Consider the following 57,671-nt stretch of genomic DNA (forward strand, 5'->3'; position numbering starts at 1 on the left):
AAAATGAGATTGAAAAGAGCAAAAGCTAGAATAATTGAGGCGTATAACACGATAAGATAAAATTTATGGAAAAGAACCCATTTAAAAAAATAGCTCATCCACCACAGGAGGTTCCTAAAGAGCTAAAAAGCAAAGTTATGGAAGAAGTTGCTAGGGTTAAATTGTTAATGGAAATAGCTGATTTATTTACATTTAATTACCCAAGTGCAGCGAAAACATTTTTCGAAAAAAACAAAAAGAAGAAATAACAAAAAATAAACTTATGGAAACAGTTACAGGTATTAAAGAATTAATGGCAGAATCATTAAACCAAATGGCAATTAATGTTGCTACAGTAGGACCAAAGTTACTATTTGCAATATTGGTTCTAATTGTTGGTTGGATTCTAGTTAAAGTAATAGCTTACGCATTAAAACGTACTTTGAATTTCGCTAAAGTTGATAAACTAACCGAAGTGATAAACGATAAAAAACTATTTGGTAAAACCGATTTAAAATTTAATGTTACCAACGTTATTGTCGCTTTTATTAAATGGATTCTATATTTAGTAGTCCTAATAATAGCTTCAGATGTGATGGATTGGAAAATCGTATCGGTTGAAATTGGAAACCTATTGCGTTATCTTCCACGACTTTTTAGTGCCATTGCTTTATTTATGGTTGGTTTATATATAGCTAGTTTCATTAAAAATGCCATTCAAGGTTTATTTGAATCGTTTGATTTGGTTGGCAATAGAGCCATAAGTTCCTTAGTGTTTTACGTTATTATAGTAACAATTACCATAACAGCTTTAAATCAAGCAGGTATTGATACAGATATTATCACAAACAACCTTACCATCATTTTAGGCGCCTTTTTATTAACAATTGCTATTGGGTTCGGGTTTGGTTCAAAAGAGGTTATTAAAAGTTTACTTTTCTCTTTTTATTCTAAAAGAAATTTTGAAGTAGGACAAATAATTTCAGTAGATAATATTACAGGAGAAATTGTGTCTATTGATAATATTTACATGAATGTAAAGGTTGGCGAAGATATTATTGTTATCCCAATCAGTGATTTAATAGACAAACGAGTTACAAAAAAAGGATAGTTATAAAAAAACAAAATGGCTATTACAAATTTAATAGCTGAGAATGATTATTCAAACTCTTAAGAATAAAGAATAGTCGTTTCATTAAATATAAATCAAATAAAAAAACAAAATGAGAACACTTATAATAGTATTGGCAGTTTTATTGTCTTTAAATGGTTTTGCACAAAAAAAGCAAAAAATTAAAGGAAATAAAGAAGTAATTGAAGTTTATGATAATTTAAATGCTTTTAATGAAATTGAAATAGCAGATAATTTAGAAGTCAATATCATGCAAACAACTACTGAGGGTTATAGGCTAAAAACAGATTCGAATTTAATAAACACCATCAAATTTGAAGTTGTAGATAGCGTTTTAAGAATTTATACCTCTAGCAAAATAACCTCTAGCAAAAGCTTGGAAATTTATTTAACTTGTAAAGAACTGAATAAAATTACACTTAAAAATGATGCCGAGTTAAACGGGCAAAATAATTTAAATGCAAACGATTTAATGGTGGTATGTTTAGACGATTCTAAGTTTGATTTAGATGTAAATTCAAATAAGTTTGCGTTACAATTAAACAGTTCATCTAAAGGAAAATTAAAATTAAAAAGTGTTGAAACTAACATGGCACTAAATGATAATTCCTATTTAAAAGCCAGCCTTTCCATTGATGATTTTGATTTGAACATGAGTAAAAAATCCGATATGGATATTCAAGGCAACTGTAATAATTTAAATTTAATTACATCGGGTTCTGTAGATGTAAAAGCTAAAAACATGCTAGTGACTAATGCGAATATAAACGCATCAAACAGTTCAGACATTTATGTGTATGCGAGTAAGTATTTAAGTCTTTACGCTAAAGGTAAAAGTTATGTGTATGTTTATGGAAACCCAGAAATTAATGTTGAGGGGTTAAATGATAAATCGCAAATCATCAAGAAATAACACTTATTTTTATAATAATTTAAACATATAAAAATGAATTTTAGAACTATTATTGGGCTTTTAATTGCCTTGGTTATCGTGATTTTTTCAATTCAAAACGCAGAGGTTACTGATGTAAAATTCTTTATTTGGAAACTATCCATGTCTAGAGTGCTCATAATTTTGGGCAGTTTTGCTATAGGTGTATTGGTTGGTTATTTGCTGTCATTAAGAAAGATAATTAATAAAAAATAAGTATAATGGCTAAAATAGCGTCCGTTTCGTTAAAGTCTATTCCAGAAGCTATTTAAGCAGTACCCTATTTTTTTACACAAAAAGATCTGAAATTGTCAGTTAAAAATATGGGTAAGGAGCCAAAATTGGCTTTGGTTTGTGATAGAGTTTTACTTATAAAAATAGTTGTCGAATTATTTAGTATAACTTTTATAATTCATAAAAGTTAAATGTTTTTATTTGTTAACATTATAATTTTGGCATAAAACTTGAACTATATTTGCTGTGTTAGAAAATGAAACATAAAGTAAACAAGATTTTGTTCCTAAAAAGAAACATAACTAGCTCACAAAACAAAAGCTACCTCTATTTAGAAGTAGCTTTTTTCTTTTAATACTATGGTGCTAACTTACTTAACTTCTTCTAACACATTGTCTATAAGTGTTCTTAAATGCAGTTTATGCGCTATGGAAGCTATATCACCGGTGGCATTAGCCATCGTTCTAATATTCTTTAAATTATATAACGCCATCGATTTGGCTGTGTTTGAATAACTGCTACTTAGTTTACCAGTTAACATGGCCGTAAGCATGTTAGTATATTCCAATTGTAAATTTTGTCTAAAAGAATTTACAGTTCCATTAATATCCGCTTTAAAAATGGCATTGTTTAAATCGGTCATAAATGCAGATAGTTTATAAGCATTACCATATAACTCAGAATCTGAAATTCTTTGCAACGTATTATAATGCAAAAGATGGTTTAATACATTTTTTTGATAGGTAAGCACTTGGTTATGAATTTTAGGATCTTCAGGCGTTCTAAAATTGAACCCACGACGTTGCATGGCTAAATAATTAAACAAATCGTTTGGTACATCAAACGCATCGGGTGCAAAAATATATTTACTTAAAGCACCCATAGCACGTTTTTGATCTTTTAAACTAACTGGTGTATAAGGTTGGGTTTCTCCTGTTTGACCTGCCATGGCTCTATCAACATAAACACCTCCAATAAATCTGGAAATGGTATTGGCAGCAGATCCTTTTTGGCCACTTAATAAATAATACACACGTCTCAATTCTTGATAGGATTCACCCTGTTTTCTGAATTTCGTTTTAACGGTTTTCATTAAATCATTCGATAGTTCAATGCGATCAATGGACCATGCTATTTGATCGTTTGATTGGTCGGATACATTAACTCTAGGGTCTATGGCCTTTCCTGGTGTACGCATATCATCTGCATCATTACCAAAAATATGTTCTGGCTTGGTAGATTCACTAAGTAAAGCTTGGTGTTCACTTTCCGAAGCAAATGGTTTATATCCTAATTGAATAGCCCAAATATCATATGGTCCAACAGCAACATCATCATACTGTCCTTGTTTACTTCGGTCTCGGGTAACATTTAATGCGGCATAATCCATAACCGAAGCCGTTAAACATTTTCCTTCTATAAAAGAAGCATCATTTAATTGTTCTGGTGAATATAACTGACTTGCTTTCATATTATGGTTTAAACCTAAAGTATGCCCAACTTCGTGCATAATCAATGCTGTCATCGATTCTTTTTTGATACGCTCCATTTGATAATCAGAATTTGCAGAAGCCATAGCTGTGGCATTTGCAAACATTACTTCTTCTTGTAATTGATGCCCTAAAGAACAATATGTATAATCTGTTTGCTTGTTTTCAGAAGTTTCAAAAGGGGCGTCTAATGATGCCAAACTGTAAATTTTATCATAAAAAACACGATTTGTGAAGTGAGCAAATTCCAACATAATATCAGCACCTAAAATTTGCCCCGTTTTAGGATTTACAAAACTAGGTCCATAACCACCAAATGGAGGTTCAGGAGAAGAGGTCCAACGCAACACATTGTATCTTAAATCTCCTGCATCCCAAGTAGCATCATCTGGTTGTATTTTAACTACCAATGCATTTTTAAACCCTGCTTTTTCAAAAGCAACATTCCATTGTAAAACGGCATTGGCAATAGTTTCTCGCCATTCCAAAGGTGTTGAGTTTTCTATCCACCAAGTAATAGGTTCAACGGGTTCAGAAATAGCCGCATTAGGGTCTTTCTTTATTAAATTCCATCTATGGATAAGGTCTCTGTAAGGAATGCTATTAGTGGTTGTTTTATCATCAACTTGTGTAGTGAAATAACCAACTCTAGGGTCATCAAAGCGTTCTTCATAGTCATTATTAGGCATTGCAATTAAGCTGTGAAAAACTTTAATGCTTACGTTTCTGCCATCGGCAATGGCATTAGAGCCTTTATTAAGAATGGAAGGTGACGAATACACATATTCCACTTCCAAATTTGTGTTTTCTGCGTAATTATTAATGGCATTAATTTTTGTTTTATCTTTATTTAAATTACCAAGTTTGAACGATGTTGGAGATTCACCGGGGCTACTAGGTCTTTTAATTTGTGCTAAAGTTTCAGCCAAAAATAAATCGTCTGCCTTAATTAAATAAAGACCTTTCGCTTTATCTTGTGCTGCAATGGTGATACTAGCAATATTTCCATTGCTAATGTTAGCGTCTTTGGATTTTGAAAGCGGATTTTCTGGATCAAAATAAAACGAGGTATTTTGAATAACAAACTCAATTTTATCAAAATATTTTTCAATTTTGAATACTTCTGAACCCATATAAGAGCCTCTTATAACCCTGCCAGCATCTAAAACCCCATCGGCGATTTGACTGAAATAAATAAACTCCTTATCTATTTGATTTTTTGATACTATCATTTGTAAACTCCCAGTAATAGTATCTTGATAGATAGGAAATAGCCCATCAATTTTTCTACTGGTTTTTACAAGTTCTGCAATGGTTTTTTCCTTTTTTACGGGTGGTGCAGGGGCTTCGGTGGCTGCATCTTTCTTATTTTTCTTTTTCTTGTTTTGGGCTTCAATATTTTGAAAAGATAAGAATGTAAACAGTGCCAATACGACACAGATGTAACGCGCTACATGTAGTTTGATTTTTTTCATAGTACATTTAATGATGTTAACAGGAAGTTAACTTTTGATTATTTTTTGAATTAGTCGCGCTAAAAATACTATAAAACAAATTATTTTTTAAAATAATAATGTTAAAACATGCTATAAACGTGTGCGTTAACTGGATTTTTTGTTGAAAAAAGAAGGTTGAAGCTATAGATTCCCAAGAATTTTATCCATAACCCAATTGGCATGTAGGGCTGTTTTGCCTGTAGATGGGTGGGTGAAGTTTTTATTTATCAACATATCTCTCATACCTTCAACATGATACATTTGAATATGTTTAGGGTTTTCAATAAAAAGTTCTTCGGTTTTGGTAATACTCTCTAAAACTATAGTGTTTTCATGGAATATTGAAAATTCAATGCGCCCTTCACTACCATAAATAGTTACCTTATCTAAAGAATGATGGCAATCAAAATTCCAAGTTCCAGAACCTGTAATGTTATTTTCATGCAGCCAACATGCAGTAATAGCATCTTTGGCGGTATAATTATTGTGTTGATTTAAACTAATACCATGTGCTTCTTTAATATTTCCTAAAAGGAAATTAAACAAATCCAAGCCATGACTTGCTAAATCGTCAAAATAACCTGCAGGAGCAATGTTAGCATCGGTACGCCAATTGTAATCACCTGATTTATCTAAATCACTTGCAGGTCTGCTAAAATGCCAATTAATATGTCTTACTTCACCAATAAAATTGTTATTTAACCATTCCTTGATTTTTAAAAAACGGGGGAGAGACCTTCTGTAATAGGCAACAAACAATGGGAGTTGCTTATCATTAAAAATATTATATATAGCTAAACTATCGGTATAATTAGCTGTCATTGGTTTTTCAATACAGCAAATTTTACCTGCTTCGGCTACTTTTAAAGCATAGAGTTTATGGGTGTCTGGAGGTGTTGCAATGTAAACAGCATCTACTTCATCATCATTAATTAAATCGTCGGCATTGGTATAATATTTTTTAATACCATGCCTCTTCGCGTAATCTTTAAGCTTTTCTACATCACGGCGCATTACAGCAATAAGCTCGAAACCTTCTGTATTTTTATATGCAGGGCCACTTTTAACTTCTGTTACATTACCACAACCAATAATGCCCCATTTAATAGTCTTTTTATTTTCCATAATTTGATTTATAAGCTAAAAAAAAGAGCGTTGTTGGCGCTCTTTTTTAGTGGTAATTAAATGATTTATTCTTCACTTTCTTCCATGGTATGATATACGTTTTGTACATCATCATCATCATCCAGTTTTTCTAAAAGTTTTTCAACATCTGCAGCTTGCTCGGGCGTTAATGTTTTTGTAACCTGTGGTATACGCTCAAAGCCAGATGATAATATTTCAATGCCTTTTTCTTCTAAAGCTGATTGAATGGCTCCAAAACTTTCAAAAGGGGCATAAATTAAAATACCATCTTCATCTGCAAAAACTTCTTCCGCGCCGTAATCTATAAATTCCAATTCTACTTCTTCAGGATCCAACCCTTCTGCATTTATTCTGAAATTGCAGGTATGGTCGAACATAAAAACAACCGAACCTGATGTACCCAAACTACCATCGCACTTGTTAAAATAACTACGTACGTTGGCAACGGTTCTGGTATTGTTATCGGTTGCAGTTTCAACTAAAATAGCAATACCGTGGGGTGCATATCCTTCAAAAATAACTTCTTTATAATCGCCTTGACCTTTTTCACTTGCTTTTTTAATGGCGCGTTCCACATTGTCTTTAGGCATGTTTACAGCTTTGGCGTTTTGCATTACGGCTCTTAACCTTGCATTAGCAGCTGGGTCTGGACCCCCTTCTTTCACTGCCATAACAATGTCTTTTCCAATACGTGTAAATGCCTTACTCATGGCAGACCAACGCTTCATTTTACGTGCTTTTCTAAATTCAAAAGCTCTTCCCATAATTTAATAAGTAAAAAGTTAAAAAGTAAAAAGCTTAAAAGTTTGTCTTTTAAACTTTGGCAAATTTAAAAAAATCTGCCAATTGAAATAATGATATTTATTTTAAAAATATTCACTGAAGCCTCATGTAAATCGAACCCTCATTTAATCTTCTTCGTCCGGCTCTACAATAGCTTCAATGGCTTTTGCCAGTTTGAAATCTTTTTCGGTAACGCCGTTGACAGAATGTGTGGTTAATGAAATGGTAAGTACGTTGTAAACATTGGACCAATCTGGATGATGGTTTAGAGCTTCGCACTCAAATGCTATTCTGCTCATAGCACTAAAACAGTCTTTGAAGTTTTCGAATTCAAATTCGGCATGAATGGCATCATCGTAATATTCCCATTCCGGTAAGCCTAATAATCTTTTTTCTATATCTTCTGCTGAAAGTTTGCTCATGATTTTTGTTTTTATGTTGATTGTAAATTTACTAATTTCAGAATGAAAACAGAATTATTATAGCGGCTTATTTGAGGTTAATCCTAATAGGTTTTAAAAATTTATAGGGAAGAAAAACACTTTGGGATTACTTGTACATAGCAAGCATGCCCGCGTTAGGGGTTGAAACGGCATCCTTTTGGTTTACTTTAATAAGGAAATAAGTAAAAAAAAGGACTTTTGACTTTTAATGTGGATTTATGCCTTAACTGGAATGACAAAAACCAAAAGATACAGTGGAAAACCCGACCCGATAGGGGAACGCCCCAGTGTTTAAATTTCCAATTCGGTTAAGATTTCCTGACTTATTAATTGCAGGTTTTTTGGGAGCAGGTTGTATTTTGGTAATACGGCAAGATAGCGATCATCGTTAGTGGTGTACACTTGTTTGTAGATGGGGTTTTTGATGTTTAATGATTTGATGATATCCTTTATGAACTCGTCATGATGTACTAAATCGCTGCTGCCTAAGTGAAAAATACCCGATTTATTGCGGTTGATGATATAATGAATTTGTTGCGTTACCTTGGTATCGGTTGTAACGTTCATTATTAAATTTGGGAATACTTCTATGGGTTCTTTGTCCTTTACTTGTAGAATAATTTCTTGAATACGTGGCGATTTTGCACCAAAAACCATAGGTAATCTTAAAATGGCCACCTGGTTTTTTGGTAATCGCAATAGCATGTTTTCAATTTTTATTTTGAAATGCCCGTAGATGCTGTTACTATAGGTTTTGTCGGTTTCGTAACTTGGGTATTTGCTGTAGGCATCAAAAACGTTTGCGGAAGACAGGAAAATAATTTTTATGTTTTTGGTGAATACGTATTCCGTAAGGTGTTGATGAACAATAACTTGTTTTGAAAAATCACCACGAAGTGCAGAAATAATGATGGTTGGTTTTACAATATCCAGTATTTCATAAACATCATCTTCTTCAATATTGAATTGAAAAAAATGATTATTTTTTTCTAACTGACTATTGGAGGTGCTGTAAGTGCCAAAAGTTTTAAAATAGGGGCAGAGTTCTCTATAAATGACGTTACCTAAAAAGCCATTTGCGCCTAAAATTAAAATTCTATGTTTACCTTCTTTTTTATCCATAAGCCATCTTTAGAAAATGGATAATTTTGTTTTTGTGGTAAACTGCTCTAAGGCTTGCATACCAAGTAGGGAATTACCTTTTTTGTTTAACCCTGGAGACCAGGTGGTAATTACAAAATGGTTTGGAAGTAAAGCGACAATGCCACCGCCAACGCCACTTTTTCCGGGCAATCCAACTTCAAAAGCAAACTCGCCCGCTTCATCATAAAAACCGCAAGTGAGCATGATGGCAATGATACGTTTTGCTTGCGCGCCTGTTAAGTGTGCCGTATTAGTTAAACAATTGCCTTTATTTGTTAAAAAGAAAAATGCATCTGATATTTGATTACAAGTCATTTCTATAGAACATTGATGGAAGTAAAAATCTAAAACATCATCAACAGGATTCACTAAATTATTAAAAGATTTTAAGAGGTTTGCCGCTGCATAATTTTTGAAACCCGTATTTTTTTCAGATCGAGCAACTTCTAAATTGTAGTATATATTTGGATCACTCGCCAATTCCCTAACATAATTTAAAAAATCTTCTTTTGGGTTCTTTAAATGTGTTAATAGAATATCTGAAATAACGATGGCTCCAGAATTAATTAACGGATTTCGTGGAATACCATTTTCAATTTCCAATAAGGCTAATTGATTGAAAGGGCTACCTGAAGGCTCTACATCTACACGTTCCCAAACCGATTCGCCAATGAGTGCCATAGCTTTTGATAGTGCCAAAACTTTAGAAATACTTTGTATTGAAAATATGGTATCGAAATTGCCAACCCCATATTCAAAACCATCTAAGGTTCTTAAATGAATACCAAAATTATTTTCGTCCACATGTGCCAATTCTGGAATATAAGATGCTACAGTGCCTTTTTCTTTTGCACGTTTAGCATCAGCATATATTTCATCTAAAATAGCTTTGAAGTTTTGCATATTAGCCTTTATAAAACGGAAGTTTTACAACCGTTGCTGGAATGGCGTTTTTTCGAATTTGGATGTATATTTTACTTCCAATTTCAGCAAAAACAGTTGGCACGTAGCCTAAACCAATACCTTTACCCAAAGAAGGTGCCATTGTACCTGAAGTTACAATGCCTATTTTATTTCCATGGCTGTCAACTATATCATAATCATGTCGTGGAATTCCGCGTTCATCCAACTCAAAAGCAACTAATTTACGGTCTGTACCTTGTTCTTTTTGTTTTTTTAAGGCTTCGGAATTTGTAAAGTCTTTGGTGAATTTTGTTATCCAGCCCAAACCAGCTTCAATGGGTGATGTGGTATCGTTAATATCATTTCCGTACAGGCAATAACCCATTTCTAGACGCAAGGTATCACGAGCAGCTAACCCGATGGGTTTGATGCCGAAATTTTTACCAGCTTCAAATACGTCGTCCCAAATTTGTTTCACCTCGCTGTTTTTGCAATAAATCTCGAAACCACCGCTGCCTGTATAGCCGGTTGCAGAAATAATAACATGTTCTATTCCCGCAAAATCGCCTACAATAAAGTTGTAAAAATTGATAGCAGATAAATCATGACTGGTTAAACTTTGCATGGCTTCAACAGCTTTAGGACCTTGAATTGCGAGTAGGGAATAGTCTTCGCTTAAATTTCGCATAGTTGCGTTCATGGTATTTCTAGAACTGATCCAGTTCCAATCTTTTTCTATATTGCTTGCGTTTACAACCAGTAAATAGGTGTTGTCTTTTATACGATATACAATTAAATCGTCTACAATGCCGCCTTCATCATTTGGCATACAACTGTACTGAGCTTTCCCTATGGTTAATTTTGAAGCATCATTAGTTGTTACTTTTTGAATAAGCTCTAAAGCATGCTCACCTTCAATTAAAAACTCACCCATGTGCGATACATCGAATACCCCAACGGCTTTTCTAACGGTTTCGTGCTCTGCAGTGACTCCTTCATACTGAACGGGCATATTAAATCCTGCAAAAGGCACCATTTTAGCGCCTAGTGCTTCGTGAGTTTTTGTTAAGACTGTATCTTTCATTGAAGTTTATAATTTTTGCTTCTGTAATAACAGAAAATTTATTTTTTTTGTGAAAACAAATGTATTGAAAATATATAATAACGTTTTTACCGATAGAGTAAAAGGTTTGTTAAAAGAATGCATCATTTCTATTTCTATTTTTTGTCCATTTAAATACAGCAAAAATTATCAATACATCTTGCTTTTAAACGATAGAAAGACTTCTTTTGTCTACATTTAATTGTAATATGGCGCAAAAAATAAATAATCTTAATTTTGAAGAGTTAAAAAGGAAATCTTTTTTTAAGCTAGCAATGCTTATCTATTTGTCAGCTATTTTAACTAATATTTTCTACGTAATTAGTAGTTATAATAATAATCTAATAGCTTCTGCCATTATTACTTTATTTCCTCTTGTTGGTTTTTGTATAAGTGTTTATGTTCTTTTAGTGAGACGAAATTATTTAGCAGGCCCTTATATTGTTTATATTGTTTTGGGTATTTCTACAGTATGTTTGTCTTATTTAGAAGGTTTGATGTCTGGTTACTATTGGTATCAATTAGGATTGATTTTTGTCTTACCGTATGTTATTCGTCATGAAGTATATTTCCAAAAGCATACGAATATTCTTTATTCCATGGTCTTCCTATTTATAGTTACATCAGTTTTAATTTCTCCTATGTATTCTGTTTATTATGAGCATTTAACTCATGAACAGACACATTTTAAATTCATTTTAAATTCATTGGTTTGTTTTGTACTAACCATGATTTTTTCAATGCAGGCACTCACACACAATAAATCATATATAAAAAGAATTTATAATGACAAAAAACAAGCTGTAAGCGAGAAAGATAGAAGAACCAAAGTGTTGTCCAATTTAGGGCATGAATTACGAACACAAATTAACAGTATCAATGGTGTTACCCAATTAATTTTAGGAGATACCCCAAACAAAGCTCCCAATACTAAGTATTTTGAAATATTGGATCATTGCAATAACAATATGCTTTTGTTGGTTAACGATATGCTTGATATACATAAAATTGAATCAGGACTTTTTGAATTAATCAACGAGCCGAAAGTGTTATATGATTTTCTAAACAAAATTACAATCCCGTTTATTGGTAAGGCAGAAGAAAAAAATTTGGAACTTCATTCTCAAATTGATTCAAAATTGGTAGGAATAGTAGTTAGTATTGACGAAAAACGCTTTGCTCAAGTCATATATAATTTGATATCGAACGCTATAAAATTTACGGAACAAGGACGAATAACTTTTTCTGCAGAACTGATCAATTTAGATAACGATACTGTAGAAATCCAATTTAGTGTTATAGATACAGGAATTGGTATTGCCCCTAATAATATTAAAAAAGTATTTGAAAGTTTCCATCAAATTACCAATGAAAACAACCCAGTTTATGGCGGTACAGGTTTAGGGTTAGCAATATCGCAATCTATAATAGAAGCCATGAATTCTGAGATAAAAATAGAAAGCAAATTAAATAAAGGTACTTGCTTTAAATTTACTTTAACTTTAAAACGCCTTGCTTTTTTACCAAATAAATTACACAAAGAAGAAATTTTTAATATTGATTTTTTAATGAGCTCATCGGTATTATTAGTTGAAGATAACATGATAAGTATGATGTATGCTAAAAAACTATTGGAAAAACATGTTACAAAAATTTATGAAGCTACAAATGGTGTTGAAGCGATATTAAAAGTAAAATCTTATAACGATATTGATTTGGTGTTTTTAGATTTAGAAATGCCTCAAATGAATGGATTTAAAGCTATAAGTCATATAAAAGAGCACAGACCGAATTTAATAGTTATTGCATTTACGGCTAACATACCAAGTACAGAACTCATTAATAAGTTGGATGATTTAGGGTTTGACGACATACTATCCAAACCCTTTAGCAAACAAGATGTTTTTGCAATTTTGAAAAAATATGATAAAACATTGGTTGTTTAAAAAAAAAACATCTGAAATAAACTATTAAATAAGAGTTCAATATTCAATACAAACGACTCTCTAGCGTTAACTAAAGAAAAGAACAACATTTTTTACAAGAAAGAAATGTAATGAAAGTACAATAACGTTTTGTTGAAGCGGGAGTTAATAAACTTTATATATTTTTAGAATATTTCATAAAATAAAACAAGAAACAAAAACTTTCAATCAATTGGAAACCACCTTCAGACCAATAATTGAGGCAATAAGTGTGGTAATAAAGAAAATCCTCCAAAAACTTGCTGGTTCTTTAAAAACTATAATACCAAGCAACACGGTTCCCACTGCTCCAATACCAGTCCAAACTGCATAAGCAGTCCCAATAGGAAGCTGGTTGGTTGCTTTTATTAGCAATGCCATACTTAATATTAAAAATCCCAAAAAGCCTGCATACCAATAGATAGACTCGTTTCCAATGGTTTCTTTAGCTTTTCCTAAACAAAAAGCAAATGCAACTTCCGATAATCCAGCAATAATTAAGATGAACCAATTCATAGAGATTTAAAATAAAACAGAAATTACTTCTTCAATAAAAAAGCTTTTAAATCATTATAATTTGAAATAATAATTGATACTTTTTCTTTACCCATAACAGATTGAATTTGTGAGGGCAAAGGTTGCTTTACCTTAACTACTTCTTCAACTACATCTAAAAACTTTGTTGGGTGTGCTGTTTCTAAAAATACACAATGTGCGTTAGGGTTTTCTTTTAAATATTCCTTGCAGCCTAAATAACCAACAGCGCCATGTGGGTCGGCTACATAGTTGTAATTTGCGTGCATTTCTAACATGGCTTTTTTGGTTTCATCATCAGAATAACTAAATGATGTTAGATTTGTTTTTAAGACGTCAAAATTATTTTTGTAAATTTCTTGAATACGAACAAAGTTACTTGGTGCGCCAACATCCATGGCGTTGCTTATGGTTTGTACTGATGGTTTTGGTTCGTATAATTGCGATATTAAATAACGTGTCACAACGTTATTGGCGTTGTTAGATGCGACAAAATGTTTAATAGGCAAACCTAATTGTTGAGCCATCATACCCGCGCATATATTCCCGAAATTACCACTTGGTACCGAAAACACAATGTTTTTATGTTGCTTGTGCAACTGTTTATAAGCGAACATAAAATAGAATAATTGTGGCAACCAACGCGCTACGTTTATGGAGTTTGCAGAGGTTAACTGCATTTGGTTGGTAAGTTCTTCGTCTAAAAATGCGGTTTTCACCATGGCTTGACAATCGTCAAAAGTACCATTAACTTCCAGTGCCTTAATATTTTGGCCTAAAGTGGTTAATTGCATTTCTTGTATGTCGCTCACCTTTCCGCTAGGGTAAAGTATCACCACATTAACACCTTTTACACCTAAAAAACCATTGGCAACCGCTCCGCCTGTATCTCCAGAAGTTGCTACCAAAACAGTAACTTCTTTATCGTTGTTTTGGTTGAAATAGCCTAAACATCGTGCCATAAAACGTGCTCCAACATCTTTAAACGCCATGGTTGGACCATGAAACAGTTCCAATGTTGAAATGTTTTCATTCAGTTTTACAACTGGGAAATCGAATGATAAAGTTTCTTCAACAATTGTTTTTAAAATTTCCTCGGGAATTTCTGGTGACACAAATTGTTTAATCGCTTCAAAAGCAATTTCAGAATGCGATAAATTATCAATATTTTCAAAAAAACTTTTTGGTAAAGGTGTGACAGTTTCAGGGAAGTACAATCCTTTATCTGGTGCAATTCCTTTTACAACGGCATCTTTAAACGACGTATTTGGTGCTTTATGGTTTAATGAGTAGTAGTTCATTGTTTTAAAATTGGCCGATGACAGAAGACGGAAGACCGTAATATGTTACCGAGGTTTTATTAATGTTTTTATGAAATGCGTGCATTATTATAGAATTTAATAAAATCTTCTTCTAATATATAATTTTAACGCCTTTATTGTTGATTTTAGAGACATGAATATCAAAATCTATTTCCGTATTTGAATATACTTTTTTCATTGCATCTTTCACATTTTTAGCGTTTTCAATTCCTTTACTTAAAGAAAATATTGAAGGTCCTGAGCCTGAAATTCCTGCACCTAACGCACCTGCTTTTAAAGCTTCGGTTTTTACTTTGTTGTAATGTGGAATTAGTTGACTTCTATAGGGCTCTACAATCACATCGTTAAGTGAGCGCTGTATTAAGCCAAAATCACCAGTATGTAGCGCGTGAATTAAACTTCCAAAATTTGCCCATTGAGTAATGGCATCGATTAATGGGACTTCTTTAGGAAGAATAGCTCTTGCTTCAGATGTTTTTATTTCAATTTGTGGATGAATGATGGTAACATACAAGTCGTCTGGAGACGGAATTTCTAGTATTTCTAAAGGAGAAATACTTTTTACAAGCGTAAAACCACCAAATAGGGCAGGGGCAAGGTTATCTGCGTGCTCACATTTACTGGCTAAAGCTTCGCCTTTAATAGCAAATTCTGTTAATTGTGTTTTATTGAATGGTCTTCCTAAAAGTTCGTTCATTCCAAAAACACTACCAACAGCACTTGCAGCACTGCTTCCTATGCCGCTTCCAGGTTTTATTTTTTTGTTGATTTCAATTTCAAATCCGCAATCCGGTTTTGCTGCTTCATACAAAGCCAACGCGGAAACACCAGCTACGTTTAATTCTGCTTGATAGGGTAAATCGAACCCACCTTCAATTTTAGTAATGAAAATCCCTTTTTTATCAGTTTTTCTAATCACCATTTCATCACCAACACTATCTAAGCAAAAGCCTAACACATCAAAACCACAGGCTACATTGGCTACGGTTGCTGGAGAAAATATTTTTATTTCGTTCATTTTTTTAGGTAAAAAAAAAATAGAGAAAAGAAAATAGACTACACATTGTCTTAATTCTTTTTTCTCTATTCTCAAAGTCTTATTTAATCATTTCCAATTCTAATAATATCAGCAAATAAGCCAGAAGCTGTAACATCAGCACCTGCACCGGCACCTTTAATAATCATAGGTTGTTCTGGGTAGCGCTGTGTGTAAAACATCACAATATTATCTTTTCCTTTTAGGTTGTAAAATGGATGATCGCTAGGGATTTCCTGCAAACTTACACTTGCTTTTCCATCGTTAAATTGTGCCACATATTTTAATTGGCAACCTTTTGCTTTTGCCGATGCGTATAAAGCTTGGTAATGTGCTTCGTCTGCGATTAAGGTTTGGTAAAAATCATCAACTGTATCGCTTTCCATTCCAGACTCAGATAAGAAAGGAGTGTTTTCAATATCTTCCAAATTCATTTCAATACCGCTTTCCCTAGCAAGAATTAAAATTTTTCTAGCCACATCCACACCGCTTAAATCAATTCTAGGGTCTGGTTCTGTATAGCCTTCAGCCGCAGCTTGTTTTACAACGTCGTAGAATTTAGTAGTATCGTTGAAATTGTTGAACACAAAGTTTAAACTACCCGATAACACAGCATGGATAGATGTAATTTTATCTCCAGAAGCTATTAAATTCCCTAACGTATCAATAATTGGTAAGCCTGCGCCTACATTGGTTTCAAATAAATAAGGCGCATTGTATTTTAATGATAAGCGCTTTAATAATTTGTAGTTTTCATAATCGCTAGAACAAGCAATTTTATTGCACGCTACAACGCCAATACTTTGGCGTAAATACTTTTCGTATAAATTCGCAACATCCTTATTTGCAGTAACATCCACAAATATACTATTGCGAAGGTTTAAGGTTTTTGTGTTTTCGAAAAAGCCTTCCAAAGTTGCTTTTTCCCCGTTTTCCAATTGCTCTTTCCAATTGGTTAAGTCAATGCCTTCTTCACTAAAAATCATTTTTCTGGAATTGGACAATCCAGCAATACGCAAGTTGATTTTTAGGTTCTCTTTTAAATATTTGCGTTGTTGTTTTATTTGCTCAACTAATTTTTCACCCACATTTCCAACACCCGTAATAAATACATTAAGTTGTTTGGTTTTACTTTCAAAGAACTGTTCGTGCAAGGTGTTCAATGCTTTTTTAACATCACTTTGCAAAATAACGGCCGAAATATTTTTTTCTGAAGCACCTTGTGCAATTGCTCTAATATTGATATTGTTTTTTCCTAAAGCGCTGAACATTTTACCACTGATTCCCTGGTGGTTCTTCATGTTATCACCCACTAAAGCGATGATTGAAAGCTCTTTTTCAACAATAATCGGATCAATTTTATGTAATGCGATTTCATTTTCGAAAGCGGCATCAATAGTGGTTTTAGCCAATTCAGCATCATTTTCATCTATACCCAAACAAATGGAATGTTCTGAAGATGCTTGCGTAATTAAAATAACATTTATTTTTTCCTGAGAAAGCACTTCAAATAAACGTCTGGAAAACCCAGGAATACCAATCATGCCGCTACCTTGAAGGGTTAACAAGGCGATATTTCCAATATTACTAATGCCTTTTACAGGTGAGGTAGAAATTATTTCATCGTTAGAAATGATGGTGCCGGCAGCTTCAGGCTCTAAAGTGTTTTTAATATGAATAGGAATATTCAAATCCAGAACAGGTTGTACTGTTGGTGGATACAACACTTTCGCGCCAAAATGCGACAATTCCATGGCTTCTTGATACGATATTTTTTCAATAGGGTAGGCCTGTTTAACCAATTTTGGATTGGTAGTAAACATGCCACTAACATCGGTCCAAATTTCCAACTGTTTAACCTTTAATGCTGCCGCAACAATGGCTGCTGTAAAATCCGATCCACCACGACCTAATGTAGTTTGTTCTCCTATTTTAGATTTTGAGATAAAACCAGGCAGTATGGTGATTTGTTGATTTGCCGAATCAAAATACGTTTGTATATTTTTATTGGTAACGGTGTAATCTACTTCAGCCTTTGTAAAGTTTGAATTTGTAACTAATAATTCTTGTGAATTTTTGCTTTCAGCCGATAATCCACGGTTTTTCATGGTTTCAGCAATAATATAAGATGATAGCAATTCACCAAAACTCACTAATTTATCAGATGTTTTTGGCGATAATTCATTTATAAGAAAGATGCCGTCCAGTAAACTTTTAAGTGCATTTAGTTTTTCATCAACAAAAGCGATGATAGACGAGCTTTTGTCTAAATTAAGTTCATTCACGATGTTAAAATGAATGTCCTTAATTAAATTAAAGGTTTCAATGTAGTTAGTTTCTTTATTTTGTGCTTGTTTCCCAGCCAAAAGTAATTTATCGGTAATACCGCCAACTGCCGATACCACGCATACTACTTTGTCTTTTTTAGCATAGTCTTCTAAGATGCTAATAACGTTATTTATGTTTTTTGACGAACCTACAGAAGTTCCTCCAAATTTTAAAACTTTCATTAGTTAATGAATTGATGATTTATATAGAATATTAAAGATGTTGTGATTATAAAAACCACAAAGATAGACCGAAGAATATTTAATTAGCAACCCCAAGGGGTTGTAATAATTGTAGTTGTTCCAAAAATAGAAACTGTTCTTTTTGTTGTAAAAGAAAATGACGGGTTTATATTTTGGTTTAAATGATTCATTTTGTCTGAAAATAATAGAATTCAAAAATATCACATTTAACCTTATAAAAAAATTAAAAATCCCTTTTTATAGTATTCTTATATTCAATGAAGTTTCATTTAAGAAAAACAACTATTTAAAAATAAGTATTGAAAAATCTATAATATTCCAAATAGGTTTTAAAATTTCTTATAGCGGATTATTCATGTTTAAGTCTAGTTTACATTCAAAATGCATTCTATTTCTTTCAAAAGTTATTAAATAAATCGATTAAAATCAAATTTATTCGATAAAATTTGTTTTAAATAAGATTTTTCATATATTTGTATTGTTAATTCATCTAAAACCCTTAAAAATGAAACATCAAACGCTCTCAAAAGGAATTTCAACAATTCTATGTTTCGTGTTTGTTTTATCTAATCAGGCACAAGAAACTTCAAAACTGACCCTTGAAAAATCCGATATTACAAAAACAGAAATAAGTGGTAGTGCAGGTTTAAATAATGCAACCAACGAAATAGATATGACTGGGGAAATTATTAGTAATAAAGAAGCTGTTATTATTGAAAGAGGTTTTGTTTATAGTACTTCAGAAAAGACCCCAACGGTTCTAGACACTAAAATTATTGCCGATAATAGAGAAACGGTTTTTAGCTATAAATTATCCGATATTTCAGCAAACACTATTTACTATATTCGCTCGTATGCAACTACTGAAAAAGACACGTTTTATGGAGGCGTAAGTACTATTGACACCAGTACACAATCAAACATTGATGTGAGCTTAAAAAACAGAATTAAAACATACCCCAATCCATCAACTGGTTATATTAGTCTTTCCGGCTTGATGGAAACCAAAAATTATATCATCTATAACATGACAGGAAAAGAATTGGTGAGAGGTAGTATATCTTATAACAACAAAATTGATATTAGGTCGCTAAACAGCGGATTATATCTTTTGAAATTAGATGATTTTGAAATGATTAAGTTTATAAAGGAATAAAAACCATCATTTAGGAAACATGAATAAATCCTTGGCTAATTTTAGTTAAGGATTTTTTATTTATACAAAGCTATGGTTTGATTTAATATATAAAAATGCGTAATATTAGTGTTGCTTAAAATATTTAATAGATGAAAATTTTCTCGAAAGAACAAATCTACGAAGGCGACAAACTAACCGTAGAACGCCAAAAAGTATCATCAACCGATTTAATGGAACGTGCAGGCGCACAGCTTTTTAATTGGATGCATGTACGTTTGCAAGGGGCACAAGTGCCCATTCATATATTTTGTGGCATTGGCAATAATGGTGGCGATGGTTTGGTTTTGGCAAGACATTTAATTTTAGATGGTTACAATGTTAAAACCTATGTTGTTAATTGTAGTGATAAGCGTTCGAAAGATTTTTTAATTAATTATGATCGGATTAAAAATGTAACGAAAGAATGGCCCACACTTTTAAGTTGTAAGGAAGATTTTCCTGAAATAAATGCTCAAGATATTATTGTAGATGCCATTTTTGGTATTGGATTAAATAGACCTGTTGATACTTGGGTGAAAGATTTATTTGTGCATTTTAGAAAGTCGAAGGCGTTTACGTTGTCAATTGATGTGCCTTCCGGTTTAGATACCGATAAAGTACCTCAAGATGAAGATGCCGTTGTTTGGGCAAGCTATACTTTAAGTTTTGTAACGCCTAAATTGGTGTTCTTTTTACCTGAAACAGTAAAATACACGGTACAATGGGAAGTGCTGGATATTGGTTTAGATGTAAATTTTCTATCAGAAACAGCTACAGAAGTAGAATTAATAGGAAAACACGAAGTATTGCCAGTATATAAGCCTAGAGATAAATTTTCACATAAAGGACAATTTGGACATAGCTTAATAATTGGTGGCAGTTATGGGAAAATTGGAGCCGTTACGTTAGCCGGTAGAGGTGCTTTGGCTGCTGGTGCAGGATTGGTGTCGGTGTATGTGCCAAAATGTGGGTATATGCCTTTGCAATCTTCATTTCCTGAAGCCATGGTGATTACAGATGCTGATGAAGAAAAAATTACCAATATTTCTTTTGAAATGAAACCAACTGTTATCGGTTTTGGTGTAGGTGTAGGAACTGATGCTAAAACCATTAAAGCATTTGAAGATTTTTTAAAGAAAAACAAAACCCCACTTGTTATTGATGCCGACGGTATTAACATTTTAACAAAAAAGAAAACCTTATTAAAATTATTGCCAGAACAAACCATTTTAACGCCACATCCCAAAGAATTAGAACGTTTAGTAGGAAAATGGACAGATGATTTTGATAAATTGGAAAAGGTAAAAGCTATTTCAAAAAAACATAATTTAATTATTGTGATAAAGGGGGCAAATACAATAACGGTATCTCAAGATAAGCTATATGTAAACTCTACCGGAAATCCTGGTTTAGCTACTGCAGGAAGTGGTGACGTATTAACAGGGGTTATTACGGGCTTAATCTCGCAAGGGTACAACCCGTTAGACGCCAGTGTATTTGGTGTTTATTTACACGGAAAATCGGCTGATATTGCTGTTGAAGATTTTGGGTATCAAAGCTTAATTGCAAGTCATGTTATTGACTATTTAGGTGAAGCCTACAAAGATTTATTTAAACAACCTGAGCAACCGCAAGTAGCTGAGGAGCCTGTAGATGAAAAGAAGAAATAATAAAAAAACCACGAATACAGCATAATTAACAAACGTGTATTCGTGGTTAAATTTTATAAAAAATATTCTGTTAAATATTTAGAGACGAAAATAATTTTGTTAACTCACTACTTGAAGGTCTTGGTGCATCTGGAGTTACAATATTACCGTTGGGGTCAATTAAAATAAATCTAGGAATTCCTTTAATTTTATAATCTAAAACAAACTGTGATTGCCATCCGTTTGGAGCAAATAATTGTATGCCGCTGAGTTGTTTATCGGCTATCATTGCTTTCCAATCTTCACGTGCTTTTTCCCAAGAACCACCGTGGCTTCTATCATCATCAATAGATAAGCTTACAAATTGAATGTTTTTACCGTGGTATTGTTTTTCTAAAGCTTTTAACGATGGTATTTCAGCCTTACATGGTCCGCACCATGTAGCCCAAACATCTACGTACACATATTTCCCTTTTAAATCGGATAATGAGGTTTTGCTTCCATTATAATTTTCATAATCTTCAAAAGTTGGTGAAGCTACACCTGCTGCCAATTCTGTTTTTAAGGCAATAGATTCCGCTAAATACCCTTTGTAGTAATTTAGCATCGGGTCTATGTTTTTAGATAACGCATTCGTTATTGAGGTGTCAATATTTTTATTTGCATTGTAAAACTCGGTTAATTTAGTTTTAATCTCACCAAATTTTGACTCTAAGCCTTCCATATCCAAATTGCTCAATGCGTCCATATCTAAAAGTTGCTCTTGCATTAAGCTGTTTTTTGCTAAAAAATTACTGTGTTCTGCACCAGTTCCTGTATAAGTTATCGTTTCGTCAAACTGTTTTGTATCTAAAGTAATATTGATATCGAAACCGTTTTTCAAAAATAAATTTGTTGATTCATTGCCGTCAAAAAAATTATAAACACCAGTTTCTACTTTTAAGGTATCGCTAAAAGTACCATCGGTATTTACTTTAATAGTTTTGGAATAGGTACGCGATCTTACTACAATGGAGTCACTATTTTTATCTGTGATTTTACCAGACAGTGTTACGTAGTCTTTCGGTTCTTCTTTACAAGCAATTATAGCAATGGCAGCAGTTAATAAAAGTAGTTTTTTCATGAATATTTTTAATTTTTGAAATTCAAAAGTAACTTTTTAATAAATTTTTCATCTATATTTTGAGAAACATTAACACTTATCTAAAGTTTATGTGTTAGCTTTTCATAAGGCACCATTTCATGAATTATGTTTAAAGCAAACAATTCTTTTTGAATGGTATGAACCGTTTTTTTATCGATTAAGCTTTGCGACCATTCAGTAATACTTAACCATTCGCGTACATCGTCCAATTGTTGCTCGTACCTATTGGCAATAGTTCTATCTATGCTTGGAATGTCTTTAAATTCTGAAGTTGTATTATTTATAATATCTAAAATTGTTTTTAAATCATCTTTATGGGATTTTATAAAATCTTCTCTTACAGCAATTACAAAACAAGGCCAAGGTGTAGGGCAGTTGCCTATTCTTCTAAAGGTTCCGTTATCAACAAGTGGTTTTGTAGTGAATTTCTCCCACATAAAATAATCGGCAGTACCATTTATTAAACCTTCAATAGCACCGTTCAAATCGTTAATAACTTCAAAATTCAAATCGTTTTTTAAATCCCAATTATTATTTTCAGCATTGATAAAAGCCATTAAATGCGACCCCGAACCATACCTACTAATAGCGGCTTTGGTACCTTTTAAATCTTCAATGGTTTTATAAGGTGAATTTTTTGCCACATGAATTCCCCAATTTAAAGGTGTTTGCACAAAAGTCTGTACAATTTTACTAGGGTTCCCATCAATAATATCTTTTATGATGCCTTCAGTAAGTATAACAGCAATATCTATTTCTTTATTTCTGAGCGCTTTACACATGGCGCCCGTACCCTCTGGGTAATCTTGCCAGCGTAAATTGATGTTTTCCTCTTTGTACTCTCCGTTTTTTAAGGTTAAATACCACGCCAAATTAAAATGTTCAGGTACGCCACCTATTTTTACATTGTTCATCAAATCAATCTTTTATTCAATAATTTTATTAAGGGTATAAGTTATAAGATTTTCAACAACTTGTGAGGGGTTTTCACTAAAAGTACCCTGGGCTCTGTTGGCTATAATCGCATTTAATGATACCGCATGGTGCCCTAGTAATTTTGATAATCCATATATGGCCGAAGTTTCCATTTCAAGATTCGTAATTTTCAAACCATCAAAATTGAAACTATCCATTTTGTTATTCAGGGCTTCATCTTGAACAGCTAAGCGTAAAACACGCCCTTGAGGGCCATAAAACCCGCCTGCAGTTGCCGTTAAACCTTTAAACGTTTCATTGCTTTCAAGTTTTTTTTGTAAAGATTCGCTATTTTTTATTACAATGGGTCTTGCTTTATTGCTATGCCAATTAGTTTGTTTTATAAAAGCAGTTTCAATTTCTGGGTTACAAATGGATTGTATTTGGTAGGCGTGAAGCATGCCATTTAAATCTAGGGCATGGGTGCTTAAAACGAAACTATCCACAGGGATATCTGTTTGTAATGAACCCGAGGTGCCAACTCTTATTATTTCAAGGCTTTTAAGTTTTGCCTTTGGGTGCCTTGTTTCTAAATCGATGTTAAAAAGAGCATCCAACTCATTTAAAACGATGTCAATGTTATCGGGTCCAATACCTGTAGAAATAACCGAAATTCGTTTCCCTTTATAGCTACCGGTATGGGTTTTGAACTCTCTTTTTTGAGTTTTAAATTCTATGGTATCAAAATGCTTTGAAACTTTTTCAACCCTGTCTTGGTCGCCAACAAAAATAATGGTACTAGCAATATCTTCTGGTTTTAAATTTAAATGGTAAACACTGCCATCAGGATTTAATATAAGTTCCGACGCTTTAATGGGCATTATAAATAGTTTTTATTAATTTATTTTCCTGTTTATTGAATTGAAAATCGAATTTATTAACGCCTCCAAAAACCATTGAGTTGTTTACTTCTAAAGCAAAATTATGCTGACCAAGCAAGGCTTCGTGTCCTTTTCTATTCAATTTTATGCTATTTTCTTCTTCAGTAAAAAAGATACTGAGTTTTTCAATAATTCTTGAAATTTGCAAGTCGCCATAACCATAAAAACCTTGGTAATTAAGGGCGTAACCCAATAAATGGTGTTTCGATTTTATGCTCCTACTTTTTACAATCTCTAAAACATTACGTTCAATAACATTTAAGCCATCTTTGGTTTCCGGAAAACGTTCTAAATGCGCTTTTAAACAATTGCTTAAATATTTAAACGAGGAATTTGTAACAATGAAGGGCTTTAACAAATTATGGTCTTTGCCACAGTAAATACCCCAAACGGTTACGGCTAAATCGATATCTTTAGGAGTCAGCTCTATTTTATCTCTATAATGTTTCAAAAGCTGCCCTGAATTAAGTTCTGCCAAACCTTTTAAATTTTTGTTTTTTTCAACTTTACCACTACAAACCAAATAGAGTGGCAGCTTGATTTTTTTTTGTTGAATGAGACTAATAACAGCAATCATGTTAATATGGCAAAACAAATCGTATTCAAACCAAAGAACAATTTCTGAATATTTTTCTGAATGATTTAATTTATCTAACTCTTGTTCAATTTCATTTATAACTAAATCGATATCATAGAAATCACTAAAAAATTTCTTTCTTAATTTTGAAAATTCTTCGGAATATACTTTTTCTACAGTTGGTCCTTCACACAGCATTTCTTGCCATGTAAGGATGTCTCCTTCAATATTTAGCTCATTGAGGCGATTGGTTAACACGGAACCATTGGTGACATGAAGTGGTATTTTGTTCATAAATTAACCGCCAACGCGCTTAACGTTAAACCCTTTTTCTTTTAGCATTTTCATGATTTTATCGCGATAATCGCCTTGTATAATTATTTTATCATCCTTAAAACTGCCACCAACACTTAGTTTGGTTTTAATTTCTTTAGCTAAAATCTTAAAATCTTCGGTAGCACCCGTATAACCTTCTAAAATGGTTATGGGTTTGCCCTTGCGTTTTTCATATTTACAAAGAATGGGGTCGTCTTGCATCCAAATTTTTGATGCTTCATCATTGTTTTCTACTGGTTCTTCCTGAACATGATCTGGGAAAAGGTTTTTTAATTGATCTTGTAAGTCCATAGTTATAGTATTCAGTCGCAGCCGCAGTTCTCAGAACATTGCGATTGCCACTTAAAATTTATTTTTTAATTAATCCAAGTTCTATTAAACGCTCTGTTAAAAATTCGCCTGCTGTAATATCTTCAAAGGCTTTTGGGTTGTTTTCATCAATACATTCATCCAAAACATTTAATTTCATTTCACTTATAGGGTGCATGAAAAACGGAATGGAATAGCGTGATGTGCCCCAAAGTTCGCGAGGTGGATTAATAACACGGTGGATGGTAGATTTTAGTTTGTTATTGGTATGTCTGGATAACATGTCGCCAACGTTTATCATCAACTCATCAGGTTCAGCAATGGCATCAATCCATTCGCCTTTATGGTTTTGTACTTGCAGTCCACGACCTTGTGCGCCCATTAACAACGTAATTAAATTAATGTCGCCATGTGCTGCTGCACGTACAGCTTCCTTAGGCTCTTCAGTAATTGGTGGGTAATGTATGGGTCTTAATATAGAATTTCCGTTGTGTATATAATTATCAAAATAGGTTTCTTCCAAACCTAAATGCAATGCAAGGGCGCGCAACACATATTTTGCTGTTTTCTCAAGCATTTTATAGGCTTCTTTTCCAACTTTATTGAATTCAGGAAGCTCTTCAACCATAACATTACCAGGGTATTCAGCCTCCAATTTTGGGTTATCTTCAACATATTGCCCAAAGTGCCAAAACTCTTTTAAATCACCTTCTTTTTTACCTTTGGCGCTTTCTTTTCCAAACGATACATAACCTCGTTGACCACCAATACCTGGAATTTCATATTTTTGTTTCGTTTCAACTGGTAAGCTGAAAAAATTCTTTACTTCGCCATATAATTTTTCAACTAAAGCATCGTCTAAAAAATGACCTTTTAATGCTACAAACCCAATGTCTTCATAGGCTTTTCCTATAGCGTCTACAAATTTTTGCTTTCTAACAGCATCTCCCGATGTAAAATCGTTTAAATCTACACTTGGTATAATATTCATGAGGAATCTTTTAATTATGTTCTATAACAAATGTACAAAAACATTGCTAAGATTTATGCAATGGCATTGAGTTTACTTTGCAAATGAATTCCTCTTTTTATGGTATATTTGGTTTTTACCAAACACCTAAATTTATGAGTGATAATTCAGTTACCGTTAATATAAATTTTGATACCAACCAACTTGATAATAATACCTTGTTGCATTTGTATAAATCCATGTTAAAACCACGTTTGATAGAGGAGAAGATGCTTGTTTTATTACGTCAGGGAAAAATAAGCAAATGGTTTTCTGGCATAGGGCAAGAGGCGATTGCCGTAGGTGTAACCTTGGCTTTAAATGAAGATGAATTTATTTTGCCTATGCATAGAAATTTAGGCGTTTTCACCTCAAGAAATATACCCCTATGCCGATTGTTTGCACAATGGCAAGGAAAGGCTTCGGGCTTTACAAAAGGTAGAGATCGGTCCTTTCATTTCGGAACGCAAGCATATAAAATTGTGGGAATGATTTCGCATTTAGGCCCGCAATTGGGTGTTGCCGATGGAATTGCTTTGGCTTCAAAATTGAAAAACAAAAATCAAGTTACTGCTGTTTTTACAGGTGAAGGTGGCACAAGTGAGGGCGATTTCCACGAAGCTTTAAATGTAGCATCGGTATGGCAATTACCCGTTTTATTTTGTGTTGAAAATAACGGATACGGACTTTCAACGCCCACAAACGAGCAATATAATTGCCAACATATAGCCGATAAAGGCATAGGTTATGGCATGGAATCCCATATTATTGATGGTAATAATATTATTGAAGTTTATACCAAAGTAACTGAAATAGCTAGAAGCATTCGTAATAATCCACGACCTGTTTTACTAGAATTTAAAACGTTTAGAATGCGTGGTCACGAAGAGGCGAGTGGTACTAAATATGTCCCTCTAGCGTTGATGGATGCTTGGGCATTAAAAGACCCAGTGGTTAATTTTGAACTATTTTTAAAAGCGCAAGGCATTTTAGCTGAACAGGAAGATGCACAATTAAAAGAGACTATTTTAAATGAAATCAACGAGCATTTAAACAACGCTTTCGCGGAAGAAGACATCGTTCCAAATGAAAGTATCGAATTAAACGATGTATATCAAGAATTTAATTATCAGAATGTTGCATATAATTCAGAAGCAAAAGAAATTCGATTTATTGATGCCATTTCTGAAAGTTTAAAACAAAGCATGGAACGCCATCAAGATCTTATTATCATGGGGCAAGACATTGCTGAATATGGTGGCGCTTTTAAAATTACTGAGGGTTTTGTAGAACAATTTGGAAAAGAGCGCGTAAGAAACACACCTATTTGCGAATCGGCCATTATTGAAACCGCTATGGGTTTATCTATTGCAGGGATGAAGGCTGTTGTTGAAATGCAATTTGCCGATTTTGTTTCTTCAGGATTTAACCCTGTAGTTAATTATTTGGCAAAATCGCATTACCGTTGGGGACAAAACGCCAACGTTGTTTTAAGAATGCCTTGTGGCGGTGGTGTAGCTGCAGGTCCGTTTCATTCGCAAACCAATGAAGCTTGGTTTACCAAAACACCAGGTCTAAAAGTGGTATATCCTGCATTTCCTTATGATGCCAAAGGGCTTTTGAATACAGCCATAAACGATCCTAATCCGGTACTGTTTTTTGAACATAAAGGTTTATACCGCAGCATCCGTCAGGAAGTACCAAAAGATTATTACACGCTGCCTTTTGGTAAAGCCTCATTGCTTAGAGACGGCAACGATGTGACTGTAATTAGCTATGGTGGAGCTGTACATTGGGCACTAGAAACTTTAGACAAAAACTTAGACATAAAGGCCGATGTAATAGATTTACGAACGCTGCAACCTTTAGATATCGAAGCTATTTTTACTTCCGTTAAAAAAACGGGGAAAGCTATTATTTTACAAGAAGACACTTTATTTGGTGGTATCGCCAGTGATATTTCGGCTTTAATTATGGAGCATTGTTTTGAGTATTTAGATGCGCCTGTAAAACGTGTTGGCAGTTTAGAGACTCCCATTCCGTTTGCTAGTCAGTTAGAAGAACAATATCTTCCTAAAAACAGATTTGAAACGGCTTTAATTAATTTGCTGAATTATTGACTAATTGTCTGTTTTAAAGTATTTTAATGTGAAAATTTGTCAGAATAACTGAAAAAATTTCAGTTATTTTCAATTGGTATTTTATTTGCTTATACCTAGTAAAATTAATTGTATAACTTTTAAAATATTTAATTATGAGTACTCTAATTCCAACAATTAAGTCTGGCAACAAAAAGCCAGTTGAACCTAATTTTAATTTATTACCAAGTTTACCTTCTTGGTTTGATGATATCCTAGGTAAAGGCCTAGGAACAGAGTTTATGTCTAATTTTAATACGGGTATTACCTTACCAGCTGTAAATGTTATTAATTCTGATAACGAATTTGTAATTGACATGGCAGTTCCCGGTTTAAAAAAATCTGATTTTGAAATCAATATCGACAACCAAGTATTGTCTATAGGTGTTGAAACCAAAACAGAAAACAATGAAAAAAATGAAAACTATACGCGCAGAGAGTTCGGATATTCTTCATTCAAAAGAACATTTACAATTCCAGAATCTGTAGATGCCGATAAAATTTCGGCCGATTATAGCGATGGTATTTTAAAAATCCATCTTCCAAAACGGGAAGAAGCAAAAAGGAAACCTGTTAAACAAATTAAAATTTCTTAACTATGGAAGAGAGCAAAAAAGCTCTCTTTTTTATTACAATATTTTAGCATCGTAATTTTGTATCTTTAAAAACTAAAATTAAGCCATGTTTAAAAAGTTTTTTCTACTACTGTTTTTAGTTTTTGTTTATAGCTGCAAAGAAAAAGAAATTCCTTTTGAAGCAAATTATACGTGGCACCATCTAAAGGTTACAGCGTCGGCATACAATTCAGTAGTATCGCAAACCGATTCCAATCCGCATATTACGGCGTTTGGCGACAGTTTAAAACCCGGATTGAACTACATAGCAGTTTCAAGAGATTTATATCGTAAGGGTTTAAAACGTGATACACCAGTGAAAATTAAAGGTTTTGACAGTATTTTTTTTGTAAAAGACCGCATGCACTCACGTTGGAAAAACAAAATTGACATCTATATGGGAACCGATGTAAAGGCTGCAAAAAAATGGGGTAGAAAAAAGGTTTCAATTTCCTATGGCGTATTGAAACCTTTAGATTCTATAAAGAAATAATTAATTGTTTTCAGTTTCTATAAGTGTAAACGGGTAGGCTTCCTTTACTTTTCTAAGTTCGTAGTAAGCTTTTGATAGTTCATTTTGAACTTCAATAAACCGTTTGTAGCTGGTTTGTTGTCCGGTTTGCAAAGAAACAACCGCTTTGGTTGGGTTTTCAGAAGCCATGGATGATTTCTCACCATTACAATAACCACAAGTATTGTCACCGTTGTTATCAATAAAATTCTTGGTGGTATTTTTCAATGCTTCAATGGGTACTATTTGGTTGCCAATCATAATTTCATCATCATTATTTATGATTATTTTTAAAACATTGCGCTCAATTATGGGGCTTGAACAGTCAATTCCGGGTGGACATTCTTCAGGCAATACTCTATTAATCCCTTCATCTGAAGAAATTGTAGCTGTTACCAAAAAGAAAATGAGTAATAAAAACGCAATGTCTGCCATAGAGCCAGCATTTACTTCGGGCATTAATTTTGAATGTCTCATGTTTTATAGTTTAAATGTTAACAAAAACTTAAATAACAAAAACAATACCATAAGTACTAGGCTATCAGAAACATATGTTTTGTTTTAAAAAATTACTAAAGAAAATAAAGAATAGTGGAAAAATTAATGAATAAGGAACGGTTTTTGTTAAATCATTGTAAAATATAGGGGCTTTTAAAGGCAGTTTTAAGATAAAAAAATATCTTTGATGTATTATTAAAGCCCATAATTAGTATAAACCAAAATCATCCTATAAAACTGATGAAGCTACTTTTGTCATTTTTTATTTTAATATCAGCAACATTTTTTGCTCACGCCCAGATAGATAGCCAAAATAAATCTACGGCTATTCCTGCGGTTGAAAGCAAGAAACAAGTTGATAATACTCCTAAAACAATACCTTCTCAACCCGATAACAACAATAATTCCACTTTTGGAAGTTTAAATGTGCCCAATTTATCTACGGGTGTTGAAGCCCCTAAAAAACAATTTTCTTTATTTGGCGAAAAATTTGGAAACCCGGGCGAGCTTTATACAAAGCAATTGGATGATCAGTTAGCCAATACCAAATTAACACCTGAGGAAGTGGAGGCTAGAAACGGAAGTTTAACCGACCAGTATTTTGGTGATTTTAAAAGTAATGCACAATCTGTAAATGTCTCGTATCGCGATCATGGTTATGTGGATGGCGATTTAATACAGGTATTGGTTAATGATGATGTGGTGCAGGCTAGAGTATTTTTAAATGGGGGGTTTAGCGGCTTTAAACTCGACTTACAAAAAGGATTTAACAAAATAGACTTTTTGGCTTTAAACCAAGGTGAATCGGGACCAAATACCGCAGAATTTCGAGTAGTTGATGATAAAGGTATTTTAGTTTCTGCAAACCGATGGAATTTAGCAACAGGTGTAAAAGCGACTATTATTATTGTTAAGGAGTAGTTTTTTAAGAAACTATCTTTTCAATCATTTTCAATTCATCTTCGGAAAAACTCAAGTTATCCAAAGCTTTTACATTTTCCTTTAATTGACCTGAAGAACTAGCACCTATTAAAACCGAAGCTACTTGTGGCTGTCTTAATATCCATGCTAAAGCCATTTGTGATAGTTTTTGTCCTCGTTTTTGGGCGATGGCATCCAATAATTGCACTTTTTCTATATTACTGGTTACGGTTTCTTCGTTTAAATAAGTTAAACTTTTTGCGGCTCTAGAATCTTTTGGAATTCCTTTTAGATACTTGTCAGTAAGCATGCCTTGGGCTAGTGGAGAAAAGGCGATGCAGCCCACACCATTTTGCTCTAAAGTATTTAAAAGCCCATCTTCAACCCAACGGTCAAGCATCGAATAACGCGCTTGGTGCAGTATAAAAGGCACGTTTGAACGCTTTAAGATTTCTGCAGCTTCTTGGGTTTCCTTGGGTTGGTAATTTGAAATACCTACGTATAACGCCTTTCCTTGACGCACAATATCAGCCAAAGCACCCATGGTTTCTTCTAAAGGAGTATCGGGGTCTGGTCTGTGATGGTAAAAAATATCAACATAATCCAGTCCCATGCGCTTTAAGCTTTGATCTAAACTAGAAATCAAATATTTTCTAGAACCTAAATTGCCATAAGGTCCAGGCCACATATCAAAACCTGCTTTGGTAGCTATAAACAGTTCGTCTCTATAATTTTTGAAATCTTTTTTGAAGATGGTTCCAAAGTTTTCTTCAGCAGAACCGTATGGAGGACCATAATTGTTTGCCAAATCGAAGTGGGTAATTCCTAAATCGAAAGCAGTACGTAAAATGTCTCTACCGTTTTGAATGTTATCGATAAATCCGAAATTATGCCATAAACCAATAGATAAAGCAGATAAAAGTATACCGCTTTTCCCTGTTCTGTTATAGGTCATGGTTTCGTAGCGCTGTGTATTTGCTATATAGTCTTGTACTCCAGATTTATCGTTGATTTGCATAGTTTCCAATAATTCAAAAAGTAAAAATATGAATTACCAAATACATTTCCGTTACCTAATGCAAATAAATAATTATTTAAAAAGCGTATTCAATTCGTTAATCAAACTTGTTTTTATTGCAGCATCGGAATCACTCAATGGCAATTGGTTTACATTCAGCAAGTTTGTGTTTTCCAAAGCATCATTGCTTAAATTATAAAGTGCTTCAGACCCATCATCAAAATAAATGTATTTATGTGTAGCGTTTCTAATGGAATAATCATCATTTTCAGCATAAGTAAACATTCTTTTTTCAGCACTTGCGCTAGAAAGCAAACTTATGAAGCTCTTGCTATCGTTAATTTGAGTGGTTTCAGCCCCTGCAACACTTGCTATAGTAGCAAATAAATCGGTGGTATTAATTAAGGCATCTTCAGTTTGATTTTTTCTTGTAACTGTTTTTCCTGAAATAACCATTGGTACATTTACACCCCCTTGATAAATACTTCCCTTTGCCTTGTAATAGCCATAATCTTGTACAACTTGACTTGGAGTACCATTATCGCCCATAAAAATAATGATGGTATTGTCTTTTTCTTCTTGCGACATGGATGCCAAAAGCCTACCCATTTCAGAATCTAAAGCTTCTAAAGCAGCCATATAATAGGGAAGAGGGTTGGCATTAATACTTGCATCATCTGAAGGCAAGTTCCCTTGCGAGTGTAAATGGCTTGGTGGCGGATGAAATGGCGTATGTGGTGCATTGTAGGCTAGCCATAAAAACCAAGACTTGGATTGTTGGCTTACCCAATTGATGGCCAAATCGGTAAATTTTGTTGTAGTATATTCTGTAGATGGCGTTGTTTGTCCGTTTTCAATTAGAGTCCAATTATAATAAGAAGGTACAGTGCCTCTAGAAAATCCCGCATAGTAATTTACGCCCATTTCTGTTGGATGGTTAATATTATTAGATAGATGCCATTTTCCTATAACCGCATGGTTATAAGTGTTGTTGGTGTTTTTATCTAAGTAGTTTTGTAAAGATGTTTCGGTAGTTGAAAGCACATCACCCGGTTTTAAAATACCTGTTTTAAAACCATATTTTCCAGTAAGAATGGTAGCTCTTGTAGGTGCACAGGTTGGATTGGACCACACATTATTGAACCGAATTCCAGAATTTATCATAGCCTGTAAATTGGGCATATTGGGTTTTACGGTACCTAAATTATAACCCGGACACGCATCTAAACCCATGTCGTCAGCAATAATTAATAGAATATTGGGCGCTTTGCTTGCGTTGTTATCTTCTTTTATTTCGTCTTCAACTTTTGAACTGCAAGCTATGACTATAAGTAAAAATAAGGGGAAATATAAAAAACGATTCATAAGTTTAATGATGGTTTATAAAGTGTTACTGCTTTTAGACTGAAAAATAATGGTTTGGTTTAAGTAATTAAAAAATATTAGAATTTTCCCTGTAAACATTCGTCATAAACGCTTTAAAGGTGTTATTTTTGCACGCCATAAAGTTAGATACATGTCTATATCAAAAACAGAACAAGAAGAAAGAAATGTCGGTAAAGATTTATACAGCTACCAAAAAGGTGCTATAGATAAAATTTTTAAAGCTTTTGAAGAATCTCCAGATGATTACCACTTACTGTACCAGCTTCCAACGGGCGGCGGTAAAACGGTTATATTTTCTGAAATAGTAAGACAATATCTTAAACACCACAAAAAGAAGGTGTTGGTAATGACGCATCGTATAGAATTGTGCAAACAAACCTCTACCATGCTTACCGAGTTTGCTGTTGATAACAAAGTGATTGACAGTAAAGCCGATTTGAGCGACCAAGCTAATTACAGTTGTTTTGTGGCGATGGTTGAAACCTTAAACAATAGGTTGAACGACGATAAACTGGATATTTCTGATATTGGATTGGTGATTATTGATGAGGCACATTACAATTCATTCACCAAATTATTTAAGTTTTTTAGTCAGTCCTTTATTTTAGGAGTTACGGCAACACCATTAAGTTCGAGTATTGAGTTGCCTATGACCGATAATTATGATGAATTAATTGTAGGCGAAAGTATTGAATCCCTTATTTCGAACGGGTTTTTGGCACAAGCTGAAATGTTTACATATAATGTAGGTTTAACCTCGTTAGTAGTTGGAGCAAACGGTGATTATACCGTAAAATCTTCGGAAGATTTATATACCGCCGATGATATGCTTTCTAAACTTATCCAAGCTTATGAAGAGCGTAGTAAAGGTAAAAAAACGCTTATTTTCAATAATGGTATCAACACCTCATTACATGTTTATGATACCTTTAGAAGAGCAGGATATCCCATAGCGCATCTTGATAATACCAATACTAAGAAAGAGCGCGCCATGATACTTAAATGGTTCAAAAAAACACCTGATGCTATTTTAACGTCGGTTAGTATTTTAACCACTGGTTTTGATGAACCTACGGTTGAGAGTATTATTTTAAATCGTGCAACAAAATCTTTAACCCTTTATTATCAAATGATTGGGCGTGGTTCTCGTATTCTAAAAAACAAAAAGACCTTTAGTGTTATCGATTTAGGAAACAACTTTCACCGCTTCGGGCCATGGGGAGATAATTTAGATTGGCAACGTATATTTAGATCGCCTAATTATTATCTAGATTCAATTTTAAGTGATGATGAACTTGAAAGTAATTTTAGATATGAAATGCCAGACGCCTTGCGTGCTGAGTTTGCAAAATCCAAAGACGTATATTTTGATATCCAAAAAACCTATGTGGATTCTATTAGAAACGGTGAATCTTCAAAAGTGGTTTTAGAACGTTCTATTGAACAACACGCAAAAATTTGTGTAGAAAACAGTGAAGATGTTTACGATGCGCTAGGATTGGCAAAAATGTTGGGTGATGATATCGATTTTAGAATTCAACGTTACACCAAATGCATAAGTAAAAGTACTTATAACTTTGTGGAATGGTTGAAAGATGATTACAGAAAGAAGTTAAACTCGTACTTGCGTGCTAATTTTGATGAAGTTTTCGAAAGCATTCACGGATATCCGCCAGAAGATTAATTACGAATTACGAAATTCGAATCTAGAATTACGAATTATCAATTATTCATTGTTAATTGATAATTGATAATTGTGAAAGAAGGCGTACCTTTGCACTATCGTAAAAACAAGTATGCCAACATTTTCAGAATTAGGGGTTCAAAAAGACTTTATAAAAGCTCTTAAAGAATTAGAGATTAAAACCCCAACCGCTATACAGGAACAAACCATTCCCGTATTGTTAAAATCACCCACAGATTTTATAGGTTTAGCACAAACAGGTACTGGTAAAACAGCAGCTTATGGTTTGCCTATTCTACAACAAATAGACACTTCATTAAACCAAGTACAAGCCTTAATATTAGCACCAACACGTGAATTGGTTCAGCAAATTAAAAAGCAACTTTTCAAGTTTACAAAGTATTCCGAAGAAAAAATATTTGCAGAAGGTGTTTATGGAGGTGAAAAAATTGAAAAGCAAATTTCAGCATTAAGACGCACAACCCACATTATTATCGCCACTCCAGGTCGGTTATTGGATTTAATAGAACGTGGCGATGTAAACATTGCAGGTGTTAAAACCTTGGTTTTAGACGAAGCAGATGAAATGTTGAATATGGGTTTTAAAGAAGATTTAAATAAAATACTAAAACACAATACCAGTAAAAGGCATACATGGTTGTTTTCGGCCACCATGCCCGAAGAAATTCAGCGTATTATTAAATCCTACATGGCCCCCAGTGCTATTAAAGTAGAGATAAATAAAGAGGATTTAGTAAATGCAAATATTACACATCAGTATATTTCTACACATATCAAAGAAAAATTTAATATCTTAGTAACAATATTAGGTAGAAGGACTAACGAAAGAGGTATTATTTTTTGTAGAACCAAAGCAGGAACTAAAGATTTAACCGAAAAATTGATAGACGAAGGTTTTTCAGTGGGTGCTTTAGAAGGGGATATGCAACAAAAGGAACGCGACAAAGTAATGCGTGCTTTTAAAAATGGCTCTTTGCAAGTTTTGGTTTCTACCGATGTATCTGCTAGAGGCATAGATGTAAATAATTTAGCTTTCGTTATTCATCATCAACTCCCAGAACAACTGGAATATTACACACATAGAAGCGGTAGGACTGCAAGGGCAGGAAACAAAGGGCATTCTATAGCATTAATACTTCCCGGAGAATTACAAAAAATATTACATATTCAAAAAGCTTTGAATATTCAAATAAAAGAAATAATCATATAATTAATTAAACCCGTTAACATAAACAATGGCAAAATCGCAAGTAACTTTTAACAAAATTGAAAAAGAAAAGAAACGCTTAAAAAAACGAGAAGAGAAGCAAAAGAAAAAAGAGGCTCGCAAAGCAGAAGCAAAAGAAAACCCACAAGGTATTCAGTTTGCATACGTAGATTATAATGGAAATTTAACCGATACACCACCAGATCCAAATTTAAAAGTAAAAGTGGATGCAGAAAGTATTGAGTTAGGTATACCTAAGAAAGAAGATAGAGGCGAGGAAGAACCAGTAGGAAAAGAAGGAAAGGTTTCATTTTTTGACACTTCAAAAGGTTTTGGTTTTATCTTAGACAGCATCAATCAAGAAAAGTATTTCGTGCATGTTAGTGGTTTGTTAGAGCCAATACAAGAAAACGACAAAGTTACTTACGAATTGGAACGCGGTCAGAAAGGGATGAACGCCGTGCGTGTTAAAAAGATTTAATTCGTTTTATTATATAGTTTATTTTTTAAGAATTTATGAGTGTACCTCGTAAAACTATGCTCATTATTCTGGCTTTTTTTGCCATATATGTAATTTGGGGCTCAACTTATTTGCTTAACAAAATTGTCGTTACGGAAGTAGCACCTTTGTATTTAGCATCCATTCGCTTTACAACAGCTTCTGTTTTAATATTCATAATTGCCAAAGCACTAAAACTAACTTTAGTCATTACCAAACGGCAATTTCTAAACAATGTATTTGCAGGTTTTTTATTTTTGGTTTATGGTAACGGTGTATTTGTTTGGGCACTAAAATATGTTGATAGTGGTTTTGGTGCTTTAGAAGCCTCTATACAGCCATTAATGGTTTTGGCAATGATGCGTATCATTGACGGAAAAAAAATAAAAACAAGTTCCATTATAGGTATTTCATTAGGCATTATCGGGATGTATTTACTGGTTAGCCAACAGCAATTAAGTTATCAAGAAAATAGTTTGATAGGTATCATCATGATATTTACCTGTGTCATTAGTTGGAGTTGGGGGAGTTTGTTTGTGGCAAGAGCTGAATTGGGACCCAATTATTTTGTAAATACCGCTTACCAAATGCTAAGTTCTGGCATATTACTTTTATTAATTAGTTTATTTTTAGGTGAAACTTGGTTGTCACCTTTCCATTGGAGTGGTTCGGCACAACTATCCATGACGCTTCTTGTTGTATTTGGAAGTATTGTAGCGTTTACAGCATTCAACTATTTACTTAAAGAAGTTTCAACTGAAAAAGTATCTACTTCAGCATATGTAAATCCAGTAATTGCCTTAATTTTGGGCTGGTATGTTTTAGATGAAAAAATTACTGTACAATCTATAATTGCAGCCATTATTATATTAACAGGGGTGTATTTTATAAATTCAAAACGTACTATAAAACCAAGAATGAATGGACGTTAGAAATGCTATTAAATTCATGATTATAAGTGCTTTTGCATTTGCATTTATGAATGTTATTGTTAAGTACTTGAACAATGTTAATTCCTATCAAATTGTATTTTTCAGATCTTTAGGTTCCCTGTTTTTTACTTTTGGCTACCTAATAAAAAATAAAATTCCTTTTATAGGAAATAAAAACAAACTGCTTATTTTAAGATCGATAGTAGGAGCTGCATCCATGCTTTTTTTCTTTATATCGCTTAAATATCTTTCTGTAGGAACTGCTGTTTCACTACGTTATATTGCTCCAATTTTCGCTGCTATTTTTGCGGTTTTTATCCTTAAGGAAAGAATAAAACCGTTCCAATGGCTATTTTTTATCATATCATTTATTGGTGTACTGGTTTTAAAAGGACTTGATAGCCAAATTGATACATTAGGCTTGTTATTCGTTTTGATTGCAGCCATACTTAGTGGTTTGGTCTATATCATGATTAATCAAATAGGGCAAACCGAACATCCTGTAGTGGTGGTAAATTATTTTATGATTACAGCCATGGTTTTAGGTGGTGTGCTTTCCATAGGAAATTGGGTAACTCCTACGGGAATAGAATGGCCTTTATTGTTTAGTTTGGGTGTTGTGGGCTATTTTGGGCAAATATACATGACCAAGGCATTCCAAACCGCTTCAACAAATATTATTGCGCCTTTAAAATATATAGAAGTGGTGTTCTCTATGCTTTTAGGTGTTGCATTTTTTAGTGAAATTTACACCTTTTGGAGTATTTTGGGCATTATATTAATTATTACTGGTCTGGTTTTGAACGTTTGGTATAAGGGACGATTGAAACAATAATTTTGTTATTTTACACACCTCAATTTTTTAATTAGAATTTATATTATGAGTTTTAAACAACGCATCAACCATTATAGAAGACAACTGATGCATACAATTACCAAAAGTGTAGGTAATTCTTATTCAGAGCCAAAAATTAAACCAGGTCAAAAAATTGAAATTAAGAAGGTGTTGATTATTAGACCCAATCACCGATTAGGAAACCAATTGCTATTAACGCCATTGGTACAAGAGGTTATAAATACTTTTCCAGAATGTGAAATCGATTTGTTTGTAAAAGGAGGCGTTGCGTTTCCTGTTTTTGAAAACTATAAACACGTTAATAAAATTATTCAGTTGCCCAAAAAACCATTCAGCAATTTAATTAAATATGCAGGTGGGTGGCTTTCTATTAAAAGTAAAACATACGATTTAGTAATTAATGGCGATAAAAACTCTTCATCGGGTCGGTTACTTACACAAATAGCCAATGCTCCTTTTAAAGTTTTTGGCGATTTAGATGATGCGATCCAAAAACAGTATCCAGACCATAAGCATATTTCAAAATCACCTATTTATAATTTAAGAAATTACTTAACAAAACTAGGTTTTCAAAAGAATGAGAACACTGTTCCTGTTTTAGATATTAAATTGAGTGAGACTGAATTATCCAAAGGCAAGGCCATTTTAGATGCTATTATAAAGAACGATAAAAAAAACATTTGCATTTATACCAATGCTACGGGCGACAAATGTTATTCTGAAGCTTGGTGGGAAACTTTTTATGCCCGTTTACTAAAAGAATACCCCGAGTTTAACATTATTGAAATGCTTCCTATTGAGAATATTTCAAAAATTAATTTTAAAGCGCCTCATTTTTATAGTAAGGATATTCGCGAAATGGGTGCTATTATTAAAAACACATCGGTATTTATTGCGGCCGATAATGGTGTTATGCATCTATCCAGTGCCTCATTAACACCAACGGTTGGCTTCTTTTCGGTTACAGATCCAGATATTTATGAGCCTTATGGCAACGGAAGTATCGCATTAAACACCAAAGAAACGAATATTGAAGATTGGATTAAAAGCATAAACACCATACTTAATAAACACCATACTTAAAGGTTAACGAATGCGTTGTCCTGAAAATTCCATGGCTTCACCTTTTCCAAAGCCATAGCTGATGCCAAATGTTATAAACCTACCTCTTTGTCGGCTATTATATAAGTAATAAGTGGGTTGCGTTGTGGTAGTTTCATCTACGCGCGACGCAAATAAATCGCGTACACTTATGTTTAAAATTGTTTTTCCTTTGAATATTTTTTTGCGTACACCAACATCGGCAAATAAGTTGTCGGATATTTGATTTTGAAACGTTTTAAAGCTAGAATTGTAATTTCCTGATACTTCCAAATCAAATCGTGCTGGTAATTTAAACTTTGATGTTAAACTTGTAGACCATCGGCTTCCTTTAAAATCAAACGAATTAGTTTCATAATCCCCTTTTCTGTTAAAATGATTCCAATTAAAATCACCATTCAATGAAAACCAATCTGTGGGATTGTATTTTCCATTCATCTCCAAACCAGATGTATTGTTGGTCCCAATATTCTCAGGTTTTGAGGTGTTTACCCCATCTTCAAACGTATTTACGCGTTCTATAACATCTGTGGTGTAGCGATTATAAAAACTCATATTTAACGACGCTTTTTCAAATTTATGAATGGTGGTAATTTCAAAAGAATCGGTATATTCTGGTTGTAAATCTGGATTTCCTGTAGAAATGCTAAAATTATTTCTGATATTGGAAAAAGGATTTAAATCCCGTAAACCGGGTCTGTTGATTCTTTTTGAATATCCGGCTTGAAAAGACATGTTTTCTGAAAATTTATACGATGTATGCACGGTTGGAAACAAATTGGCATAAGATTTACTGTTTTGAACATTTGAAGTTTGTAAAAGCGTATTAATTTCTGTGTTTTCAAGTCTAAGTCCCAATTTAACACCCCAAATGTCACCTTCATATGCCAGCGTATTGTATATACCGAGTACATCTTGATTAAAGTTGAATATGTCTCCTATACCATCTACGGCATAATCGTTTGTTACTTTATTTATTGCGTATTGGCTTCCTGTTTCTAAAGTAAAAACTTTAAGAAAAGGATGTGTATAATCAAGCTTGAACGTGTAATCTTCTAAGGCATAATCGGTTCTGGATAGTTGTACTTCATCAGGATTATCGCCTAAAATGGTCGTATTGTTAAACGTGGAAGTTTCATCCTTTTTAAAAGAACTTCCCAAAGCGCTAAACAACAAAGCCTGCTCTTTATGTCTTTTAAAATTCTTTTTATATTGTAATTCGTAACGTAGCTTCGGGTTTTTGGCTTCTGTTAATTCTTCACGCAACCAACTATCTGTTACGGTTTGGTTTAAATCTGTTTGCTGGTAAACTGCTTGCGAATTTTGATCTTCAACTTCAAAGGCATAAGAACCTGATAGCGTCAATACATTTAAAGCATTGATATGGTAATCGGTACCCAATATAAAGTTATTGAATTTCTCATTCATTTCGCGTTCTCCAACACTGCTTATGGAAGTGTTATCGGTTAAATCGGAATTTATTGTTTTATTCTCTTCAGGATATGTGCGACGCCCGAGCCCAATTTGACTAAAAATATTGAATTTTTCGGTGCGTTTATTCAAACTCATTCCAAAACTATTACTGTTAGGAACTCCTGCATTTAAAGAAACTGAACCGTTAAGTCCGCGTCTTTCCGATTTTTTCATGATGATGTTGATGATGCCTGCTGTTCCAGAAGCTTCATATTTAGCTGATGGATTGGTGATGACCTCAATTTGCTCAATCATATCTGCGGTAATGGTTCCAAGAGCATTGCTACCTGCATTTGACAGAACGGAAGGTTTTCCGTTAATTAATATTTGCACCCCAGAACTTCCTCGTAAGCTAATTTCACCTTCAATATTTACATTTACAGAAGGCACGTTATTTAAAACTTCCAATGCACTCGCACCTGTGTTGCTTAAATCGGTTCCTACATTAAAGATGCGCTTGTCTAACTTAAATTCCGTTTGGGATTTTTCAGCATTAACAACAACTTCATCTAAAGCATGTTGGTCTTCAACCAAAATTATCGTTCCTAAATTTATTTTTTTACCAACTAATTTTTCTTTGTTAAATCGTTTTGTTGTATAACCCATAAAACTAACCTCCACATAAAAATTACTGGCCTCCAATTGTATTGAAAACGTTCCGTTGGCATTGGTAATAGTACCGGTTATGGGCTTTTTTGTTGAATGGTCTAAAATTGAAATCGTAGCGTATTCAATGGGCAAATTATTTGTTGATTCTAGAACTTTACCTGAAATTTCCACACTTTTTTGCTGTGCGTTTATAGAAAAAAACGGCAGGCACATAAATAATGTTAAATAAGTACAAAGTTGTTTACGTGTAAGCATAATGAAAAAAAATAAAAACAAATATAGCCATATACTTACTTAAGATATTCGAAAAAGAATTTTAATTTGCTTAAAAATACTTAATCTATCATGTTTATAAAAGTAGAAGGCCATCAATTTATAAAGAACAATAAACCATATCATTTTATTGGTACTAACTTTTGGTACGGTGCACATTTAGGGGCTAAACAATCGGGTAATAGAGAGCGCTTGTTAAATGAACTGGATGTATTACAAGCACATGGAATTACTAATTTAAGAATCATGGCAGGTTCTGAGGGTGCAGACCACTTACCTTATAGCATCCCTATATCCATGCAGCCAGATTTGGGGGTTTATAATGAAGATATTTTAGAAGGTTTAGACTTTTTACTTGTTGAAATGCAAAAACGCAATATGCATGCTGTAGTTTGTTTGAGCAACTTTTGGTATTGGTCCGGAGGTTTATCGCAGTATCTATCCTGGGTTACAGGCGATCCCATTCCTTACCCAAATGATACGAACGATTGGGAAAAATACATGCGTTTTACAGCAAAATTTTACGCAAATGAAAATGCAATAAAAGCTTATAATAAGCATGTTGAAACCATCATTACACGCGTAAATAGTATAAGCCAAATGCTTTATTTTGAAGATGAAACCATTATGAGTTGGGAATTAGCAAACGAGCCTTATGCCATTCAAAACCAAGTTGAATATTTAAAATGGATTGAAACTTCCAGTGATTTTATAAAGAAATTGGCACCAAATCAATTGTTAACAATAGGAGGAGAGGGCAATACACCCTTTCCTTTGTTTACCAATAATAATGCTTTATCTGATTATAAATTTGAAAGTTTAGATTATATAACCATACATATTTGGATACAAAATTGGGAATGGTACAACCCTAAAAAACATGAAAAGACCTATAAGAATGCTTTAAAAAAGGCTGAAAATTATATCAAAGAACATATGACTATTGCTAATACTTTGAACAAACCTGTTGTTTTAGAAGAATTTGGAATATCAAGAGATCATTTAGATTACACAAAACAATCATCTGTAAATCATAGAGATGTATATTTTAAAGATGTATTTAATATACTTTTAGAAAGTATTAAAAGTGAAAGTTGTTTTGTTGGTTGTAATTTTTGGGCTTGGGGAGGATCAGGAACTGTTCATACACCTGGAACTGTTTCAAATAACAACATGGAGTTTATTGGAGATCCTTCACACGAGCCACAAGGTTGGTATAGCGTGTTTGAAAGTGATGAAACGACGCTTCAACTCATCAAAATGTATAATTCAGAAATAATTAAATTAAACCAAATTGATTTATAGTTCTAAACTCTATTTTAACTTTTTGTTACCACTAATTTTTACGAGTATTTAGTATATTAGTTTTATGTATAATATATTAAAAATGAAGCCTTTTTATTTCTTTATTAGTTTATGTTTTTTAATTATTGTTTCTTGCAAATCGCAAAAGGTGGTAGTTTCTCCGGCAGAGCTAGATGCATTTAATGACTTAGTGAAAAGCCAACATTTTCAAATTGAGTCGGACTGGTTATATCCACAAGGTTCAATAGCTTTACAGCAAGTATTAAATTCAGGCATTTTACCAGGTGGTAATAATGCCAATAGCATCAATTTAATAGGGAACCCTAATTTTTTAAACATTTCAGGAGATAGCATTTCATCATATTTACCTTATTATGGTGAACGTCAAATGAATATAGATTATGGAGGTAGAGATAGCGCTATTGAGTTTGATGGCACCATGAAGAACTATGAAGTTGAACATAATCAAGACAATAGCTATACCATTACATTTGATGCGAAAAGTAGAAGTGAAAATTTTAAAGTCTTCATAAAATTAAGTCCGAATTTGAAAACGGATATGACTGTTAATGGAAACTCACGTAGCAGCATCAGATATACAGGAAAAGTTCATCCTCTAAATGAAGAATTATAGAATACATTCAATATTGCTTTTGCATAAAATAGTCTTAATTAATGTCACTTCGAGCTCAATCGAGAGGTTATTCAACTAGAGTAGTAATGAGGTCTCGACTTTAGTTTATCTTGAGCGCGCAGTAGAAAGGCTCGACCTGACAATCAGAATTGATTATTAAACTTTCCAACTAAAGTCATGGTAATTACACCTTTATTTAAAGTAAAAAACGGGGAAGGAAACTTGATTTTAAACTCCCAATAATGATCGCTTACATCTTGTGGAATAGATTTGTATTTCATCGAAATTTGATCTTTTTAACGAAAATTTTTAGAGTTCATAAGGTTTATAATTGATAACTCAATCTAATTATTTAGTTTTAAATAATTAAAATCCCTCACGTTCATGAAAAATATAATTAAACTAAGCCTTGTTATTGGCTTTTTAGGCTCAACCATTGTACTAAATGCCCAAAATTTTACCAATAATTTAGACGAAGCATCAGCTAAACATAAAAAACATAATCCAATTTATGATGTGTCTGAAGCGCAACTAAATGCAACTGATACCATTCCAGATTTCGATACCAAACCCAATAAACTGAAAATATCTGGTACTATTTTCCATAGCGATGGAAAAACACCTGCCAAAGATGTGGTTCTTTTTATTTACCAACCCGATGAAGATGGTAATTATGAAGTTAAAAAAGATGAAAATCGTAACCGCTACATATACCACCGTGCTTGGATAAAAACGGATGCCGATGGCCATTACACCTTTTATACCTTCATGCCAGGTAAATTTTTACGCAGCAAAGAACTAAAACAAATACATCGAGTTATTAAAGAACCTGGTAAAGCAGAATACGATATGGCGTCGTTTTTCTTTAACGACGATCCTTTAATACCAGATTTAACCCTAGCTTGTCGCGCCAAAGCAGTTCAAAGTATGCTAAGACTTGAAAAAGAAGGGGACATGTATGTAGCTGTAAAAGATATCAAACTTCCAAAAGACTATACTCTAAGCCAGTAAATCAATAGCTGATTTTAGAAAAGTTCTAATTTTTTGTTGACTTATTTTTAATATTATTAAAATGTCTTCAATAAAGATATATAGCTTGAGAATGGTTCCGCCACAGCCGGTTTACAATGATGTGGTTAATTTTAAAGATCTTTTAATAAGAAAGGTTGGAAAACAACCGCTATCTAAATCTAATCCACATATTACGCTGGGTGAGTTTGCAATGGATACAGCGTATCAAGAATTATTAGTAAAAACATTTGATGAATTATCAAAAATCAAAACATTTCATATAGACATAGAGGGTTTTGGCATATTTGAGAACAATTCCAATACCTTATATTTAAAAATCCCTACTTCGGAAGCTATCAAAAGTATTCATACTGCTATGAAAGTTTTATGGATTAGGGATTTACACAGGAAACTTAAATCATTAAAAGTTTCAAACACTCCTCATCTTACTATTTCTAAATTAAAAAACAGTATCATGCTTCATGATAGTTTTAATTTTTTTCAAAAAACAGATTACTTCAAAAAACAAATAGAGATAGATCATTTAGTATTAACCTCAAGATTTCCTAAAAAAACATGGGACTGGAATTATATAATAAAGCTTTCCTAAAAGATTTGTTCTTTAATTTTATCAAAAATCCCATCGATAAAATAAGCCCTTACGTATATTAAATACCCTCAAACATCTATTACAGTTTAATAGGCTAGTATAAAATTTCACCTTTGACGTGTTAAATTAAAACACTCAACAATGAAATTATATCTCATTATAGCAAGTTTATTATTGGCGTCATTTTCTTATGCGCAAGAGGCTTCAACAAACTCAAAACCAAAAATATGGTCTTTGGATGATTGTATTGAATATGCTTTGGAAAATAATGTCACGGTTAAAGACGCTTCCTTAAATACAAGCATTTCGGAAGTAGATTATAGCAAAGCAAAATCTTCGAGGTTACCCAATTTATTTGGCTCTGTATCACAAAATTTTTCTAGCGGAAACACGATCGATCCTATTACCAGCGATTATGTAACCGATCAAATAAACAGTACCAATGTAGGGATTAACAGTTCGATGACTTTGTTCCAAGGAAATCAAATTAACAATCAAATTAAGCAAAATAAATTGCTGTTAGAGCAAAGTGTATTTCAGGAAGAAGTAGAAAAAAACAACATTGTTTTAAACCTATTGGAAACTTATTTGCAAACACTTTACAGTAAAGAAAGCATAAGCATTGCCGAAAACAATTTGATAGCTTCAGAAAAAGAAGTGCTTCGTGCTAAATCGCGATTGGATGCTGGGTCTATCGCTTTGAATGATTACACCGAAGCGCAAAGTCAAGCCGCTACCAATAAATACAATGTTATTTCGGCAAAAAGCAACTACCAACAATACATTATTGCATTAAAACAATTATTGGAGTTACCTCCAACTGAAGATTTAGAAATTGAAACCATTAATGAAAATATGGATTTGGTAAACCTAGAACTTGATAAAACAACTATTTATAATAATGCTTTAAACTACTTGCCAGAAATGAGCGTGAGTAAGTTAAGCATTGAAAGTAATGAAAAAGAGTTAGATATCGCCAAAGGTGCTTATTTACCAACACTTTCTTTAGTAGGAAGTTTAGGTTCTGGTTATACAAGCATTAGTGATAGTTCGTTTTCAGATCAGTTTAACTTTAACTTCAATCAAAAAATTGGTCTATCGCTTAGCATTCCCATTTTCAATAGAAATCAAACAAAAGCAGCCGTAAAAACCGCTAGCATTAATATTGAAAAAGCCCAAATACAAAAGCAAAGCACCGAAAAGGAAATCTATAAAAAAGTAGAAACGGCTTATCAAAACGCTTTATCGTCACAAGAACAAGTTATTGCCTCTAAGGCTTCAAAAGAAGCGGCGGCCCAATCTTATAAACTGGCGCAAAAGAAGTATGAATTAGGCGATTTAAGCACTACCGATTTGGTAATTAGCCAAAACACATACACAAACGCCCAACAGAATTATTTACAAGCGAAATACTTAAATATTTTATACCATCAATTATTACAATTTTATCAAGGAAACGATATCAAACTTTAATCAAAATGAAAAATAAAAAGAAAATAATTTTAGGAAGCATTGTGCTGGTAGTACTGGCTCTAACAGCTTACAGTTTCATAAAAAGCGATGCAACTGTTTTAATAGAAGCGAAAACAGTTACAGCAAAAAAGGGTAGCGTTACTACCATGGTTACAGCTACAGGTACCATAGAACCCATTAACCAAGTAGATGTTGGTACACAGGTTTCGGGTGTTGTAGAAAAAATTTATGTGGATTACAACAGTGAAGTAAAAGAAGGCCAGTTAATTGCAGAACTGGATAAAACAAATCTTAAAGCATCACTTACACAGGCTCAAGCAGGTTATGATAATGCTTTAAGCCAAAGAAATTATACAAAAACGATTTACGAAAGACAAAAAACATTGTTTGATAATCAAGTAATTAGTAAGTCCGATTTTGATGATGCATTATACAATTATGAAACGGCAAAAGGTACTGTAACGCAACGTTTATCAGACTTACAATCTGCCAAAACCAATTTAGGTTATGCCAATATTTATTCACCTATAGATGGCGTGGTTTTATCAAAAGATATTGACGAAGGGCAAACCGTTGCAGCGAGTTACAGTACACCAACCTTGTTCACAATAGCTCAAGATTTGAAAGAAATGCAAGTGGAAGCAGATGTTGATGAAGCAGATATAGGGCATGTAAAGGAAGGGCAGCGTGTAGAATTCACTGTGGATGCTTATATAGGCGAAACATTCAACGGTGTTGTAACCCAAGTACGTTTAAATCCAACAGTTACATCCAATGTGGTGACTTACACCGTGGTTATTAAAGCAGAAAATGATGATTTAAAATTAAAACCAGGTTTAACTGCTACCATTTCAATTTATACCTTGGAATTGAATGATGTATTAACTACAGAAGCTAAAGCTATTAATTTTAAGCCAACCCCAGATATGTTGATGGCTTATAACAAGCAGCAAAACATAGCTATGGAGCCACCAAAAAATAAACCTATGGGTACAGATGAAAACGTTAGCATAGTTTGGGTTTATGGTTCCAACGGTGCCATTTCACCCAAAAAAGTAACCTTAGGTGCTAGTGATGGTGTTCATGTACAAATTTTAGACGGTATTAATCTAGGAGACAAACTGGTTTATAGCTTAAAAGGTTTGAATAAAGAAGAAGTTGGTAAAGAAGGAGACAACGAAAGTCCATTTATGCCACAACGCCCAGGAGGCAACAAAAAAAAGTAAGGGACCATGAGTAAAGAAATCATAAAAATAGAAGATTTAAAACGTGAGTTTGTTATGGGTACCGAAACGGTTCATGCGTTAAGAGGTATTTCATACACTATAAAAGAAGGCGAGTTTGTTACCATTATGGGCTCGAGTGGTTCTGGTAAAAGTACCATGCTGAATATTTTAGGATGTTTAGATCAGCCTACTTCGGGAACTTATGAAATAGATGGTGTAAAAGTAAAAGACTTATCAAAAAATGAGTTGGCAACTATTCGTAATGAAAAGATTGGTTTCATTTTCCAATCGTATAATTTATTAGCAAAAACATCGGCTATTGAAAATGTAGAATTACCGCTTTTATACAACAGTAAGGTATCTACGGAAGAACGTAGAAAACGTGCTCTTAAAGCATTGGAAATGGTTGGTTTGGGCGACAGGTTGCACCATACACCATCACAACTTTCTGGTGGGCAACAACAGCGGGTAGCCATTGCAAGATCGTTGGTGAATAACCCCGTGATGATTCTTGCCGATGAAGCCACAGGAAATCTTGACACCAGAACATCCTACGAAATCATGTCTTTGTTTCAAGATCTTAATAAACAAGGCATTACCATCACTTTTGTAACTCACGAGCCTGATATTGCCATGTTCAGTAATAGAACCATTGTGTTGAAAGATGGTAATATTATTAAAGACCATCAGAATGAAAACGTTCAATCTGCTGCAACCGAATTAGCAAAATTACCTAAAGAAGACCATTAACTATGAGAGTATTAAATCTATTAAAAATCGCCTTTAAAGCCATCATTCTTAACAAAATGAGAACCTTGCTTACCATGTTGGGCATCATTATAGGTGTAGCGTCTGTAATTGCAATGCTAGCTATTGGTGAAGGCTCTAAAGAAAGTATACGTGCTACTATTTCCAATATGGGTTCCAATATGATTACCATTAGGCCTGGTGCCGATGATAGAGGTCCTGCCAGAGGAAGCGGCGGTGATGTACAAACTTTAACCCTTAAAAATTTTGAAGTAATAAAAGAACAGGCCACCTTATTAAGTTACATAACCCCCGTTGTTAATGGTGGCGGACAAGTAATTAACGGCTCCAACAACTGGCCAAGTACTATTTATGGTGTTAACCCGGAATATCTTGATATTAAGGTTGTAGGTTTACAAAATGGCAGTATGTTTACAGATGCCGAGGTTAAATCGGCTTCAAAAGTAGCTGTGATTGGGCAAACAGTTGTAGATAATGTGTTTCCTGACGGACAAGATCCTGTAGGCCAAATGATTCGTTTTAATAACATTCCATTTAAAGTTATTGGAGTTTTAGAAGAGAAAGGTGAAAATACCTTTGGCCAAGACCAAGATGATGTGGTAATAGCACCATATACCACCGTTCAAAAACGTATTTTAGCTATCGATTATTTAAACCAAGTAATGGCATCTGCTATTAGTGAAGATGATGCTCCTGAAGCGGTAACACAAGTCACCGAAATTTTACGTTCACAACACAAACTAATGGATAATGAAGATGATGATTTTACGGTACGCTCTATGGAAGAGTTAATTTCAACCTTTAGTTCTACCAGTGAAATGCTTACTATTCTTTTGGTAGCTGTAGCGAGTATTTCCTTATTAATTGGAGGTATTGGCATTATGAATATCATGTATGTTTCTGTAAAAGAACGCACTAAAGAAATTGGTTTGCGTATGGCAGTAGGAGGTAAGGGTTCTGATATTTTAATGCAATTTTTAATTGAAGCCATTTTAATTAGCATCACTGGCGGATTTTTAGGTGTTGTTTTAAGCTTGGGTGCCACGGTGTTTATCGAAAAATTCTTAAATTGGCCTACTAGTGTCGCTTTGTATTCTATTGTTATATCGTTTGCAGTTTGTGCTATTACGGGTATCTTTTTTGGGTGGTATCCTGCAAGAAAAGCATCGGCTTTAGACCCTATAACTGCTTTACGTTATGAATAATTACAAATGAATAAAAACAATAAAATAACATTCCTATCGCACCTACTTGTTTGGTTGGTACTATTTAGTTTGCCATATATGTTGTCGTACGGACAGGAAGAAATCAATAGAATTATTGCACATTTCTGGATTCCTATGGTGTTTTATGCCAGTATATTTTATCTCAATTATTTTATACTGGTAGATCGATTTTTGTTTACAAAAAAAACCGTTCAGTTTATCGTTATCAATTTATGCCTCATTGCTTTCTTTTTAATTTTAAAAGAGCACATTGAAGATACTTTTTTTCAAGACATTGCAAGAAAACGCCCTACGAATAACACAAATGGTGGTCCGCCATTTAAATTATTTATTTACGTACAAATGCTTTCATATGTGGCGCCATTATTGTTTTCCATAGCCATTAAAACCACTAAGCGATGGGTACAAACAGAAGCCGAACGCAAGGAGACTACAAATTTTAGATTACAATCTGAGTTGCAACATTTACATTACCAGCTGCAACCGCATTTCTTTTTCAACTCATTGAACAACATTTATTCGTTGGTAGATATTTCTCCTGAACAAGCAAAAAAATCTATTCACAGTTTAAGTAAGTTGATGCGCTATATGCTATATGAAACCAATTTAGACTTGGTACCGCTTTCAAAAGAAATCGATTTTATGAAAAAATATATTGATTTAATGAAGCTGCGTGTATCGGACAAAACAGAGGTTTCCTATAGCTTTCCATCGGGAGATTGTGGCATTCAAATTGCACCGCTTTTGTTCATCTCTCTTATAGAAAATGCTTTTAAACACGGTGTGTCTGCAAGTAAGGAAAGCCATATAAATATTACCATGGCTTGTGATGGCAAAACGGTATTGTTCACCATTGAAAATGATAATTTCCCAAAACAATCCGATGACAAAAGTGGTTCGGGTATTGGCATGCAAAATCTAGAAAAACGCTTGCAGTTGCTTTATGCAAATAAATACGACTTTAAAACCATATTAAAAGACGAGCGTTTTTTGGTACATTTAGAAATAGAAACAGCCTAAGTTATGAGTAGTTTAAAAATCACTTGTGTTATTGTTGATGATGAGCCCATGGCGCTTAATTTGGTAGAAAGCTATGTGGAAAAAACACCTTTTTTAGCGCTTAAAAAGAAATGCAGCAGTGCCATTGAAGCTATGGAGTTTATAAAAAACAACCCTGTAGATTTAATGTTTTTGGATATACAAATGCCCGATTTAACAGGCATTGAATTCTCTAGAATGTTACCAAAGGAAACCCGCGTTATTTTTACAACGGCTTTCGACCAATATGCTTTGGAAGGTTTTAAAGTTGAAGCCTTGGATTATCTTTTAAAACCATTTGATTACGCCGAATTTTTAGCAGCTGCCAATAAAGCAAGCACGTGGTTTTCATTAGTAAAAGCAAAGCAGCAGCCTTTAATATCTGAAGAAAAAGAGTTTCTTTTTGTAAAATCTGAATACAAACAACTGCGCATTAAATTGGACGATGTTTTGTATTTTGAAGGTTTGAAAGACTACATCAAAATATGGTTAAAAGATAACCCAAAGCCTGTTTTAACCCTTATGAGTTTAAAATCTTTGGAAGAAGAACTCCCAGAAACAAAATTTATGCGCGTGCATCGATCTTTTATTGTGGCCCTTAAAAATATAGAGGTTATAGAGCGCAGTCAAATCATTATAAATAAACAGCGTATTACAGTTTCAGAGCAATATAAACCCAAGTTTTTAGACTATATAAATTCAAATTCCCTAAACCTGTAATCAAAATTATATTGATCCATTGACTATGATATTTAAATAAGGAACTAAATTAATAGTTTTAAGTTTTTTCAATCTACAAAAACAGGGTATTTGTAGATACAATATAAGCACCTGTCTATTCTTCTTTTTTTGTAATCACAATAGAAATACTTTTAAACTATTAAAATAAAAGAAATAGAACCTTAATCTTAAAAAATCATGAAAACATTAATTAAAGTATATGCAGTATCAACGCTATTTTTAATAGCAGGTGTTTCACAAGTTTCGGCACAATCACGACGTAGTAGTACCACCAATAGTAATAATAAAACAACCACAGTTACCAGAACAGTTACAACCAATCGTATACCAAGTTCAAAGGTTACTTATAAAACACCTCAACGTAAAGTTGTTGCCGTAAGAACATTACCTAACAGAACGGTTGTAAAACAAAATGGACAGGATTATTACTATGCAAATAATAAATACTATACACAGTCTAGAGGTAGCTATATTGTAATTGCACCAAAAGTTGGGTTTAGAATAAATTCATTGCCAGCCAATTATGTAAGAGTAAAACATAATAATTTTAATTATTATAACGCTCAAGGCATCTTTTATGTTCAAGTTAATAATGCTTATGAAGTTGTAGATCCTGAAATGGGCACTATTGTATATGAACTGCCCATAGATTATGAAAAAGTAGTTATTGATGGGCAAACATACTACGAGTATGCCAATATATTATATGAAAAAGTGCAGGTAAATGGCACCAGAGCTTATGAAGTTGTTGGTATTATAGATATGCAATAAAATAGTTTGATTAGTTGATTGGTTAGTTTTTTGAAAAAGGAGGTTTGTTTTACTTACAAATCTCCTTTTTAATTTCTGTTAATTCTATAAATCAATAATTAAATCATTCTTAATTATTTTATCTGTGGTATTTAAAAATATCAGCCTAATTATCTCAATCCATTTAAGTCATTTTTTTTTCTTTTAAGACTAAAGTATTCTTAACAATTATAAGACCTTGTGAAATATCAATTTGTGAGGCTGTCTGAAAAGTCTATATATTGTCAAACTGAACTTGTTTCAGTTTCTAATAAATATTGACTATCAACGAGTTAATATTCTAAAATGAATTTAGAATGACACTTGTTGATACTTTTCAGACAGCCACATTTTTAAACTTTAAAACAAACATTATGATTAAACCAAGAACAGAAACCCCGGATATTACGATTAATTTAGTAGACGATACGATTTGGACACTTAGTGAACAGAATCCATCAAATTTCACATTACTGGTGGTTTACAGAGGAAAACATTGTCCTGTGTGCAAAAAATATTTAGAAACCATTCAAGAATATATTCCAGATTTTGAAAACAGAGGTGTAAATGTTGTTGCGGTTAGTGCCGATTTAGAAGAGCGCGCCAAAGCAACTTATAAGGAATGGGATATTAAAAATGTACCATTAGGCTATGAGTTTCCTATTGAAGAAGCACGATCTTGGGGCTTATATATTTCAAAAGGAATCAAAGAAGAACCAGAAGAATTTATAGAGCCTGCCATATTCATCATTCGTCCAGACCGAACGCTATATGCGTCTTCTATTCAAACGATGCCATTTGCAAGACCGGAAATTGAAGCATTGATAAAGTCAATTGATTTTGTTTTAGATAAAAAATATCCAGCGAGAGGTGAAGCTTAACAGTTTTATTATATTTTAAAAGGCCCTTAAATGATTTTCATTTAAGGGCCTTTTGTATAAGTTAACTTTAGATGCTTCATGAACCTTTACTGAGTATAATCGATTTTATATTTACAAATTCTTTCATTCCAAATCCACCATGTTATTTTCCATAACTAGAAACTTATTGAACTTTAGCTCATTGTTAGAAATTTATTAACCCAATCAGAATATATGCTTTCTTTTTTTAGTCTATTAACATATCTTTAGCTAATTCTATGCAATTATTTGATGTATGGTACGACTAAAGTTACCATTTGATAATTAATCACGTCAATACAATCATTGAACATATTTATGAATACCCAACATATAAATTACTCTATTTTAGACCTTGCTTTAGTTTCCCAAGGTCATTCCCTCACACAAACCTATAAAGATGTGCTTAAATTGGCACAACATGCTGAAAGGTTTGGTTATACGCGCTATTGGTTGGCAGAACACCATAATGCACCCAACATAGGCAGTAGTGCCACGTCCGTATTAATTGGTTATGTGGCAGAAGGAACAAAAACACTCCGTATAGGTTCTGGCGGGATTATGCTTCCCAATCATTCGCCATTAATTATAGCTGAACAATTTGGCACCCTCGCATGGTTGTATCCAAACCGTATTGATTTAGGATTAGGAAGAGCGCCCGGAACAGACCGAGAAACAGCAGAAGCTATTCGCTCAGATTTTATGCATGCGGCGTATCGATTTCCAGATGAATTGGAAAAGATAGAGACTTATTTTTCTTTAGAGAATTCCGTGTCTAAAGTACGGGCCACTGTAGCCGAAGGGGCAGAAGTGCTCATTTATATCTTAGGATCAAGTACTGATAGCGCCCATTTAGCAGCCAAAAAAGGTTTGCCTTATGCCTTTGCCAGTCATTTTGCAACCACACATTTATGGGAGGCTTTGGATATTTATCGCAAAGAATTCAAACCATCTCCCAAATTGGAACATCCTTATATCATGGCAGGCGTGAATGTTATTATTGCAGACAGTGATGAAGAAGCACAACGTCTATACACCTCGCTCATACGAATGATTATAGGCATTTTTACAGGTAAACGTGATTTTGTGCAACCACCAACTTCCATGACTCAGGAACTCAGGGAAACCCTGCAACATCCACAAATACAACAGATGCTTAAATATAGTTTTGTAGGGAGTAAAGCCACTGTTAAAGCTCAAGTAAAAGAATTTTTAGAACAAACCCAAGCGGATGAGCTTATTGCCGTAGCCAATATTTATAACGTGGACGACAGAATACGATCTTATGAATTGTTTGCTGAAATTATGAGGGAATTGAATGTGTAGGTTGGGTTCATACACTAATCAATCCAAACAGATTTTGTATTCACAAACTCCTTGATGCCATATCCAGAAAGTTCCCTCCCATAACCACTTTCTTTTACGCCTCCAAAGGGCAATCTAGGGTCCGATGCCACTAATTTGTTTACAAAGCAATTTCCTGCTTCCAATTGTAATGCAAGTGCTTCGCCCTTTTCTTTGTTACTGGTTATTACGCCGGCTCCTAAACCAAACTTGGAGTTGTTGGCTAACGCCATAGCTTCGGTGTCATTGGTAGCCCGAATTACCGAAGCTACGGGTCCAAATAACTCCTCATCAAAAGCTTCCATGCCCGGTTTTAAATCGGCTAATATCGTTGCTGGGTAATAAGCTCCTTTTCCTTCTGGAATTTTTCCACCAAGTACCAATGTACCGCCTTGTGCTATGGTTTTTTCAACTTGTTGGTGCAACTCTTCTCTTAAGTCCAAGCGGGCTAGGGGGCCATATAGCGTATCTTTATGGGTAGGGTCGCCCATTTTGGCTCTTTTCATTTTCTCAGTAAATAATTTTAAGAAATCATCATAAATAGCATCCAGAACAATAAAACGTTTCGCAGCAATACAGGTTTGCCCGTTGTTTTGCAATCTACCTTGGGTTGCTAAATCGGTAGCCATTTCCAAATCAGCATCCGCCATAATAATGTAGGCATCACTGCCGCCTAATTCCAATACGGTTTTCTTCAAATGTTTACCTGCAATGGAAGCAACAGATTTACCAGCAGGCGCACTACCGGTAAGTGTTACCGCTACAATATGTTCATGGGCAATAACGGACTCCATAGCATCGGAGGGAAGGTTTAAATTCATAAAAACTCCTTCAGGAAACCCTGCTTTTCGCATGGCATCTTCTAAAGCCATAGCACAACCTTGTACATTCGAGGCATGTTTTAATACCCCCGTATTACCTGCCATTAGAGCAGGCACAGCAAAACGAATGACTTGATAAAAAGGAAAATTCCATGGCATTACAGCCAATATAACCCCCAAAGGTTGGTAGGTTACGTAACTTTTAGAGGCTTCGGTGTCTACCAATACATCTTTTAATAAATTGGCGCTATGTTCAGCATAATATCTGCAAATCCATGCACATTTTTCAACTTCTTTTTTGGCTTGGTCGGTGGTTTTACCCATTTCTGAAGTGGCCAATTGTGCATAATCCTCTTTATTTTCTTCAAACACATCGGCGAGTTTGTAGAATAGTTTTGCGCGTTCGGCATAAGTTGTTGTTTTCCATTTTTTAAAAGCCACCTGTGCTTTTTCTATTTTAGAAATAGCTTCCTGTATTGATATTCTATCATAGGACGCAATGGTTTCTCCGGTTGCAGGGTTTATGGACACTGACTTACTCATGTTTATCTGCTTTTAATTTTTCTGAAAATTCTTTAATAAGAACATTTAATATTTTATGATTTAATGAATAATCTATCGTTAAATCTATCATTTGAATGCCTTTTGACTGTAAGGCTTTTTTAAATACGGCTTCAAAATCTTCAACGGACTCAGGTTTATAACCAGTGGCGCCAAAGCTTTGGGCATAGGTAACAAAATCGGGATTGGTGTATTCCAATCCGTATTTAGGAAACCCATCTGCTTCTTGTTTCCATTCAATCATGCCATAACCCTTATCATTTAAAATGATGATAACCATATCCAATTGAAGGCGCGATGCCGTTTCCAACTCTTGGGAGTTCATCATAAAACCGCCATCCCCATTTATGGAAACCACTTTTTTATCAGGAAACAACACTTTGGTCATGATGGCTGAAGGCAAGCCTGCACCCATAGTTGCCAAAGCATTGTCTAAAATTAAACTATTTTGGCTATAGGTTACATAATTTCTTGCAAACCATAATTTATACATACCATTATCCAAAGTTACAATCCCGTCTTCTGGCAGTTGGGTTCTTACTATATTAACCAAACGCTGTGGCAATATAGGAAAACGGTTATCATTTTCATAGGTTGTTAAGTGCTTGCACACATTTCTTTTAACTTTAAGAAAGAACGAGGTATCCCAAGAATGAGCCTGTGGTGTTAAGGTTTCCGTTAATTTATGGACACTTTCAGCAATATCGCCAATAATGTTTAAATGAGGAAAATATAACTGGTCAATTTCCGCCGCAAAATAGTTGACATGAATCACCTTTTGGTTCTTTTCAGCATCCATAAAAAAAGGCGGTTTTTCAATGGTGTCATGACCTACGTTAATTATTAGATCTGCATCATTTACGGCTTCATGCAAAAAATCGTCGTTGGAGAGCGCCGCAGTTCCTAAATAGAGCTCGTGGCGTTCATCCATAATGCCTTTCGCCATTTGGGTGTTAAAAAAAGGAATTCCTATACTGTTTACAAAATTTGTAAGGGCTTTACAGGAGCGGTTTCTGTTGGCTGCGGCCCCAATAAGCAATAAGGGTTTCGTTGCCTTTTTAATCATTTCTACCGCTTGCTGAATGGCTTTTTCATCGGCATGAGGAATCCTATAATCAACAACCTCAAATATTATAGGTGTTTCTACCTCTTCAGCTGCTACATCTTCGGGGAGTTCTATATGAACTGCTCCAGGGCGCTCTTCTTTAGAAAGTCGGAAGGCTTCACGAACCATAGCAGGAATGTGATTGCCATGCGT

Annotated in this window: 55 protein-coding genes (2 of these 55 only partly in view); 31 read left to right on the top strand and 24 right to left on the bottom strand. The window is 33.7% G+C overall.

Going from position 1 to position 57,671, the window contains the following annotated elements:
* The 5 genes from J8H85_RS00650 to J8H85_RS00670 form a co-directional block, all read left to right on the top strand.
* Window positions 1–60: the end of an RNA polymerase sigma factor gene (locus tag J8H85_RS00650; RefSeq protein ID WP_209651640.1), read on the top strand. It extends 510 nt beyond the left edge of the window; 60 of the gene's 570 nt are visible here — the last part of the coding sequence; the start codon falls outside the window, past its left edge; the stop codon is at window positions 58–60.
* A gap of 5 nt (window positions 61–65) precedes the next feature.
* Complete coding sequence (locus J8H85_RS00655; protein WP_209651642.1) at window positions 66–248, top strand: hypothetical protein; 183 nt, start codon at window positions 66–68, stop codon at window positions 246–248.
* Window positions 249–262: 14 nt separating this feature from the next.
* Window positions 263–1,090, top strand: coding sequence for a mechanosensitive ion channel family protein (locus J8H85_RS00660; RefSeq protein ID WP_209651644.1), 828 nt, complete (start codon window positions 263–265; stop codon window positions 1,088–1,090).
* A gap of 112 nt (window positions 1,091–1,202) precedes the next feature.
* Window positions 1,203–2,024: a GIN domain-containing protein gene (locus tag J8H85_RS00665; RefSeq protein WP_209651646.1), complete on the top strand. Its 822-nt coding sequence runs from the start codon at window positions 1,203–1,205 to the stop codon at window positions 2,022–2,024.
* 33 nt (window positions 2,025–2,057) lie between these two features.
* On the top strand, window positions 2,058–2,258 hold the full coding sequence (locus tag J8H85_RS00670) for a lipopolysaccharide assembly protein LapA domain-containing protein (protein WP_209651648.1): 201 nt from the start codon (window positions 2,058–2,060) through the stop codon (window positions 2,256–2,258).
* A gap of 388 nt (window positions 2,259–2,646) precedes the next feature.
* On the opposite strand, the gene J8H85_RS00675 is transcribed toward J8H85_RS00670, so the two are convergent.
* The 7 genes from J8H85_RS00675 to gcvT all read right to left on the bottom strand — a co-directional run bounded on the left by J8H85_RS00675 (window position 2,647) and on the right by gcvT (window position 10,764).
* Complete coding sequence (locus J8H85_RS00675; protein ID WP_209651649.1) at window positions 2,647–5,241, bottom strand: zinc-dependent metalloprotease; 2,595 nt, start codon at window positions 5,239–5,241, stop codon at window positions 2,647–2,649.
* Window positions 5,242–5,403: 162 nt separating this feature from the next.
* Window positions 5,404–6,387, bottom strand: a complete 984-nt coding sequence (locus J8H85_RS00680) for a Gfo/Idh/MocA family protein (protein ID WP_209651651.1) — start codon at window positions 6,385–6,387, stop codon at window positions 5,404–5,406.
* Window positions 6,388–6,452: 65 nt separating this feature from the next.
* Window positions 6,453–7,172 (bottom strand): YebC/PmpR family DNA-binding transcriptional regulator, encoded by a 720-nt coding sequence (locus tag J8H85_RS00685; RefSeq protein WP_209651652.1) that lies wholly within the window; start codon window positions 7,170–7,172, stop codon window positions 6,453–6,455.
* Between the two features lie 144 nt (window positions 7,173–7,316).
* Complete coding sequence (locus J8H85_RS00690; protein WP_209651654.1) at window positions 7,317–7,613, bottom strand: 4a-hydroxytetrahydrobiopterin dehydratase; 297 nt, start codon at window positions 7,611–7,613, stop codon at window positions 7,317–7,319.
* A gap of 312 nt (window positions 7,614–7,925) precedes the next feature.
* Window positions 7,926–8,756: a sugar nucleotide-binding protein gene (locus J8H85_RS00695; protein ID WP_209651656.1), complete on the bottom strand. Its 831-nt coding sequence runs from the start codon at window positions 8,754–8,756 to the stop codon at window positions 7,926–7,928.
* A gap of 9 nt (window positions 8,757–8,765) precedes the next feature.
* Window positions 8,766–9,680: a glutaminase gene (locus J8H85_RS00700; RefSeq protein ID WP_209651658.1), complete on the bottom strand. Its 915-nt coding sequence runs from the start codon at window positions 9,678–9,680 to the stop codon at window positions 8,766–8,768.
* A 1-nt stretch (window position 9,681) separates the two neighbouring features.
* Window positions 9,682–10,764, bottom strand: a complete 1,083-nt coding sequence (gene gcvT, locus J8H85_RS00705) for a glycine cleavage system aminomethyltransferase GcvT (protein WP_209651660.1) — start codon at window positions 10,762–10,764, stop codon at window positions 9,682–9,684.
* A gap of 227 nt (window positions 10,765–10,991) precedes the next feature.
* On the opposite strand from gcvT, the gene J8H85_RS00710 reads away from it, so the two are divergent.
* Entirely contained in the window at window positions 10,992–12,728 is a 1,737-nt protein-coding gene (locus tag J8H85_RS00710; protein WP_209651662.1) for a hybrid sensor histidine kinase/response regulator, read from the top strand.
* A gap of 207 nt (window positions 12,729–12,935) precedes the next feature.
* Here the strand turns inward: J8H85_RS00710 and J8H85_RS00715 are convergent, their stop codons facing one another.
* The 4 genes from J8H85_RS00715 to thrA all read right to left on the bottom strand — a co-directional run bounded on the left by J8H85_RS00715 (window position 12,936) and on the right by thrA (window position 18,148).
* Window positions 12,936–13,262, bottom strand: coding sequence for a DMT family transporter (locus tag J8H85_RS00715; RefSeq protein WP_209651663.1), 327 nt, complete (start codon window positions 13,260–13,262; stop codon window positions 12,936–12,938).
* 23 nt (window positions 13,263–13,285) lie between these two features.
* Window positions 13,286–14,581: a threonine synthase gene (gene thrC / locus J8H85_RS00720; protein ID WP_209651665.1), complete on the bottom strand. Its 1,296-nt coding sequence runs from the start codon at window positions 14,579–14,581 to the stop codon at window positions 13,286–13,288.
* 112 nt (window positions 14,582–14,693) lie between these two features.
* Complete coding sequence (locus J8H85_RS00725) at window positions 14,694–15,620, bottom strand: homoserine kinase (RefSeq protein ID WP_209651667.1); 927 nt, start codon at window positions 15,618–15,620, stop codon at window positions 14,694–14,696.
* 83 nt (window positions 15,621–15,703) lie between these two features.
* Window positions 15,704–18,148, bottom strand: coding sequence for a bifunctional aspartate kinase/homoserine dehydrogenase I (thrA, locus tag J8H85_RS00730; RefSeq protein ID WP_209651669.1), 2,445 nt, complete (start codon window positions 18,146–18,148; stop codon window positions 15,704–15,706).
* A 526-nt stretch (window positions 18,149–18,674) separates the two neighbouring features.
* On the opposite strand from thrA, the gene J8H85_RS00735 reads away from it, so the two are divergent.
* The gene (locus J8H85_RS00735) at window positions 18,675–19,325 is read left to right on the top strand and encodes a T9SS type A sorting domain-containing protein (RefSeq protein WP_209651672.1); all 651 of its coding nucleotides are present in this window, start codon (window positions 18,675–18,677) and stop codon (window positions 19,323–19,325) included.
* A 131-nt stretch (window positions 19,326–19,456) separates the two neighbouring features.
* Window positions 19,457–21,016, top strand: a complete 1,560-nt coding sequence (locus J8H85_RS00740; protein ID WP_209651674.1) for an NAD(P)H-hydrate dehydratase — start codon at window positions 19,457–19,459, stop codon at window positions 21,014–21,016.
* A gap of 70 nt (window positions 21,017–21,086) precedes the next feature.
* On the opposite strand, the gene J8H85_RS00745 is transcribed toward J8H85_RS00740, so the two are convergent.
* The 6 genes from J8H85_RS00745 to J8H85_RS00770 all read right to left on the bottom strand — a co-directional run bounded on the left by J8H85_RS00745 (window position 21,087) and on the right by J8H85_RS00770 (window position 26,208).
* Window positions 21,087–22,118: a TlpA disulfide reductase family protein gene (locus J8H85_RS00745; protein WP_209651676.1), complete on the bottom strand. Its 1,032-nt coding sequence runs from the start codon at window positions 22,116–22,118 to the stop codon at window positions 21,087–21,089.
* An 80-nt stretch (window positions 22,119–22,198) separates the two neighbouring features.
* Window positions 22,199–23,053: a substrate-binding domain-containing protein gene (locus J8H85_RS00750; RefSeq protein ID WP_209651678.1), complete on the bottom strand. Its 855-nt coding sequence runs from the start codon at window positions 23,051–23,053 to the stop codon at window positions 22,199–22,201.
* A 12-nt stretch (window positions 23,054–23,065) separates the two neighbouring features.
* Window positions 23,066–23,935 (bottom strand): nucleoside phosphorylase, encoded by an 870-nt coding sequence (locus tag J8H85_RS00755; RefSeq protein WP_209651680.1) that lies wholly within the window; start codon window positions 23,933–23,935, stop codon window positions 23,066–23,068.
* Window positions 23,925–24,866, bottom strand: a complete 942-nt coding sequence (locus J8H85_RS00760; RefSeq protein WP_209651682.1) for a DUF1835 domain-containing protein — start codon at window positions 24,864–24,866, stop codon at window positions 23,925–23,927. Before J8H85_RS00760 ends, J8H85_RS00755 begins: the two co-directional genes overlap by 11 nt.
* 3 nt (window positions 24,867–24,869) lie before the next feature.
* Window positions 24,870–25,199, bottom strand: a complete 330-nt coding sequence (locus J8H85_RS00765; RefSeq protein ID WP_209651684.1) for a translation initiation factor — start codon at window positions 25,197–25,199, stop codon at window positions 24,870–24,872.
* Window positions 25,200–25,257: 58 nt separating this feature from the next.
* A complete protein-coding gene (locus tag J8H85_RS00770) occupies window positions 25,258–26,208 on the bottom strand; it encodes an isopenicillin N synthase family dioxygenase (protein WP_209651685.1) in 951 nt (316 codons plus the stop codon).
* Window positions 26,209–26,342: 134 nt separating this feature from the next.
* Here J8H85_RS00770 and J8H85_RS00775 point away from each other — a divergent pair, with 134 nt between their 5' ends.
* The 3 genes from J8H85_RS00775 (at window position 26,343) to J8H85_RS00785 (ending at window position 29,471) form a co-directional block, all read left to right on the top strand.
* Entirely contained in the window at window positions 26,343–28,346 is a 2,004-nt protein-coding gene (locus J8H85_RS00775; protein WP_209651687.1) for an alpha-ketoacid dehydrogenase subunit alpha/beta, read from the top strand.
* A 134-nt stretch (window positions 28,347–28,480) separates the two neighbouring features.
* A complete protein-coding gene (locus J8H85_RS00780; RefSeq protein WP_209651689.1) occupies window positions 28,481–28,960 on the top strand; it encodes an Hsp20/alpha crystallin family protein in 480 nt (159 codons plus the stop codon).
* An 85-nt stretch (window positions 28,961–29,045) separates the two neighbouring features.
* Window positions 29,046–29,471 (top strand): 3D domain-containing protein, encoded by a 426-nt coding sequence (locus J8H85_RS00785; protein ID WP_209651691.1) that lies wholly within the window; start codon window positions 29,046–29,048, stop codon window positions 29,469–29,471.
* On the opposite strand, the gene J8H85_RS00790 is transcribed toward J8H85_RS00785, so the two are convergent.
* Window positions 29,472–29,966: an ExbD/TolR family protein gene (locus J8H85_RS00790; RefSeq protein WP_209651693.1), complete on the bottom strand. Its 495-nt coding sequence runs from the start codon at window positions 29,964–29,966 to the stop codon at window positions 29,472–29,474.
* Between the two features lie 261 nt (window positions 29,967–30,227).
* On the opposite strand from J8H85_RS00790, the gene J8H85_RS00795 reads away from it, so the two are divergent.
* Window positions 30,228–30,908 carry a hypothetical protein gene (locus J8H85_RS00795; RefSeq protein ID WP_209651695.1) on the top strand — a complete coding sequence of 227 codons (681 nt, stop codon included), beginning with the start codon at window positions 30,228–30,230 and terminating at the stop codon, window positions 30,906–30,908.
* A 4-nt stretch (window positions 30,909–30,912) separates the two neighbouring features.
* On the opposite strand, the gene mgrA is transcribed toward J8H85_RS00795, so the two are convergent.
* Both mgrA and J8H85_RS00805 read right to left on the bottom strand, forming a co-directional pair.
* The gene (mgrA, locus tag J8H85_RS00800; protein ID WP_209651696.1) at window positions 30,913–31,926 is read right to left on the bottom strand and encodes an L-glyceraldehyde 3-phosphate reductase; all 1,014 of its coding nucleotides are present in this window, start codon (window positions 31,924–31,926) and stop codon (window positions 30,913–30,915) included.
* Window positions 31,927–31,998: 72 nt separating this feature from the next.
* Entirely contained in the window at window positions 31,999–33,291 is a 1,293-nt protein-coding gene (locus J8H85_RS00805; RefSeq protein WP_209651698.1) for a sulfatase-like hydrolase/transferase, read from the bottom strand.
* Between the two features lie 151 nt (window positions 33,292–33,442).
* Between J8H85_RS00805 and J8H85_RS00810 the strand changes: the two genes are divergently transcribed.
* The 6 genes from J8H85_RS00810 to J8H85_RS00835 all read left to right on the top strand — a co-directional run bounded on the left by J8H85_RS00810 (window position 33,443) and on the right by J8H85_RS00835 (window position 39,594).
* Window positions 33,443–34,996: a DEAD/DEAH box helicase gene (locus J8H85_RS00810; RefSeq protein ID WP_209651700.1), complete on the top strand. Its 1,554-nt coding sequence runs from the start codon at window positions 33,443–33,445 to the stop codon at window positions 34,994–34,996.
* Window positions 34,997–35,108: 112 nt separating this feature from the next.
* Entirely contained in the window at window positions 35,109–36,227 is a 1,119-nt protein-coding gene (locus tag J8H85_RS00815; RefSeq protein WP_209651702.1) for a DEAD/DEAH box helicase, read from the top strand.
* 25 nt (window positions 36,228–36,252) lie between these two features.
* Window positions 36,253–36,705, top strand: coding sequence for a cold-shock protein (locus J8H85_RS00820; RefSeq protein WP_209651704.1), 453 nt, complete (start codon window positions 36,253–36,255; stop codon window positions 36,703–36,705).
* Between the two features lie 35 nt (window positions 36,706–36,740).
* Window positions 36,741–37,655 (top strand): DMT family transporter, encoded by a 915-nt coding sequence (locus J8H85_RS00825; RefSeq protein WP_209651705.1) that lies wholly within the window; start codon window positions 36,741–36,743, stop codon window positions 37,653–37,655.
* Complete coding sequence (locus J8H85_RS00830) at window positions 37,645–38,490, top strand: DMT family transporter (protein ID WP_245243703.1); 846 nt, start codon at window positions 37,645–37,647, stop codon at window positions 38,488–38,490. Before J8H85_RS00825 ends, J8H85_RS00830 begins: the two co-directional genes overlap by 11 nt.
* Window positions 38,491–38,535: 45 nt before the next feature.
* Window positions 38,536–39,594, top strand: a complete 1,059-nt coding sequence (locus J8H85_RS00835; RefSeq protein ID WP_209651707.1) for a glycosyltransferase family 9 protein — start codon at window positions 38,536–38,538, stop codon at window positions 39,592–39,594.
* Between the two features lie 3 nt (window positions 39,595–39,597).
* Here J8H85_RS00835 and J8H85_RS00840 read toward each other — a convergent pair whose 3' ends face one another.
* A complete protein-coding gene (locus tag J8H85_RS00840) occupies window positions 39,598–41,949 on the bottom strand; it encodes an outer membrane beta-barrel family protein (RefSeq protein ID WP_209651709.1) in 2,352 nt (783 codons plus the stop codon).
* 90 nt (window positions 41,950–42,039) lie between these two features.
* On the opposite strand from J8H85_RS00840, the gene J8H85_RS00845 reads away from it, so the two are divergent.
* The gene (locus J8H85_RS00845; RefSeq protein ID WP_209651711.1) at window positions 42,040–43,272 is read left to right on the top strand and encodes a glycoside hydrolase 5 family protein; all 1,233 of its coding nucleotides are present in this window, start codon (window positions 42,040–42,042) and stop codon (window positions 43,270–43,272) included.
* Window positions 43,273–43,354: 82 nt separating this feature from the next.
* Window positions 43,355–43,906, top strand: coding sequence for a DUF4251 domain-containing protein (locus tag J8H85_RS00850; protein ID WP_209651713.1), 552 nt, complete (start codon window positions 43,355–43,357; stop codon window positions 43,904–43,906).
* 143 nt (window positions 43,907–44,049) lie between these two features.
* On the opposite strand, the gene J8H85_RS00855 is transcribed toward J8H85_RS00850, so the two are convergent.
* Window positions 44,050–44,187 (bottom strand): hypothetical protein, encoded by a 138-nt coding sequence (locus J8H85_RS00855; protein WP_209651715.1) that lies wholly within the window; start codon window positions 44,185–44,187, stop codon window positions 44,050–44,052.
* Between the two features lie 103 nt (window positions 44,188–44,290).
* Between J8H85_RS00855 and J8H85_RS00860 the strand changes: the two genes are divergently transcribed.
* The 11 genes from J8H85_RS00860 (at window position 44,291) to J8H85_RS00910 (ending at window position 55,013) form a co-directional block, all read left to right on the top strand.
* Window positions 44,291–44,917, top strand: a complete 627-nt coding sequence (locus J8H85_RS00860) for a dioxygenase family protein (protein WP_209651717.1) — start codon at window positions 44,291–44,293, stop codon at window positions 44,915–44,917.
* 61 nt (window positions 44,918–44,978) lie between these two features.
* The gene (locus J8H85_RS00865) at window positions 44,979–45,527 is read left to right on the top strand and encodes a 2'-5' RNA ligase family protein (protein WP_209651718.1); all 549 of its coding nucleotides are present in this window, start codon (window positions 44,979–44,981) and stop codon (window positions 45,525–45,527) included.
* A 141-nt stretch (window positions 45,528–45,668) separates the two neighbouring features.
* The gene (locus J8H85_RS00870) at window positions 45,669–47,000 is read left to right on the top strand and encodes a TolC family protein (RefSeq protein ID WP_209651720.1); all 1,332 of its coding nucleotides are present in this window, start codon (window positions 45,669–45,671) and stop codon (window positions 46,998–47,000) included.
* Between the two features lie 5 nt (window positions 47,001–47,005).
* Window positions 47,006–48,226 carry an efflux RND transporter periplasmic adaptor subunit gene (locus J8H85_RS00875; protein WP_209651721.1) on the top strand — a complete coding sequence of 407 codons (1,221 nt, stop codon included), beginning with the start codon at window positions 47,006–47,008 and terminating at the stop codon, window positions 48,224–48,226.
* Between the two features lie 6 nt (window positions 48,227–48,232).
* Window positions 48,233–48,976: an ABC transporter ATP-binding protein gene (locus tag J8H85_RS00880; protein WP_209651723.1), complete on the top strand. Its 744-nt coding sequence runs from the start codon at window positions 48,233–48,235 to the stop codon at window positions 48,974–48,976.
* Window positions 48,977–48,978: 2 nt separating this feature from the next.
* Window positions 48,979–50,199, top strand: a complete 1,221-nt coding sequence (locus tag J8H85_RS00885; protein WP_209651725.1) for an ABC transporter permease — start codon at window positions 48,979–48,981, stop codon at window positions 50,197–50,199.
* A gap of 6 nt (window positions 50,200–50,205) precedes the next feature.
* Window positions 50,206–51,240 (top strand): sensor histidine kinase, encoded by a 1,035-nt coding sequence (locus tag J8H85_RS00890; protein WP_209651727.1) that lies wholly within the window; start codon window positions 50,206–50,208, stop codon window positions 51,238–51,240.
* 3 nt (window positions 51,241–51,243) lie between these two features.
* Window positions 51,244–51,978, top strand: coding sequence for a LytR/AlgR family response regulator transcription factor (locus tag J8H85_RS00895; protein WP_209651729.1), 735 nt, complete (start codon window positions 51,244–51,246; stop codon window positions 51,976–51,978).
* Between the two features lie 198 nt (window positions 51,979–52,176).
* Window positions 52,177–52,770, top strand: coding sequence for a DUF6515 family protein (locus tag J8H85_RS00900; protein WP_209651730.1), 594 nt, complete (start codon window positions 52,177–52,179; stop codon window positions 52,768–52,770).
* A 392-nt stretch (window positions 52,771–53,162) separates the two neighbouring features.
* Window positions 53,163–53,669, top strand: coding sequence for a peroxiredoxin-like family protein (locus tag J8H85_RS00905; RefSeq protein WP_209651732.1), 507 nt, complete (start codon window positions 53,163–53,165; stop codon window positions 53,667–53,669).
* A gap of 336 nt (window positions 53,670–54,005) precedes the next feature.
* Entirely contained in the window at window positions 54,006–55,013 is a 1,008-nt protein-coding gene (locus tag J8H85_RS00910) for an LLM class flavin-dependent oxidoreductase (protein WP_209651734.1), read from the top strand.
* A gap of 14 nt (window positions 55,014–55,027) precedes the next feature.
* Here J8H85_RS00910 and J8H85_RS00915 read toward each other — a convergent pair whose 3' ends face one another.
* Together J8H85_RS00915 and J8H85_RS00920 are read right to left on the bottom strand one after the other, a co-directional pair.
* A complete protein-coding gene (locus J8H85_RS00915; RefSeq protein ID WP_209651736.1) occupies window positions 55,028–56,395 on the bottom strand; it encodes an NAD-dependent succinate-semialdehyde dehydrogenase in 1,368 nt (455 codons plus the stop codon).
* Window positions 56,388–57,671: the 3' portion of an acetolactate synthase large subunit gene (locus J8H85_RS00920; protein WP_209651737.1), read on the bottom strand. 387 nt of this gene lie beyond the right edge of the window; 1,284 of the gene's 1,671 nt are visible here — the last part of the coding sequence; its start codon lies off the right edge, out of view; the stop codon is at window positions 56,388–56,390. Before J8H85_RS00920 ends, J8H85_RS00915 begins: the two co-directional genes overlap by 8 nt.

This window comes from Mariniflexile gromovii (assembly GCF_017814435.1).
Lineage (GTDB): Bacteria > Bacteroidota > Bacteroidia > Flavobacteriales > Flavobacteriaceae > Mariniflexile > Mariniflexile gromovii.

Excerpts from the sequence above, each read along its gene's own strand:
- J8H85_RS00915 (WP_209651736.1), bottom strand. The coding sequence starts at position 56,395 with ATGAGTAAGTCAGTGTCCATAAACCCTGCAACCGGAGAAACCATTGCG.
- J8H85_RS00660 (WP_209651644.1), top strand. The coding sequence starts at position 263 with ATGGAAACAGTTACAGGTATTAAAGAATTAATGGCAGAATCATTAAAC.
- J8H85_RS00665 (WP_209651646.1), top strand. The coding sequence starts at position 1,203 with ATGAGAACACTTATAATAGTATTGGCAGTTTTATTGTCTTTAAATGGT.
- J8H85_RS00875 (WP_209651721.1), top strand. The coding sequence starts at position 47,006 with ATGAAAAATAAAAAGAAAATAATTTTAGGAAGCATTGTGCTGGTAGTA.
- J8H85_RS00885 (WP_209651725.1), top strand. The coding sequence starts at position 48,979 with ATGAGAGTATTAAATCTATTAAAAATCGCCTTTAAAGCCATCATTCTT.
- J8H85_RS00775 (WP_209651687.1), top strand. The coding sequence starts at position 26,343 with ATGAGTGATAATTCAGTTACCGTTAATATAAATTTTGATACCAACCAA.
- J8H85_RS00755 (WP_209651680.1), bottom strand. The coding sequence starts at position 23,935 with ATGCCCATTAAAGCGTCGGAACTTATATTAAATCCTGATGGCAGTGTT.
- J8H85_RS00805 (WP_209651698.1), bottom strand. The coding sequence starts at position 33,291 with ATGAATCGTTTTTTATATTTCCCCTTATTTTTACTTATAGTCATAGCT.
- J8H85_RS00815 (WP_209651702.1), top strand. The coding sequence starts at position 35,109 with ATGCCAACATTTTCAGAATTAGGGGTTCAAAAAGACTTTATAAAAGCT.
- J8H85_RS00745 (WP_209651676.1), bottom strand. The coding sequence starts at position 22,118 with ATGAAAAAACTACTTTTATTAACTGCTGCCATTGCTATAATTGCTTGT.
- J8H85_RS00895 (WP_209651729.1), top strand. The coding sequence starts at position 51,244 with ATGAGTAGTTTAAAAATCACTTGTGTTATTGTTGATGATGAGCCCATG.
- J8H85_RS00765 (WP_209651684.1), bottom strand. The coding sequence starts at position 25,199 with ATGGACTTACAAGATCAATTAAAAAACCTTTTCCCAGATCATGTTCAG.
- J8H85_RS00855 (WP_209651715.1), bottom strand. The coding sequence starts at position 44,187 with ATGAAATACAAATCTATTCCACAAGATGTAAGCGATCATTATTGGGAG.
- J8H85_RS00870 (WP_209651720.1), top strand. The coding sequence starts at position 45,669 with ATGAAATTATATCTCATTATAGCAAGTTTATTATTGGCGTCATTTTCT.
- J8H85_RS00700 (WP_209651658.1), bottom strand. The coding sequence starts at position 9,680 with ATGCAAAACTTCAAAGCTATTTTAGATGAAATATATGCTGATGCTAAA.
- J8H85_RS00655 (WP_209651642.1), top strand. The coding sequence starts at position 66 with ATGGAAAAGAACCCATTTAAAAAAATAGCTCATCCACCACAGGAGGTT.
- J8H85_RS00695 (WP_209651656.1), bottom strand. The coding sequence starts at position 8,756 with ATGGATAAAAAAGAAGGTAAACATAGAATTTTAATTTTAGGCGCAAAT.
- J8H85_RS00845 (WP_209651711.1), top strand. The coding sequence starts at position 42,040 with ATGTTTATAAAAGTAGAAGGCCATCAATTTATAAAGAACAATAAACCA.
- J8H85_RS00880 (WP_209651723.1), top strand. The coding sequence starts at position 48,233 with ATGAGTAAAGAAATCATAAAAATAGAAGATTTAAAACGTGAGTTTGTT.
- gcvT (WP_209651660.1), bottom strand. The coding sequence starts at position 10,764 with ATGAAAGATACAGTCTTAACAAAAACTCACGAAGCACTAGGCGCTAAA.
- J8H85_RS00780 (WP_209651689.1), top strand. The coding sequence starts at position 28,481 with ATGAGTACTCTAATTCCAACAATTAAGTCTGGCAACAAAAAGCCAGTT.
- J8H85_RS00685 (WP_209651652.1), bottom strand. The coding sequence starts at position 7,172 with ATGGGAAGAGCTTTTGAATTTAGAAAAGCACGTAAAATGAAGCGTTGG.
- J8H85_RS00830 (WP_245243703.1), top strand. The coding sequence starts at position 37,645 with ATGGACGTTAGAAATGCTATTAAATTCATGATTATAAGTGCTTTTGCA.
- J8H85_RS00825 (WP_209651705.1), top strand. The coding sequence starts at position 36,741 with ATGAGTGTACCTCGTAAAACTATGCTCATTATTCTGGCTTTTTTTGCC.
- J8H85_RS00735 (WP_209651672.1), top strand. The coding sequence starts at position 18,675 with ATGAAACATCAAACGCTCTCAAAAGGAATTTCAACAATTCTATGTTTC.
- J8H85_RS00860 (WP_209651717.1), top strand. The coding sequence starts at position 44,291 with ATGAAAAATATAATTAAACTAAGCCTTGTTATTGGCTTTTTAGGCTCA.
- J8H85_RS00760 (WP_209651682.1), bottom strand. The coding sequence starts at position 24,866 with ATGAACAAAATACCACTTCATGTCACCAATGGTTCCGTGTTAACCAAT.
- J8H85_RS00790 (WP_209651693.1), bottom strand. The coding sequence starts at position 29,966 with ATGAGACATTCAAAATTAATGCCCGAAGTAAATGCTGGCTCTATGGCA.
- J8H85_RS00890 (WP_209651727.1), top strand. The coding sequence starts at position 50,206 with ATGAATAAAAACAATAAAATAACATTCCTATCGCACCTACTTGTTTGG.
- J8H85_RS00835 (WP_209651707.1), top strand. The coding sequence starts at position 38,536 with ATGAGTTTTAAACAACGCATCAACCATTATAGAAGACAACTGATGCAT.
- J8H85_RS00820 (WP_209651704.1), top strand. The coding sequence starts at position 36,253 with ATGGCAAAATCGCAAGTAACTTTTAACAAAATTGAAAAAGAAAAGAAA.
- J8H85_RS00740 (WP_209651674.1), top strand. The coding sequence starts at position 19,457 with ATGAAAATTTTCTCGAAAGAACAAATCTACGAAGGCGACAAACTAACC.
- J8H85_RS00865 (WP_209651718.1), top strand. The coding sequence starts at position 44,979 with ATGTCTTCAATAAAGATATATAGCTTGAGAATGGTTCCGCCACAGCCG.
- J8H85_RS00750 (WP_209651678.1), bottom strand. The coding sequence starts at position 23,053 with ATGAACAATGTAAAAATAGGTGGCGTACCTGAACATTTTAATTTGGCG.
- J8H85_RS00725 (WP_209651667.1), bottom strand. The coding sequence starts at position 15,620 with ATGAACGAAATAAAAATATTTTCTCCAGCAACCGTAGCCAATGTAGCC.
- J8H85_RS00910 (WP_209651734.1), top strand. The coding sequence starts at position 54,006 with ATGAATACCCAACATATAAATTACTCTATTTTAGACCTTGCTTTAGTT.
- J8H85_RS00900 (WP_209651730.1), top strand. The coding sequence starts at position 52,177 with ATGAAAACATTAATTAAAGTATATGCAGTATCAACGCTATTTTTAATA.
- J8H85_RS00850 (WP_209651713.1), top strand. The coding sequence starts at position 43,355 with ATGAAGCCTTTTTATTTCTTTATTAGTTTATGTTTTTTAATTATTGTT.
- thrA (WP_209651669.1), bottom strand. The coding sequence starts at position 18,148 with ATGAAAGTTTTAAAATTTGGAGGAACTTCTGTAGGTTCGTCAAAAAAC.
- mgrA (WP_209651696.1), bottom strand. The coding sequence starts at position 31,926 with ATGCAAATCAACGATAAATCTGGAGTACAAGACTATATAGCAAATACA.
- J8H85_RS00680 (WP_209651651.1), bottom strand. The coding sequence starts at position 6,387 with ATGGAAAATAAAAAGACTATTAAATGGGGCATTATTGGTTGTGGTAAT.
- J8H85_RS00670 (WP_209651648.1), top strand. The coding sequence starts at position 2,058 with ATGAATTTTAGAACTATTATTGGGCTTTTAATTGCCTTGGTTATCGTG.
- J8H85_RS00710 (WP_209651662.1), top strand. The coding sequence starts at position 10,992 with ATGGCGCAAAAAATAAATAATCTTAATTTTGAAGAGTTAAAAAGGAAA.
- J8H85_RS00905 (WP_209651732.1), top strand. The coding sequence starts at position 53,163 with ATGATTAAACCAAGAACAGAAACCCCGGATATTACGATTAATTTAGTA.
- J8H85_RS00690 (WP_209651654.1), bottom strand. The coding sequence starts at position 7,613 with ATGAGCAAACTTTCAGCAGAAGATATAGAAAAAAGATTATTAGGCTTA.
- J8H85_RS00795 (WP_209651695.1), top strand. The coding sequence starts at position 30,228 with ATGAAGCTACTTTTGTCATTTTTTATTTTAATATCAGCAACATTTTTT.
- thrC (WP_209651665.1), bottom strand. The coding sequence starts at position 14,581 with ATGAACTACTACTCATTAAACCATAAAGCACCAAATACGTCGTTTAAA.
- J8H85_RS00675 (WP_209651649.1), bottom strand. The coding sequence starts at position 5,241 with ATGAAAAAAATCAAACTACATGTAGCGCGTTACATCTGTGTCGTATTG.
- J8H85_RS00770 (WP_209651685.1), bottom strand. The coding sequence starts at position 26,208 with ATGAATATTATACCAAGTGTAGATTTAAACGATTTTACATCGGGAGAT.
- J8H85_RS00715 (WP_209651663.1), bottom strand. The coding sequence starts at position 13,262 with ATGAATTGGTTCATCTTAATTATTGCTGGATTATCGGAAGTTGCATTT.
- J8H85_RS00785 (WP_209651691.1), top strand. The coding sequence starts at position 29,046 with ATGTTTAAAAAGTTTTTTCTACTACTGTTTTTAGTTTTTGTTTATAGC.
- J8H85_RS00810 (WP_209651700.1), top strand. The coding sequence starts at position 33,443 with ATGTCTATATCAAAAACAGAACAAGAAGAAAGAAATGTCGGTAAAGAT.
- J8H85_RS00840 (WP_209651709.1), bottom strand. The coding sequence starts at position 41,949 with ATGCTTACACGTAAACAACTTTGTACTTATTTAACATTATTTATGTGC.